Genomic DNA, 57,169 nt, shown 5'->3' with positions numbered 1-57,169 from the left:
GAGGCCGCCCGACTTCTGGCCGGAGGCCACGGAATCGTCGTTGCGCTGAGGGCCCGAATCCCCTCCGCCGCCGGATTTCGCATCACCGCCGCCGGGGGCGACGGCCTTGCTCTCGCTGTCCTTGCTCTCGCCGCCCTTGTTTTCACCGCTCTTGTTTTCGCCGCCCTTGCCCGGGGCGATCTCGGGCACGTCGATGCCGTAATCCTTCAGCCGGTCGCGCACGGTGCCGGCCTGGGACGCCACGGTCTGGCCGAGGTCCCGCCCCTGCTGCACGATCGTGGCGCCCCCGAAGGCGATGAGGGCGAGGGTCAGGCCGGCGAGCACGAGGCTGACGAGGCTGAGGCGCAGGCCCCGGCTTCCCGGCAGGACCTTGCCGAGAAGCCGCGTCAGGCCGTCGAGGAAGACACCGAGCAGGATGCCTGCGAAGACGAGGAGCAGTGTCGAGGCCGCCATCCAGGCGAGCGCCAGGACGGCGATGAAGGCCACGACGGCGATGCCGGAGACGGCGAGGGACCAGCGGCGCGGGCGCGGGCCGGCGGGCTCCTCGCTGAGGAAGGGAATGGCCATGAACGGTGTGAGCTCCTGGCATGCCGGGTCTGGCACGCGGATTTCGGACGGGTCTCCGGGCAGGCCCGGCCGCGCTGCGCCCGGCCCATCCTGCGGGGGGGGATGTCGCCAGCTCAGCTTGGGTTCCGCCGCTTGGTGCCGCGACCGGCCGGCATCCGCGCACCGCTAGCGCGGGGCGCCGGCTTCCTGATCCCAGCGCGCGGCGGCGTGGTCGTCGGCCTCCGTCGCCTCGACCCAGCCGCCCGTGGTGCCGTCGGCGAGGTGCTCGCGCTTCCAGAACGGGGCCCGCGTCTTGAGGTAATCCATCAGGAAACTCGCGGCCTCGAAGGCGGCGATCCGGTGGCTGGACGCGGTGACCACGAGGACGATGCCCTCCCCCGGGGCGACGAGGCCGTGGCGGTGGATCACGCACACGCCCTGGAGCGGCCAGCGCGCGCGCGCGGTCTCGACCACCCGGCCGATCTCCGCCTCGGCCATCCCGGGATAGTGCTCGAGTTCCAGTCCCGTGAGGCGACCGCCCTCGTCGCGGCACAGGCCCGTGAAGGTGACGATGGCTCCGGCGCTGCCGCCGAGATCGCGGGTGAGCCGGGCGATCTCGGCGCTCGCGTCGAAGGGTGCGCTCTGGATGCTGACATCGGACATGGGCTTCCCCGGGCTGGTCTCGGAACGGCGGGTGGGAACAGAGCGGGTGGGTACAAGGAGAGTGAAGAAGGGAGGTGGAAACAGGCGGTCGAAACCAGGGGTCGGGAACCGGGGCTTGGGCGGACCGCGTTCGGGCGGTACACCCTTGACGAGGCCCGGCGAACCTGCCCTCACGGGCACGGGCGCTCTATGCCCCCGAACGCCCGGCGACACCACCGGGATGCGAAGGACATTTTCGCTGTGACCCCAGAGCTGATCCTGCCCCATGACGGCGTCCTGCCGGTGTTCTCGGCCCGTCCGGTCTGGTGCGGCCGCGCGAGCACGGTGATCGGCGACGCCACCCTCGGCGCCCAGGCCTGGCTCGGCGACCACAGCGTGATCCGCGCCGACGGCGACCGGATCGTCATCGGCGAGCGCTTCTGGCTCGGCCACCGCTCCACCGTCCACATCGCCACCAACACCTATCCGACCCTGATCGGCGACCGGGTGACGGTGGGCCGCAATGCCGTGGTGCATGCCTGCACCGTCGGCTCGGACGTGGTGATCGAGGACGACGCCATCGTGCTCGACGGGGCGAGCGTGGAGAGTGGCGTGCTGATCGAGGCGGGGGCCACCGTCTTCCCGCGGGCGCACCTCGCCGCCGGCTTCGCCTATGCGGGCAGCCCCGCCAAGCCGGTGCGGGCGATCAGCCTGCCGGAGATCGCCGAGCAGGCGGAGCGCCTGCGCGAGGCCTCCGGCGACCTGCCGGCCCCGCCGGCCGCCGATGAGCCGGAACACGATCCCAGCGTCTACGTCGCCCGCACCGCGCGCCTGCGCGGCCGGATCGCCCTCGGGGCCGGCTCCACGGTGCTGTTCTCCTGCGACCTCCACGCCGAGGTCGGTCCCATCGTGGTCGGAGCCAACACCAACATCCAGGACAACACGGTCATCCGGACCCGGGGCGAGGGCGTCGTCCTGGGACGCGACACCACGGTCGGGCACAATGTCCGCCTGTCCGACTGCCGAATCGGCGCGCGCGGCCTCATCGGCATCGGCTGCGTCGTCGCCCCCGGCACCGTGATCGCCGACGACGTGCTGCTGGCCGCCGGCGCCACCACCGACCCGGGCCAGCTCCTGGAGGGCGGCCATCTCTGGGGCGGGCGCCCGGCCCGCATCCTCGGGCCCCTCGATGCCGAGAAGCGCGCCATGATGGCCCGGGTGGTCGAGGGCTATGTGGCCCACGGCGTGGCCTATCGGCAGGCGGAAGCGGCGCTGCCGTAGCCCCTCCAGGCCGAGAAGATCGGCACGGTGGCAGGTATTGCCGCGCTGCTCAGGCCGCAGCGACAAGATCGGCGACCGGTCTCATCCCTGCATCACATGGAAAATGGGTACAGGGACGCATCGAAGTTTTTGGGAACGCCTTGCACCGAGCCGACGTTGTTCGGCCCCAGTTGCAGTGGTGCAAGGAGTTCTTCATGAAAGCCGTCACGCTCGCCCTCGTCAGCACGTTCGCCCTGACCACGATCGCTTTCGCTGCCGGCAGTGGTCCGGGATCCGCGAACAACGCACCGGGACAGGAGATGCAGCAGAACGGGTCTCAGTACGGCTCCCCCGGTGCCTCGGGTTACGCGCCCGGCCAGGAAAAGGGCGGGACCACGGGCTCGACCGGCCACTCGGGCATGGGGTCCCATGAAACCGGGGCCGGCACCGCGTCGGGCAGCACCGGCATGAAGTCCGGCGCCGGCAGCCGCTGACTCTGAAATCGGGAAGGGCCCGGAACGCGCCCCTTCTCGTGTCCTGGCGATCGTGGGCACCGCTCAGGCGGCGCGCACGGTGGCCAGGAAGCGCTGGACCTCGGCGCTGAGGTGCTCGGACTGGCGCGAGAACTCGGAGGCGGCGCCCAGCACCTGGGCGGCGGCCGCGCCGGTCTCTTCGGCCGCGCCCGCCACGCCCGCGATGTTGGCCGTCACCGCCCCCGTGCCCATCGCCGCCTGCGCCACGTTGCGCACGATCTCCTGGGTGGCCGCCCCCTGCTCCTCCACCGCCGCCGAGATCGAGGTGGCGACACCGCTGATCTCGCGGATGCGCGCCGCGATCCCGTCGATGCACGATCTCCTGGGTGGCCGCCCCCTGCTCCTCCACCGCCGCCGAGATCGAGGTGGCGACACCGCTGATCTCGCGGATGCGCGCCGCGATCCCGTCGATGGCCGCCACCGCCTGGCCCGTCGAGCCCTGGATCTGGCTGATGTGCTCGCCGATCTCCTGCGTGGCCCGCGCCGTCTGGTTGGCCAGCTCCTTGACCTCGGCGGCCACCACCGCGAAGCCTCGGCCCGCCTCGCCGGCCCGCGCCGCCTCGATGGTGGCGTTCAGCGCCAGCAGGTTGGTCTGCCCGGCGATCGAGGTGATCATCGTGACCACGTCGCCGATGCGCGCCACGGCCGTGTTCAGGGTCTGCACGAAGGTGGCGGTCTGAGCGGCCTCGGCCACGGCGGTCTGGGCCATGGCGGCCGAGCTGCCGACCTGGCGGCCGATCTCCTGCACCGAGGAGCCGAGYTCCTCGGCCGCGGCCGCCACGGTGTTGACGTTGGAAGCGGCTTCTTCCGCCGCGGCAGCGACACTGGTCGTCTGGTTGGCGGTCTGGGTGGCGGTGCTCTGGGCGGTGGCCTGCAGCTCGGTGGCCGAACTCGTCACCATGCCGAKGATGCCGCCCACCGCCCCTTCGAAGCTGTCGGCCATCGCCCGCATCGCTGCCTGGCGCTGCGCCTCCGCCCCCGCCCGCGCCTGGACCGTGTCCTCCTCCAGGGCCCGCATTCTGATCAGACCGTCCTTGAACACCTGGACGGCGTCCGCGATGGTGCCGATCTCGGTCCGGGCGCCCTGGTGCGGGATGGTCACGGAGAGGTCGCCGCCCGCCAGCGCCTGCATGGGCCGGACCACGGCGCGAATGCCGTGCGTGACGCCGTGGATGATGAGCGTTGCAGAGACGGTGGAGATGAGGAGACACAGTGCTATGGCAATGAGCCCCCAGGTATGGGTCGTCTCGAAGACGGTCTTGCTCTCGGCCTGAGCTGCACTGGCGCCCTCGTTGTTCATGGCAATGAGCTTGTCGAGGGCTGCGGAGGCTGCACGGCGGGGGATGATGCCCTGACTTTCATAGAGCGCGTAGGCCTGAGCCTTCTGACCGGCACGCGAAAGCTGAAGAATGGACTGGCGCACGCTCTCGAAATTCCGGGCTTCACGCGTGAACGTTTCGTAGAGCGCACGCTCGTCAGACGTGTCGATCATCGGCTCGAAGGCGGACTTCTTCTCGTCGAGCTTTTTGCCAAAGCGCTCCATGTCGGTCTCGATGCTTGCGACGAGTGCCGGGTCGACGGCTTGCGTGTGACGCAGGACGAGAGCGCTGGTCCGTGCAGTGAGCGTATCAATCTCGCCGAGGAGGCGCATGCTCGGCAGCCAGTTGGTTTCGATGTTGAGCGCCTGCTGCCGCATGCGGTGCGTGCCAATCACCCCCAGCAATCCTAACCCGACAGCAAGCAGTGTCAGCAGCGAGAAAGCGGCGATCAGCTTGGCGCGGATAGACAGGTTTCTGACAGACACGATGAGTTCCCGACGCTACCGAGCGGAGAAGTCCGATGCAGTGGCAGCGCAGCATCACGGGAAAGTGTTAAGCGGATACTCTCTGGTGTCCCAAATACCAGCCAGCGCCTTCAGCCTCGACACGCGGGAAGGCGCACTCTCGCTGGCCGATCTTGCTTTCGTCTGAGTCCGGCGGCCGCCTGAGGACACCGCAGCGCATCGGGATAGGCACCGCAACGTGAAAGCGTAAGAGCTCTAGCCCATTGCCTATAACAAATAAAATTGCTGCGAACCATGTAATGGCAATTATTCATAACTTTATATTTTCAATAAATTCATATTCGATTATAGTCCGTCATATTTTTCCGACGAGATCTCCAAAGTGTATCAATTCGTTTCGATGGCGCGACCCTTCTCATGGAGAGCCATGACCGCCACTCTCAATCTGTTGGGCAAGATGTCGTGTAAATCCACCGGAAACAACCGATTCAGCGTTCCACAAAGACCGAATATTTTCAGTTCCGCCCGTGCCGGAACGCCCGCACGGGACTGGTTGCAGGACCACATATCCATCTGACTAAGAACCACCCCAACCATGCACTGGAATAGTTAATTGAAAATAATTAAACGCAGACAAGCATGATCTGTAAAATCTAAGGATATCCCCAAAGGGCGACGCGGCGCCCGCTCCCCAAGTCTAGGATTGCTCGCCCGAAACCCTTCCAACGGCATTGCAATGCTTGCACGAGAAACCACCGGATCGGCGACAACGCGGCCGATGGGACCCATGTCTTCATTCGGGCTGGGCAGGGGCGGGAACCGGTCGCTTTCCAAAGGACCCCGGTCGTGACACTCACACCCCATGAGCAGCTTGAACACACTGATCGGGACGGTCGCCCTCCGACGTCCATCAACAATCACCGACTACGGTGTCACGCTGCTGCTGGTGGGCGCCATGACATTCATTCGGTTCCTGGCTCCAGCCTATGTCGCCCCTTTCCTTCTATACATTCCGGTCCTCCTGGTCGTGAGCTTGGCTTTCGGCTGGCGCGCAGGAGCGCTGGCACTGTTCTTATCGACCCTGATTGCGACGTGGTTCTACACGCGGGATGGAGTCCTCGGAGGCGTGGATGTCGCCCTGCTGGGGCAATACCTCCTGGTCGGCGCGACCATGGTGTGGATCTGCCATGCCCTGCGACGGTCCGTGGCGCAGAACGAAGCCACGCTGGAGCGGCTCAACACTGCGAACCACGTTCTCGTCGACAGAGAGGCGGCGTTGACCAGCGCCAATGCCGCCGCAGAAGCCGCCAAGGAGGCGGCCGAGCTGGCCAACACGGCGAAGAGCGATTTCCTGGCGAACATGAGCCATGAACTCCGCACCCCTCTGTCCGCCATCATCGGCTACAGCGAGATGATGGGAGAGGAGATCTCCGATGGCTGCGCGGCGTCGGACCTCGTGGCGGATATCGGCAAGGTCGAGCGCAACGCCCGTCACCTGCTTGGGCTCATCAACGACGTGCTGGACCTCTCCAAGGTCGAGAGCGGCAAGATGGAGGTCTACGCCGAGGATTTCGCGGTGGGGGACATGCTGCGCGACGTTGCGGGTTCGGTCGCGACGCTGGTCAACAAGAAGGGCAACGCCCTGGAGACGAAGCTCGCGCCTGGGCTGGGCCGAATGCATTCCGACCTGACCAAGACCCGGCAGGTGCTCTTCAACTTTCTGAGCAACGCGGCCAAGTTCACGGAAAGCGGGACCATCACCCTGGCGGCCTCCCGCATGACCGACGCCTCGGGGGTCGACCGGCTTTCGTTCTCGGTCTCGGATTCCGGGATCGGGATGACGGCCGAACAGGTGTCGCGCCTATTCCGGCGTTTCGAGCAAGCCGATGCGTCCACGACGCGCAACTTCGGGGGGACCGGGCTTGGCCTCTCGCTGACCCGTGCCTTCGCCGACATGCTCGCGGGAACCATCACGGTGTCCAGCGTCCCAGGCCGAGGCAGCACCTTTACCTTCACCGTGCCGGCGACGTTCGTTCCTCCGGTCGACGCGCAAGCCTTGCCCGATCCGGACGTCATCGCCGCCGACGTGGCGGAAGGCGATGTCATCCTCGTCATCGACGACGATAGCGACCAGCTCGCCCTCACCACGCGGTTCCTGCATCGCGAGGGATTTAAGGTCCAGACGGCCACGAACGGCAGGAGCGGGCTCGAGATCGCCCGACGGTTGCGGCCACGGGCCATCCTGTTGGACGTGATGATGCCGGGCGTGGACGGTTGGTCGGTGCTGAGCCAGATCAAGGCGGACGAAATGCTGGCGCAGATCCCGGTCGTGATGGTGACGTCCGTCGACCAGCGCAATCTCGCGGCCTCCCTCGGCGCTTCGGACTACATGCTGAAGCCGGTCGACTGGACGCGGTTCGGCAAGATCGTGAACCAGTTCAGGCTGGCGGAGCCGGACCGGCGCGGCACCGTGCTTCTGGTCGAGGACGAGGCCGTCACGCGCCTGGCGATGCGCGCCAGCTTGGAGGACGAAGGCTGGTCGGTCTTGGAGGCCTCGAATGGTAAGGAGGGCCTGCAGCAGGCGACGGAGACCAGGCCGGACGTCGTGATCGTCGACCTGAACATGCCGATCATGGACGGCTTCGGCTTCCTGCAAGGCGTTCGCGCCATTCCCGGCTGCTCGGATATCCCGGTGATCGTCCTGACAGGGCGAGAATTCTCGGCGGATGACCGGAGCAAGCTTCGCGGCGCGAGTCAGATCCTCAATCGCGGCGACTTCGCCTCGGCAAGTTTGGCCGAAAGGCTGATCGGTCTCAGAACCTGAGAAGGGTTGGAGCCGGCTCGGCGTCCGCTTTGGAGCTTTGGTTCTGCGAGCCGGAACCGCGAGGTTAGAATGACGGCGGCCATAGGCCGCCGGAAAGCGAGATCCGGGACGGTGCCGGGCGCGGGTGGGCGGTTACCCAAGGAGGCGTGCGGCTGGAGGTGGTTGGAGGCGCTCTGCCGGACCCCGATGAGGATCTGCGCCGCCTTCAGCGGTTAGACGATCTCTTGGCGGAGGCACTCGTCTCTGGGCTTGCCATCGAAGCTCGCACAGTCGGCGGCCTCCCGTGGCGAGCCTGGGCCAATGCTTAGCTCAGGCATACCAGCGCCGACGCTGATGCTCGGACTGAGCGTGGCTCCTGCGACTGCGTTCGTAGAGGGCCGTGAGGTTCTTCGTGGCGGTGTACGCCGTGTCCTGATTCGGTGCCCGGCGGCCAGGACGAGGCGGGGGGCAGAACCTGCCCGAGGATATCGTCCGCGTCGATTGTGACGCTGATGAAGCGCCCTGCCCCACCGGGATCGAGGACGCGCTGTCGCATTTGGCAGCGGCAGACTGCCGGAGGCTGGACGACTTAAAATTGCTTTGTTTTCCTCATTCGAGGGCTAGCGTCACTTAAACCAGAAATTGCAGGACTGAATCACGCTACGGCGGACCTGACATTTTCGTATAGTGCCTGTATTTTACTATCTTGTATTGATCAATATTATTGGTTTTATCTTGACGTATCCGGATCCTCGGATGTCGTCATATAAAGGTCTCGTTAGGAAATCCGTGAAAACATAACATCGATCAATAACCGCTGTGCATGACGGATGCCTTCTCATGCGTTTTGAATACAATTTCCAGGCGTGGATTGGGCGTGCTTTGCGTGCTCAGGCAGGAAGCGCTGCTGTTGAATTCGCCCTGGTCGTTCCCGCCCTCTTGGCGCTCTTTGCGGGTATCGTGGCATTCGGGATCTATCTCGGGGCCTCGCACAACCTGAAGCATATCGCGTCGGAGGCGGCCCGGGCTTCGATCGCCGGCGTGAGCGATCAGGAGCGCGCCGCTCTCGCCCGGCAGAGAGTGGCGGCGGCCCTGACGGAGGGGGCCATGTTCAAGCCCGGCACCGTGATGGTGACGGTTGGCCCGAACCCCCAGGATGCTTCCCTCTTCACCGTGACCCTGACGTTCGATGCGAAGTCGCTCGGGTTCTCGGGGCTCTCCGGCTTGATCCCACTCCCGCCAGACCTCATCCAGAGCACGGTCAGCGTGCGCCGGGGCGGCCTGTGATCGGCCGTTTCGCGCCCGACGCGCGTGGGGCTGTCGCGGTCTTCACCGCGCTGGCCTTCACCACACTCCTCGCGGCGACGGCCGTTGGGGTGGATTACGGCTCCATGGTCGTCGCCCGGCGCAAGGCGCAAGGGGCGGTCGACCTGGCCGCCACCCTGGCGGCCTCCGATCCGCAGCGGGCCGACCTGCTGGCGCGCCAATCGCTCGCCGACAATGGCTTCGGGGCCGCTGCGGTGATCACGGTCCAGCCGGGTGTGTATGTGGGCGATTCCAAGGTTCCAGTGGCGGATCGCTTCGTCGCCAACGCCGCCTCGCCCAGTGCCGTCCGGGTCGATCTTCGGACGCAGACGCCGACCTTCTTCGCTCCGGCTCTCGGCTTCAAGCGCGACGTGCAGATCGATGTGCGTGGGACCGCCGCTTCGGCGCGGTTCGCCTCCTTCAGCATCGGCTCCGGGCTGCTTCGTCTGGATGCCGGGGTGCTCAACGGCGTTCTCGGCGCGTTGCTGGGGAAGCCGCTCAACCTGTCGGTCGGGGATTACGAGGCGCTGGCGGCGGCCCAGGTCGACGGCTTCCGCGTGCTCGATACCCTCCAGCCCGGCCTCAATCTCAAAGTCGACAACTACAACGACGTCGTCGCCGCGAACGCGACGCTGGGACAGGTGCTCTCGGCGCTCCAGTCGGTCGCGGCCACGACCGCAGGCAACGCTGCGGCAACAGCCGCCCTCGGGCAGTTGAACAACGTCGTTCGAGGTGCCGGCGGATCCGTCCGCCTCGGGCGAATCATCGATCTCGGAGATGCCGCGAACCTCGCGCCGAGTACAGGGGTCAAGGGTCCATCGATCGGCCTGATGGATACCCTTTCGGCCGCCATCCTGGTGGCGAACGGCGATCGCCAGGTCTCCGCGGATCTCGGCGCGAGCATACCGGGCTTGCTGCGGACCCAGGTCACGCTGGGGATCGGCGAGAAGCGCCAGAGCTCCGGCTACGTCCAGCCCGGCAGTTCGAAGGCCACGGTGCAGACGGCGCAGACCCGCCTCCTCATCGAGGCCAGCCTGGCCCTGCCGCTCAATCTCGGCCTCCTCCAACTGCCTCTCTACGTGCAGGTCGCCAAGGCGCAGGGGCGGCTGCGCTCGGTGACCTGCCCCTGGTCGGACCGGCAGAGCCGACAGGTCGTCCTGGAAGCCCAGACCGGCGTCGCAGACCTCGCGGTGGCCGACATCCCCAAGGCGCTCCTCGACCCCAATGCGCGCGTGCCCGACCTCAATCAGCCGGCGACGCTCCTGCGGGTCGCTCCCGCCCTGACGGTGACCGGCCAGAGCCGCGTCACGGTCGGAAATGCCTACACGCAGCTCGTAACGTTCAGTGACGACGACATCACCCGCCACACCGTGCGGACAGTGTCCTCAGGCGGGTCCTTCCAATCCCTCACCGGCCGTCTGATCAACGATCTCGACCTTCAGGTGAACGGTCTCGGCGTCCTGGCGCCCGGGGTGATCAAGAGCACGGTCGCCACGGGTCTCGCGGCGGTGACGCCCGCGCTGGACAAGGTCTTGGACAACACGCTCCGGGTCCTCGGCATCCGCCTGGGCTACGCCGACCTCACCGTGGAAGGCACACGCTGCGACCAGGCCGTGCTCGTCCAGTGAGTGTCCCGCTCGTCTTGGGCTGTAAAAACCTGACGCAAAAGATCATGGATTACGACCTGTTGGAGACATACAGAGTCTCGGCGGATCTTCGTGATCGTTCGCTCGAATTCAGTGCAGAGATTTTTGCGGCCGAAATTCGGGGAGCTGTGCGCGCCAGCGATAGCCTTGGTGCTATCGAGCGTCCCAGGGGACTTGCTGAAGCCGCGGCATCATACTTCGCGTCTGAAAGAGCGGGCGACTCGTGGACCTCATCCTGCCCCCACGGGTGATCCACCCACTCGTCCGCGTCCGGACCGGTGTTCGCAACGGTCGGATCGCCGCCGCCGACGCTTGCCCCATTCGGCGTCGTACGGGTCCAGGCATGTCCGATAGTGAGGATGCTGGTCCTATGAATCAGGGGGCAAGCGCAGCGTTCGACGCCACGATCACGATGGTCAAGGCGGAGGACGCGTTTGCGGACAGGCCTGCTCGGCTCCCTTCCTCGATGGGAGAACGTTGCCGAACCTGCGGATCATCCGATGCCGGGCGGTCAGAACGCCAGCTTCATTCCCGCGATGATGGTACGGGGCGCTCCGGCGAACACTGACCCCGTGGTTCCTGCGAGGACGCTCGCACCGTTCTGTAGGCCCGTGGTCGCGCTGATGGAATTCGCGAGGTTCTGTGCCGAAGCGACGTAGACGGTATCGAAGACGTTGCGCACCTCGGCATAGGCGGTGAAGCGCTTGGCATAGCCGCTCGTGAGCTCCGTGGCGTAATGGATGTTGGCGTTGACGATCGTATAGCCCGGCGCCCTGAGTTGGTTGGCGTTGTCGATGAAGAAGTCGTCTTGGAACACGGTCTCGACGAACGCTCCGAGGCCGGCGAGCGGTCCGGCCGGGACATCGTATCCGATGCGGGCGAGCAATTGGTTGGCCGGGACACCGGGGATCGTTTTGCCGGAGCGGTCGAATTGGCGGCTGAGAGAACCGGCGCTCAGCCGTTCGACGTAGCGCGTGTAGATCTGGTCGTCGAACGTGTAGGCGGCGACCGCGCGCCACCCGGGTGCGAACGCCCAATCGGCCGCCACTTCGATGCCGCGATGCTCGGAGGCCGGCGCGTTGAAGGTGTAGCTCATCAGGCCGGCGCCGGGAGATTGCGACACGAGCTCGTTCCGGAAGAACTCGTAGAAGCCGGTCACGCTGAGGCGCAGGGTCTCGCTCGGGCTCCAGTCGACGCCAAGGTCGAAGCCGAGGTTTTCCTGCGTGCGAAGTTGGATGTTGTTGCCGGGGAGGCCGGCTGCGGTGATGAAGAGATTGCTCGCGGCCGGGGTCGTGTAGCCGGTCGCGACCCGGCCCCGAACCGCCCATTCCGGGGTCGGCCGATAGACCAGGGCGAGTTCGGGCGCGACGTTAAGGAAGCTGCGGTTGGCATCGGCGACGGTCGTGGTCACGCCTGAGGCCGAATAGGCGTAGGCGACGTTGCGTCCCGTGATCGCGGTGTTCTCCGCGCTGACGCCGACGACGCCGGTCCATTGGTCGGAGAGCGCCACCTCGGTACGGGCCCGCCCGCCGAGGTTGGATTGGACGGCCTCTTGGTTCCCGATGAGCGCGCCGAGCAGCGGACCACCGCCGGGCGCGCGATTGAAGGTCGTGATGTGGTTGTCGATGGTGTTGTAGGCCAGCGCCACGTAGCCCACCGCGGGCAGCCCGAACAGATCGTAGCGCCGGGTCAGGTCCGTGAGGAAGTTCCAGGATGGATAGGAGCCGCGCGAGGAGGTCGTATAGAAGGGCTGGTTGAAGTTGCGCTCGTCGAAGCCGAGCTGGGTGCGCCAGGTCGTCTGCGCGTCGAGGTCGTGCTCCCAGCGCAGGGCGACGATGGTGCGCCGGTCGTCGCGCCCGAACCCTGCCTCATCGGCGGTGACGCCCACCGTCCGGCCGAAGGCCCCGTTGGCGAACAGGTTCGTCAGGGTACACCCCGGCGCCGCCAGCGCCGCCGTGCCGCAACCGCGCTGGTAGGGATTGATCTGATACTGGTTCAGGGAGGACCGGGCCGGCAGATTCGCACTGAGCGTGTTGTTGATCACCTTCAGGGTGAAGCGGTTGTCCGGCGTCGGCGTGTAGCTGGCCAGCAGGTTGACCGTCTGCGTGTCGTAGGAACCGTGATCCTGGTAGCCGTTGGCACGGACATCGCTCGCGAACAGGCTGATCTCGACGGGGCCGCTGACGCCGCCGACCGTGAAGTAATTGCTGAGGTAGCCGAAGCTGCCCGCATCGGTGCCGATCTCGAAGCCGTCGATCTCGCGGCCCGTCCGGGTGCGGAAGGCGAGCGCGCCGCCGGTGGCGTAGTTGCCGAAGAGATCTCGAAGCCGTCGATCTCGCGGCCCGTCCGGGTGCGGAAGGCGAGCGCGCCGCCGGTGGCGTAGTTGCCGAAGAGCGCTGATTGCGGACCGCGGAACACGTCGATGCGGCTGTAGGCGCGCGGATCGACGAGGTCGAAGCGTGAGGCGCCGTCCGGCTGGGTCAGGATGAAGCCGTCCTCCAGCACGACCGTATTCTTGATCACGCCGGTGGAGCGGGCATTGTTACCCCGGATGGAGATCACCACGTCGCGCCCGCCATTGCCCTGGCGCACGGTCACGCCGGGGCTGTTGGCCAGAACCGACCCGATGCTGGTGGCCGGACGGTTCTCGATGATGCCGTCTCGCCCGAGGCTGGTGACGACCTCGCCGACGGGGCGGTCGATGGGTGTCGGTGCGGCGGCGGCGGCGGCGGGCGAGAGGGCAGTCCGACCCCGCCCCTGTCCGGCGCCACCGCCCTGGCCCTCGACGGAGAGCTCTTCCAGGGTCACGACCTGACCGGCGGTCTGGGCCTGCGCCATCGCGATCGCGAGCGGGCTTGCGCCGAGAAGGATCGCCAGGGCGCGCATGGGCCGGCGGGCGCTTGGGTACGGGAACATGGGGAAAGCTCGACGGATCGGGGAGGACGCTGCGCAGGCACGCTGCGATGAGGAAGGGTGGTTCGGCGATCAGACGAGGTAAGGCGGAGCCCGGGGCTGCCCCAGGCAACGGGACGGAGGCCGTGCGCGTGTGGGAGGGGGGATCGGCCACGATACCGGATGCCAGTGCACGCTCCGTATGGCGGCCGGGCCCGATGGCAGCGTGGGGAGGGCGACCCCTGCACAGCACAACTGGCACAGGGCGCATCCCGGGTGTGCCGGGGCGGGCACCCCCACGTTCGAACGGACCTCCTCGCCCCCATCGACCGCAGGGCCGCAGAGAATGGGATTGCGCAGCGGATCGGACATCGCCGCGAGCATGCGCAGGGCCGCCGCCGGCGCGAGCACCTGTGTCCAGAGCGCGAGCGCGATCAGGACGACGCCGAGGATGCCGCGGCGGCCGATCAGCAGGGGAAGGATGGGGTGCACGGGAACGCCGCCCGTTTCGGCTGCCTCAGGTCCTCGCCTGGGTTCGCAGCGCCTGCAGGCCGAGGTCGAGCAGCAGCATGCCGAGGATGACGAGCCCGGTCAGGGGGAACAGGGCCCCGAGGACGAGGACGATCAGGGTCACGCCGGCCGCGACACGCCGGTCGCGTGGCCACGGTGGTACGCCGAGGCGACCGGCGGGGCGCCGCTTCCACCACATCGTCGCGGCGGTCACGGCGAGCAGGATGGTCGCCAGGCAGAAGGCCAGCATCGCGAACTGATTGGCTCGACCCCAGTGCTCGCCCTTGTGGAGGCCGATGCCGTACTGGATGGCGCGGGCGACCCCGCCAAGGTCCGCGAACCGGACGTCGACCAGCGGCGTGCCGGTGTACTGGTCGAGGGAGATCATCCGCTGCCCCGTCACGTCCTTCGGGTAGGCGGCCGCGGCGTAGACGCCGGTCTCCCCCGACGGCAGGGAGACCTCGAAGCCGCGCGGCATCCCGAGGGCTCGCAGGATGTCGACGGCGCGCGCGAGCCCGATGGTGGGGGTGGCGGCCGGCTGCGAGGTCGGAAGCGGAGCGTCCTCCATGGCCCATCCGGTGGTAGTGAGCATCTCCCGCATGGGCACGGTCGACACGGGCTTGTTGGCCCAGAGGGCGCTGGGCTGCCCGACGCCGGCCGCGTTGGACCAGTTGCGCAGGTGCTGGCCCCACCAGGCCGACCAGGGCAGCCCGGTCAGGGCGAGGAAGAAGATTCCGGCCCCGGCGACCAGACCGGTGACGGCGTGCAGGTCGCGCCACCACACGCGCCTGCGCGGCGTGCCGCGGAGGCGCACGACCCCGCCGCCCTGCTGGCGCGGCCACCAGAGATAGAAGCCCGTCAGAACCAGGATGATCGTGAACCCGGCCACGACCTCGATGAGTCCGTTGGCCACCAGTCCGAAGTAGGCGAGGCTGTGCAGGCCTCGCACCACCATCATGAACTCGTCGTCCCGGGCGACCCGGTCCAGCACCGAGCCGTCGTATGGGTTGAGATAGACCAGGATCCTGCGGGATCCCTCGGCCATCGTCACGACCGCGGAGGCGGACGGATCGGCGGGCACGGTCAACGAGACCGGTACGGCGGTCGGCACGGCCTCGGAGGCGTTGAACAGCAGGACGTCCACACCCACGGGCGGGCTCGCCTGCACGGCGACCCTTGTCCGGTACGCGAACAGGGTCGCGTTGACCTCGTCCTTGAACAGGTAGAGCGAGCCGGTGACCGAGAGCAGGATCAGGACGGGCAGGCAGAGCAGGCCGGCGTAGAAGTGCCAGCGCCAGACGGCGCGATAGACGGCATCCTGCATCGGGCGGGCAGAAACGACGGCGCGGAAGGCCGTCGCGTCACCCTGGAGGGACTGAGACATGGTTGGGGGTCCGGCACGGAGCGATCTGGGACAAACGGATCGATCAGGCGGTCGGCGGACCTCGGGGACTGACGGATTGATCGGGCGGCGCCCGTGCGGTTCCCGGGTCTCCGGTCCGCCAGGCGCGGAGCACCGCATCACCGGGCGACCAGCGCACAGCGATGAAGGCGAGGACCAGAACGGGCACCATGACGGCTTGCACCAGGGTGCAGCACGAATGCCGACAGGGCAGTGCCGCGTCCGCCGGAGCGTCCGTTCCGGCGTGTTCGGCACAGATGATGGTGTTCAAGCTCAGCTGGGGCACGGGCGCCATGGAGCCCAGCAACGCCTGCAGGCAAAGCGCGTAGAGGACGGTCAGGGCGATGACCGCACGGCAGAATCCCCAATCTGGCCGCCAAGCACGCATGACAGCCGCGTAAGCCGTGGTTCCACGCTTCGTCAACATGGCAAAGTCATCTCACAGACTTTCACCCGGCATGTGACCTAGAACCGCCCCGCCAGGGTCAGGCGCACCGCCGTCGGCTCGACGGGGTGGAAGTGCCGGTCCGCGACGCCGTCCGCCGCCTCGCCGGGCAAACGGGAGGTGTAGAAGTAGGTGATCTGATCGGCCTGGGCGTTGGTCAGGTTCAACACGTCGAGGGACAGGCTGATTCCGTTGTCGAAGTTGTAGCCGACCCGCCCGTTGACCAGCGCCGTCGGGCGCGAGCGCACCGAATTGTCCTCGATCAGCGGCCGCGGCCCGAAGTAGCGCAGGCGCATCGCTCCGAACCAGCCCGGCCCCTCGCCGAAGGTGAACCCGGCCGAGGCGATGGTGGTGGGCGCCTCCGGGACTCGGTTGCCGACGGGGTCGCGGTCCGCGAAGCGGGCATTCGTCACCGTCAGGTCCCCCTCCAGGGAGAGCCAGGGCGTCACCGCGTAGCGGTTGGTCCATTCGACGCCGAAGCGGCGGGTGGGACGGCTCGGCTCGGTGGTGCCGCTGTCGCCCTGGAACAGGTTCTCGGAGGCGAAGTCGAGCTGGAACAGCGTCACCGCCGTCTCCAGCCCGGCGAGGCTGCGGTTGCGCAGGCCGATCTCCGAGCCCGTCGAGGGCACGAGGAAGGGCGAGCGGCTGATGTTGAAGAGCGGGCTCGCCGGATCCACCGTGGCGGTGACGCCGCGGGCATCGTTCGAGTGGAAGCCGCCCCCGTAGTTCACGAACACCTCGGTGTCGAACCAGGGTCCCAGCACGAGGCCGAGCTTCGGGTTGACGATCCCGTCCCGGGCCGTGCCGGAATTGGCCGGCGTGTCCGAGCGGACATCGGCGGAGAACCCGTCGGCGCGCACGCCGACGCTGGTGCGCAGCCAGTCGGTCCAGCGCATCCGGCTCTCGACGTAGAGGGCCGCGCTCGCCTCCAGCACCCGGTCATCGAGCACGGTCGAGCGGGTTTGCCGCGCCGTGGTGTTGAACAGGCCGACCCGGATGGCGTCGGTGCGGGTCTGGAGGCCGATCTCGTTCTCCACGGCCAAGCCGAACAGGGTGCCCTCGACGGTGTGGCTGACCTCGCCGCCGCCGAGCACCCGGCTGTCGCGCTGGCGGAACTGGTCGCCGTTCACCGGATCGTTGAGGAAGTAGGTGAAGTCGTTGAACAGGTTCATGCCGTAGCGGATGACGTAGCCGCTCGCCCGGGTGATGCCGGCGTCGCTCGTCCGGCTCCAGCGGCCTGAGAGGGAGAAGCGGCCGGTGTCGCCACCGTCCGTGGGATTCAGGGAGCCGAAGCGGCCGATGATCCCCTCCGCCACGGCGCGCTCCGGGATCTGGTTGGTGGCGTTCCACTTGGCCCAGTAGGCCATGCCCGTCAGCGCGAAGCCGTCGAGGGCCGTGCCCTGGCTGTAGCGGACGACGGCGTTCAGCTTGGCGAGGCGGTCGGGCACGTCCCAGGGGCCGTCATAGGTCTGGGCCTCGCCGGCCACGAGCAGGTGGCCTTCGCCGAGGGGCGCGGAGGCGATGCTGAGGGCGCGCTTGTAGCCGAAGCTGCCGAGCGACGTCAGCGCGAGGTTGCGCGCGACCGTGTCGAGATAGTCGATCCGCACCGAGCCGGCAGAGGCGAAGTCGCCGTCGCGGACGAAGTAGGGTCCCTTGTGGAATTCGACCGCGCCGACGAGTTCCGGGATCAGGAAATTCAGGTCGGCATAGCCCTGGCCGTGGGCGTGGGTGCGCATGTTCACCGGCATGCCGTCCACGTGAAGCGCGATGTCGGTGCCGTGGTCGAGGTTGAACCCGCGCAGGAAGAACTGGTTGGCCTTCCCCTCCCCGGAATGCTGGGTGACGATGAGGCCGGGCACGCTCTCGAGCGCCTCGCCGGGCCGGGTGATCGGCCGGCCGTTGAGTGCCGCCCCCGAGATCACGCCGGCGCTCGCCGCATCGACGCTGCGGAGGCCGCCGCCGATGCCGGTGACGCCGCCGACGAATCCCGCATGGGCGGCCGGCCCGCGGCCACCGCTGGCCGGGGCCTCGGCGGTCACGGACAATTCGGCGAGGTCCGCCTGCGCAGTCTCGGCGAACGCGTCCGGAATCCCGGCGCCGTAGGGCAGGAAACCGGCGCAGGCGCCGAGGAGCCAGGATCGGGCGGTGGGCCGTGAACGGGGAAACGAGCGAAAACGGGAGGACGACATGGGACCTCGGGCGACGTCTGTGGCACGTCACCGCGAACGAGGCCGGCCCGGATGCCGCACGGCATCCGCCCCGACACCCACCAGGACACCCCGCCCGATGCGTTTCGCGTGTGACCACGACTGACGGCAGGTCTCCTGGCTCGCGGGTCACCGCCCTCTCATCGTCTTCCCAGATGTCGAGACACCCAGTGACGTGCTGATGAGGAACTCGCCGCTTACAGTTGCGGGGGCAGCCGCGGCGTTGGAGCAAAACTCCTCACCGCGTTCCCTTTTGATCCTCCGGGGAGGAACCGTCCGACGCCAGGAAGCCCGACACGCGGTGACGGCGTCAATGGCCGCGCGGGGTTTTCGGGCCGGTGTGCCCGGCAGGCGACAGGCGTCGGGCGTCAGGGTCGGTCATCCGGTTTCCGCGCCGGCGCGCGCCGGTGGCCCGTGCCGGCCAGGACCGCGCCACCGGCCGCGAGGCCGAGGAGGATCCATTTCAGGGGAAGGCGCTCCGCGCCCTCGCTGCGCTGGGGCGCGGTCACCATGTGGCCCGGCGGAAGCTCCACGCCGGGCTTGCCGTAGGCCTGCGCGTCGGCGATCTGCTCGGCCGACACGGCCCATTCGGCGCCCACCTGCCGGTCATGCGCCATCACCGCGAGGCCGACCGCGAGGCCGACGGCCGCCGCCGCGAAGATCCTCACCGGCGTCCGCATCTCCCACGCTCCCGTCTTCCCCGCTTTCCAGCGGCCGATCCGGCCCGAGGGTTAGGCGATCGACCCGCCCTCCGCCAGGGACCGGGGCCGAAGAGGAGGGTCCCGATTTTCCGCATTGCGGCCTGGAACGGTTTTAACCCGGTCTTCATCGGCTCTGCAAAAAACGCATGGGACCCCTAACGGCATGACTGGCCTGCGTTTTCGCGCGATTGAGCGCGCGCTGTGCATCGCGATATCGCTGGGGCGAGACTGCTCCGCTTCGCGGCCGATCGTCGGCCATGCGAGCCCTGCCCCTCAGGACCCCGTCATGGATCATCCGGTCGCGACCCCGAAGCGCTCCTCCGCGGCTGGCGGCTGGGGGGCCCTGAAAAGTTGCGGCAAGCACCTGCTGGGAAGCCGAGCGCCCCTGTCGGGTGCGCGCGCCATGCTGAAGGCCAACCAGCCCGACGGCTTCGACTGCCCCGGCTGCGCCTGGGGCGATCCGGCGCACGGGTCCTCGTTCGAGTTCTGCGAGAACGGCGTGAAGGCGGTGTCCTGGGAGGCCACCGACAAGCGCACGCCGCCGAAGTTCTTCGCCAAGCACACCGTGAGCGCGCTGCGCGGCTGGACCGACTACGCCCTGGAGGGCGAGGGCCGCCTGACGCATCCGATGCGCTACGACGCGGCCAGCGACCGCTACGTCGCCACGACCTGGGACGCCGCCTTCGCGGAAATCGGCGCCACCCTGCGCGGGCTCGACCACCCGGACCAGGCCGAGTTCTACACCTCGGGCCGCGCCTCGAACGAAGCCGCCTACGTCTACCAGCTCTTCGCCCGGCACTACGGCACCAACAACTTCCCCGACTGCTCCAACATGTGCCACGAGGCCAGCGGCATCGCCCTCCAGGCGGCCATCGGCGTCGGCAAAGGCACCGTGCTGCTGGAGGATTTCGAGAAAGCCGACGCGATCTTCGTCGTCGGGCAGAACCCCGGCACCAACCATCCGCGCATGCTCGGCGACCTGCGGCGGGCGGCCCAGCGCGGCGCGAAGGTCGTGGTGTTCAATCCCGTGCGTGAGCGCGGGCTGGAGCGCTTCGCCGACCCGCAGAACACCGTGGAGATGCTGCGCGGCGCCAGCGCGCCGGTGGCGAGCCACTACTACCAGCCACGCCTCGGCGGCGACATGGCGGCGTTCCGGGGCATCGCCAAGGCGGTGTTCGCGGCCGACGATGCGGCCCTGGCCGTCGGCCAGCCGTCGCTGCTCGACCGGACCTTCCTGCGCAACCACACCGCGGACTACGAGGCCTACCGGGCCACCGTGGACGCCACCCCCTGGGAATCCATCGAGGACCAGTCCGGCCTGGCCCGGGCCGACCTCGAGGTCGCGGCCGGGGTCTATCTCGCCGCCGACAAGGTGATCTGCACCTGGGCCATGGGCGTGACCCAGCACCGCCACTCGGTGGCTACCGTCCGGGAACTCGCCAACGTGATGCTGCTGCGCGGCCATGTCGGTCGCCCCGGCACCGGCCTGTGCCCAGTACGCGGCCATTCCAACGTGCAGGGCGACCGCACCGTCGGCATCAACGAGAAGCCGCCGGCCGCCCTCCTCGACGCCCTGGAGCGGGAATTCGGCTTCACCGCCCCGCGCGCGCACGGCCACAACGTGCTCGCCGCCATCCGGGCCATGCTCGACGGCTCGTCGAAGGCCTTCATCGGCCTCGGGGGCAACTTCGCCCGCGCCACGCCGGACACCACCCTTGTGGCCAAGGCCCTGGCCTCCTGCGAACTCACCGTCCACATCGCGACGAAGCTCAACCACTCGCACCTCGTGCCGGGCCGCGTCGCCTACCTGCTGCCCTGCCTCGGCCGCACCGAGATCGACCGGAACGCGAAGGGCAAGACCCAGATCGTCACGGTCGAGGATTCCATGAGCATGGTCCACGGCTCGGGCGGCATCAACAAGCCGGCCTCGGCCGAGCTGCGCTCCGAGATCGGCATCATCGCCGGCATGGCGGCGGCGACGGTCGGTTCCGCGCGGGTCGACTGGGCGGCCCTCGCCGACGATTACGACCGCATCCGCGACCTGATCGAGCGTACGATCCCGGGCTTCACCGGCTACAACCTGCGCGTCCGGCGCCCGCGCGGCTTCATGCTGAAGAACCTCGCCGCCGAGCGCAGCTTCGAGACGCCCACCGGCCGGGCCAACTTCTCCGCCGATCCCCTGCCCGAGGCGACGGAGCACCAGCGGGCGAAGCGCGCGAGCGACACCTTCGTGCTCCAGACCTTCCGCAGCCACGACCAGTACAACACCACGATCTACGGCCTCGACGACCGCTACCGCGGCGTCTACGGCGAGCGCCGCGTGGTCTTCGCACACCCGGACGACCTGGCCGAGATCCGGGCCCGAACGGGCGACCGGGTCGACATCGTCGGCACCCATGACGACGGCGTGACCCGGGTGGCCGAGGATTTCCGCCTCGTGCCCTTCGACATGCCGCGCGGATCGCTCGCCGGCTACTACCCGGAGCTCAACGTCCTCGTGCCGCTCTCCACCTTCGGCGAGGGCAGTGACACGCCGACCTCGAAGTCGGTGCTGGTGCGCCTGCGCGCGCCGGCCGCCGCATGAGCGAACCGCCGGCCGACGCGGAGACCTTCCTGGCGGCCACCGACGCGGTGGTCGCCCTCCAGCCCGGACTCTCGACCCTGGAGGCCGGCATTCTCGCCGCCCTCCACCTCGACCTCGCCCGCGACAGCCGCAGCTTCGCCCGCGTCTTCGACCTGGAGCACGCCCTGGTGCTGCGCGCCGTCGAGACGCTGGCGAGCGAGGCGGGACTCCTCGCCCTGACCGACCGGAACGCGCGGACCCAGCGCACGCGCTACGTTGCCAGCCCGGCGGGGGATGCGGTGCTGGCGCAGCTGCATGGTTAGGTTGTTCGAGGGTCAGCGGACCGAGGGGGCGATCACCTCGGTGCAGTCACGGGCTTCCGTCCGGATACCCGTCTCGATGAACGGCGAGCGAAGAAGCTGCGCCTTCTCCTCATCGAGCAGAATCGCACGCGGATAGGTGATATAGCCCTGCATCATCAAGGCCTCGGCACGACACTGGGCAGTTTGGCAGGCTGGTGACCGGTCCGGATGCATCAATCCGATCGTGTGCAAAAACTCATGCCCGATACCGCCGATCCAGCGGCACCTTCCCGCAATTTCAGCTCCATTCGCCCTGTCGCAGGCAGGAACAATACGCTCGCCAGACAAGCCGCGAAGGTCGTTGGCCGAGACAACGGCGACGCCACTGCCACCAGCGCCGGATTGTCCGCAGGCATGGTCAGCATCGACGTAGACCAAAAAGCGTGAGGCGGGATCGTTGAACCGGACAACGCCCATACGCGCGAGTTCATCCACCGTATTGCGATAGAATGCGCTGTAGCCGGTGTGTCGGTCGGTGGAGCGAAAGCAAGCTGCGTTCTTCTCGGACCGGACGATGCGCACCGCCGGATCTGCAAGGCGAAAGGTCGGGCCCCTGAGCGCATCGCTCAGCCAAGCTTGAAAATGCCTGACTCCGAACTCGGCAGCACGCCGGTAACTCTCGGACTCCTGACGGTCGGCTGGCAGCAGATAGATGACCTGCACGCTCGGCGCCGCTCTCACGGCGCCGCCCGAGACGGCGGCGCCAATGAGGCCGAACACAACGAAGGCCGCTCGAAATCCACGCATCGTCATGGCGCCGAGCGTGGCAGCCATTCCTTACGAAGGACCTCCACATCAACCAGGCACTGCGATTCTTGCCCGCTCAGCGCTTGATCGCCACCGGGCCGTTCATGCCCGGCCAGTCCGAGTAGCCGTTGGCGCCGCCGCCGTACCAGTAGGACTTCGGGGCCTCGGCCAGGGGGGCACCGGTTTCGAGGCGCTGCACCAGATCCGGGTTGGCGATGTAGGGGCGGCCGAAGCTGAAGAGGTCGGCGCGGCCCTCCGCGAGGTCCTTCTCGGCCAGCTCCAGGGTGTACTGGTTGTTGCCGATATAGGCGCCCTGGAAGCGCTCGCGGATCTGGCCGAAATCGACCGAATCCGGCACGTCGCGGGTCTGCTGCGTCACGCCCTCGATGGTGTGGACGTAGAGCAGGCCGAAGGCGTTCAGGGCCTCCACGTAGGCGCCGAAGGTCGCCTTGGGGTCGCTGTCGAGGGGGGTCTTGCCGGGCTCGGTGGTGGCGGGCGACAGGCGGATGCCGACGCGGTGGCCCCCGCCCCAGACCTCGGTCACGGCCTTCACCACGGCCAGCGGGAAGCGCAGGCGGTTCTCGATCGAGCCGCCGTACTGGTCGGTGCGGTGGTTGGTGGAATCGCGCACGAACTGCTCGAGCAGGTAGTTGTTGGCCGAGTGGATCTCGACGCCGTCGAAGCCGGCGCGCTTGGCGTTCTCGGCGGCCCGGCGGTAATCCTCGACGATACCCGGGATCTCGTCCGTCTCCAGCGCCCGCGGCGTCACGTGCGGCTGCATGCCGGATTCCGTGAAGGCCGTGCCCTCGGGCTTGAGCGCCGAGGGGGCCACCGGCAGCTGTCCGTCCGGCTGCACATCGGGATGCGAGATCCGGCCCGTGTGCCAGAGCTGGAGGAAGATCAGGCCCCCATTGGCGTGCACGCCGGCGGTGACGGGCTTCCAGGCCTCGACCTGCGCGTCGCTCCAGATCCCCGGCGTGTAGGCGTAGCCCACCGCCTGGGGCGAGATGTTGGTGGCCTCGCTGATGATGAGGCCGGCATTGGCGCGCTGGGCGTAGTAATCCACCGCGAAGTCCGGCGGGACGCCCTCGGTGGAGGAGCGGCTGCGGGTGAGCGGCGCCATCACGACGCGGTTCTTCAGGGTGAGGTCGCCCAGGGTGAAGGGCTGAAGGATCGGGCTCATGCGGTCGGCTGTGTCCTGGATGGGGCCGGGCACGAAGCGGTGCCAGGCATCAGCCGGGACAAGCACCGGCGCCGAAGGGTGTTCCGCCCCGGGCTACGCTTCGGGAGCTGAGGCGATCAGCGCTCCACGGTCCCGCCATGCGCGCGCACCAGAGCGAGCGCGGTCTGGCCGAGAACGTGCGGCCGGACGGTCAGGCGGCTGAGCCCAACGCGATACTGATCCGACGACCGACGCCCGAGGAAGCGCTCGCTGCCCCGATCGAACAGGGGGCGAGGTTGGATGGGCGTGCGCAGGGTGAGACGAATACCGGTCTCGTTCCGGCTCGCCACGATCCGCACGGCAGCGATGTCGGTCCACGGAATGGTGAGACCGCCCCGTCGATCCGTGATGCCTTCGGCATCGAGGATCAGGGTCGGTCCGGCCCGGGTGAAATCTTCCAGACCGAACAGAGCGATCGGCATGAAAGCCAACAGCAGGAACGCCAGGGCGCACAGGACCAGCACCGATCCGCCGGGATCGGCTGCGACCGTCAAGGCGTGCCAGAGCAGCATCACGAACAACGCCAGGGTGGGCATCATGAAGCACCACGCGATGGCCGTGATCGCGACCTGCGCGAACGTGCGGGCCCCGGCTGTCAGCGGAAGCGATACCGAAATCGGCGGGATGTTGTAGGTCCGCGAGAAGGTGATCTCACCCGGGATCTCGATGTTCAACGAAGTCCGCCCGTCGTTGGCCGCGCCAGAGACGGGCGATCCGCAAATGGATGATCGAGGATCATCGAGGCCGGACGCGGCTTCAATACCCCTTGGCGGCGATCGCTTCGCGCCAGTTCACCGCCCGGCGGGCCATGCCGATGTGCTGGCGCTCGTACATGCGGCCCTCGATCTTGATCGCGCCGCGCTTGGCGTTCTCCGCGCGGTCGAAGGCCTCGATGACGAGGCGGGCGCGGCGGACCTCCTCGTCGGAGGGGGCAAAGCAGGTGTTGGCCGGCTCGAGCTGGTTGGGGTGGATCAGGGTTTTGCCGTCGAAGCCGAGGTCGCGGGCCTGCTGGCACTCGGCCCGGCAGCCCGCCACGTCCTCGATGTCGTTCCAGACGCCGTCGAGGATAGTCAGGCCCTCGGCGCGGGCGGCCGCCAGGGTGAACATCATCCAGGGCAGCATCGGCACGCGGCCGGGCACGAGCTGGGCCCAGGTGTCCTTGGCGAGATCGTTGGTGCCCAGCACGAAGCAGGTCAGGCGGGTGCGCCGGTCGCGCTGCGCCTTGGCGATCTCCTGGATGTTGAGGATCGCCGCCGGGGTCTCGATCATCGCCCAGACGGCGATGCTCTCGGGGGCGTCGAGGGCTTCGAGGTGGTTGGCGATGCTCTCCAGCACGGCCGGGGAGGACACCTTCGGCATCAGGATCGCGTCGGGGCGGGCCTGGATCGCCGCCTTCAGGTCAGCCTCGCCCCAGGGGGTCTGGGGGGCGTTGACGCGGATGATGATCTCGCGCTCGCCGTAGCCGCCGCCCTTCACCGCAGCGCAGACCTGCTCGCGCGCGACGTCCTTGGCGTCGGGCGCCACCGCATCCTCCAGGTCGAGGATCAGCGAATCCGCCGACAGGGTCTTGGCCTTGTCGAGCGCCCTCTGGTTCGAACCGGGCATATACAGCACGCTGCGGCGCAAGCGGAGGTCGGACATCTGGCGTTCCCGTGATTTTCGCTGAAGCTTAGTGCAACACGTCAGGCGAGACACCCCGATACCGCCGGATTGACGTGGCATTCCAGCGATTTTGTTGCAACGCACGCGGCGAACGCGGTCCGCCCCTGTCCGGCGACACGGATTTCGGGCCGGGCCTTGGAGGGTCGGATACGGATGAGCGAGCCCTACCAAGTGACCCCGGACGGCCTGCGCCTCGCCCTGCGCCTGACACCGCGGGCGGGCCGCGACGGGCTGGACGGTCTGGTGGCGGATGCGGAAGGGCGCGTCGCCCTGCAGGTGCGCGTGGCCGCACCGCCCGTCGCGGGCGCCGCCAACGCGGCGCTGCTCGCCTATCTGGCCAAGGCCCTGAAGCTCCGCCGGTCCGATATCCGGATCGTCTCCGGCGAAACCGCCCGCCTCAAGATCGTCGCCCTGTCCGGCGACGGCGCGGCGCTCGCCGCCCGGTTGGCCGCGTGGACCAAGGGTGCCACCCTGCGCCGGAAGGGCGGTGACGCCCTCAGTGGCGGAGCGGGGCGGTGAGGCTGAACACCACCGTATAGTCGGGGTTCTCGACCACCGGGTCATCGGGGGAGAGCTGATACGAACCGGGATCGGCCGGCTCGATGGCTTCGAGGATCGGCACCATCGTGAAGGCCGCTGCGCCGTCGAAGGGCCGGATCGTGATCCCGGCCTCGGCATCCACCGTCTCGACGCGGCCGAAGACCTGCTCGCGGCGGATCAGGGTTCCGTCGTGATCGAGATAGGTGATGCCGACGAAGAGCGTCGCGCCGATCAGCTGATCGGCGAACCCATCGTCCCACTCTATGCCGGATTCGTCGTGTCCGTGGTCGCTCATGCGGACAGGGATGGCGAAAAACCGACCGTCCGGCAACCCGCCCTCAGAACAGGCGGCTGCCGTTCGGCACGGTCTGGTCCGGGCGGACCAGCACCACGGCCCCGTTCGGATCGGCGAATCCGAGAGTCAGCACCTCCGACAGGAACTTGCCGATCTGGCGCGGCGGGAAGTTCACCACGACGGCGACCTGCCGGCCGGGCAGGTCCTCGGCCCGGTAATGCTCGGTGATCTGCGCGCTCGACCGCTTGGTGCCGATCGCCGGCCCGAAATCGATGACGAGCTTCAGGGCCGGCTTGCGCGCCTCGGGGAACGGCTCGGCCGAGACGACGGTCCCGACGCGGATATCCACCGCCAGGAAGGCGTCGAAGGGGATGGGCGGGGCGGCCGGTGCATCGGCGGGGTGGGTGACGTGCATGGACGCTCAGGCGGTGCGGAGCTGGCGGCGCTTGCCGGTGGACGACACCTGCATCAGCGCGACCATGACCAGGATGGTGCCGAGATAGACCAGCACCTGCATGCCGCTCGGGCGGTCGGTGTAGCCCACGAGGGCGTGGAGCACGCGTCCGACGAGGCTGTCCTCCCGCAGGACGGCGGAGGTGTTCCACAGGGGCCGGTCGAGCACGGTGATCAGGCCCGCATTGGTGAGGAACTGCGCGGCCTGCGCCGCGAGGCCCGCCGCCAGGAGGACGATGAGGCCGCTCGTCACCGAGAAGACGTAGCGGGTCGGGATCGCGGCGAGGCCGAAATAGCTCACCGAGGAGGTCGCTGCGCCGACGGCGACGCCGGCCAGGGCGCCGAACTGGATGTCCGGCCCGGAGGTGCCGGACGCCACGAGGCCGTAGAGGAACAGCACGAGCTCCGCACCCTCGCGCAGGATCGCGGCGCCGACCACCAGGGCGAGGCCGGCGGCCGTGCTCTGGCCGGTGCGCACCGCCTCGCCGGCGGCCCGCAACTCGCCCGCGAGCTCGCGCCCGTGCTTGGCCATCCAGGTGTTGTGCCAGATCAGCATCAGCACCGCGACGATAAGGACGCCGGCGTTGAGGATCTCCTGCCCCGCGCCCTCGAACGCGTCGGAGATGCGTTCGGCGAAGAGCGCCACCAGGGCCGCGCCCGCGAGGCCGCCGAGGACGCCGAGGGCGATCCAGCGTCCGCGCCCGGCGATGCCGCGGGTGGCGGCGAGCACGATGCCGATGATGAGGCCCGCCTCGATGACTTCGCGGAAGGCGATGACGAAGGCTCCGATCATGCGGAGAATTCCTTTACGAGTTCACGGTCGCGGCCGAGACGGCCGCCCTACCAGATCCAGAACAGCAGCACCCAGCCGGAGACCGAGAGGGCGCAGGCGGCGGCGATGCCGAGGGTCGCCCCGAAGCGGCGCAGGCCCCGCGCCGAGAGGCCGGCCACCGACCAGGCGAGCCAGACGCTCCACAGGCTGGTGCCCAGCAGCAGCGCGGCGCGCATCTCCGAGACGTAGGGAATGAGGATGCCGTCGCCGCGCAGGAAGGTGACGGTCAGCGCCGAGAGGCCGAGGAACACGCCGCAGCCCGCCACCGGGATCAGCGCCTGGGTAAGGTGGTGGAAGCGGGCCCGCGACCAGCCGAGGGACAGGGTGGCCAGGGCCACGAGGCCCGAGAGGGAGACGCCGAGGACGATCGCGGCGGCGGCGATGTAGCCCAGGAGGAGCCCGCCATCGAGGAGGCTGAGCACGTCGTTGTGCTCGGGATAGTTCGTCAGGATGTACCAGGGCAGCGTGGTCTCGAGGGGCCAGGTCGTGCCGCGCTCGATCAGCCAGGTGGCCAGCGCCTGCTTGACGTCGATGAACCAGGGACTCGACGACCACTGGAAAGCGCCGACGGCCAGGCCCATCATGCCGAACAGGATCAGCACGGTCTGGTCGAGGCTAGGCTCGGTGCCGGCGACGTGGACGATCTCGTGGGTGGGCGAGCGCCGGGCGAGGCGCACGGCCCCACGATAGCCGGAGCAGCGCCCGCACATGTGGCAGGCGCCCGCGCCGGTCATCGTCTTCACCGGCACCAGCGGCGCGCAGTTGAAGGTGTCACCGCGCGGCTTCGGCGAGGCCGCCCAGCCCGCGTGATCGACCTGAAAGCTCACCGGCGCGAGCTTGGCCAGCACCGCGAAGACCCCGTTGACGGGGCAGAGATAGCGGCACCAGACCCGCTTGTTGCGGCCGTAGAGCAGCCCGACGACGATCGCCGCCACGGTGGAGCCGCCGAGCACCGCCAGCACGGGTTTGGGGTAGCCGTAGACGCTGACCATCTGGCCGTAGACCGTGGTCCCGGCGAAGGCGATGAACGGCCAGCCGCCCCAGGTGATCCAGCGCGGCACGGCGCGGCCCAGGCTCCAGCGGCTGGCGAACTCGGTCAGCGCCCCCTCGGGGCAGAGGATGCCGCACCAGGCCCGGCCGACCACCACCATGCTCACCAGCACGAAGGGCCACCAGATGCCCCAGAAGGCGAACTGGGCGAAGACGGTCAGGTTGTTCCACAGGTGCGCACTGCGGTCGGGCAGCGGCAGGAAGGCCGGCACCGCGACCAGCACGAGGTAGACGCCGACCACGCCCCACTGGATGGCGCGGATCGTGCCGCCGTGTCGCTGCATCCACTGCCCGAGTTCCGCGAGCTTCGCGTCGATCCAGGCATCCCGGACGTCGCGCGGCGTCCGGGCGCCGCGCGGGGAGCCGGCGTCGTGCGGCTTGAGGGACGTCGAGGCTGCCATTCCGGTTGGGTTCGCCAGTGTTATCGGAGCCGCATCACTTCGCCACCAGGGTGGCCTTCGAGTTGGGATGGAAGTCGTCGAAGACGTCGTAGCGGCCGGGGTCGACGGTGCGGAACACGATGGAGGAGGTCGCGCCCGCGGCCAGCGCCTTCTCGCGCTTCAGTTCCACGCTCTCGAACTCCACCGGGCTGGTGCCCGTGTTGGTGATCTCGAGCTTGAAGCGGGTGTTGGCCGGGACCTCGATGACGTCCGGGGTGATGGTCCCGTCCTTCATCTCGACCTTGATGACCGGCAGATCCTCGGCGCGCGCCGGACCGGCGGCGGCCAGTAGACCGGCCGCGAGGGCGGCGGTCAGGGTTCGGGAGAGAACGGCCATGGGGCTCAGTAGGCTCCCTTCTTGCCGATACCCGCGAAGGTGAAGTCCTGGATCAGGTCGAAGGGCTTGAACCACTCGGCAACGCCGGTCTCCTTGTCGACGTGGCGACCGAAATGGCTGTGCGGGCCGGGCGGCGCGACGGTGAGCTTGAGGCGGTAGCGCCCGGGGCCGGATAGCTTGACGTTGTCGCCGTAATGCGGACCGTCATTGGCGACCATCGGCATCAGCGAACCGGTCACCTTCGGCCCGGTGGCGGCCTCGCCCTCCAGCTTGGTGATCTCGAAGCTGACCGTCAGGGACGGCACCCAGTCGCCCTCGGCGAAGCCGTTGCGGTTGTCCTTCGCCGCGTGGATGTCGGCCTCCAGATGGATGTCGGACGCGGCTGCGGCGCGCATCATGTCCGGCGGATCCATCTCGATCGGCTGCAGGTAGACGGCCCCCACCTCGATCCCGTTCTGGGTCACGTGCGGGCCGATGGGCGTCTCCTTCGCCTGGGCCCCGCTCCCGAGGGAGACGGCGCCGGCGACGAGAACGACCAGGGCGAGGGAGGAGCGGAGATTCTTGCGCATCGTATCTAGCGCGTAGACCAGACGATAAACCAAGCAAAGAGGCTTTTTCGTCACGTTCCTTAATAAGAACAATTCCAAACTAAAACTCTACCTGAGCGCCCAAGTAAACCCTGATGCAGTCGCGGTCGCTGATCTTGTGCGTGACTGACGACGCCAATGCCGACGCGCCGCCGTGTCGGACCCGCGTCACGCAGGCGTGAAGTCCCCCGCGTGCTTCTCCCGAGGGATCGCGCCCGTCGGAGAGAAGGTCCGGCGCGTCAGGCCCGGATAGGCCAGCGCCTGGCTGATTCCGCGCCCGGCCAGCAGGATCAGGAACGAGAGCCAGAGGCCGCCATTGCCGAGGCCGGCCGCGTGGGCGGCGAGGAGGGCGAGGCCGTAGGCCGCGCTCGCCACGAGCATGAGGTCGCGCATCGCCCGGGTCCAGGTGGCGCCGATGTAGATGCCGTCGAAGGCGAAGGGCAGCGCCGCCAGGAAGGGCGCCAGTGCCGCCGGCAGCAGGTAGAGCCGGGCCATGGCCCGCACCTCCGGGCTCGTGGTCACCGCGTCGATGAAGGCGTTGCCGGCGAGGAGGAACCCGCCCGCGATGGCGCCGCCGAAGGCGAGGCACCAGAGCAGGCTCAAGGTGGCGGCGCGGCGGAAGCGGGCCTCGTCCCGGGCGCCCACCGCCTGGCCGCACAGGGTCTCGGCGGCGGTGGCGAAGCCGTCGAGGAAGAAGCCGCCGATCATGAAGAGATTCCACAGGACGGCGTTGGCCGCCAGCACCACGTCGCCCGAGCGGGCGCCGAGCGCCGAGAACAGGGTGATGCAGCCCACCAGCAGCAGGGTCCGGATCATCACGTCGGCGTTGACGCTGAGCATCCGGGCGAGCGCCAGGGGATCGCGCACCACCCGGAACGGCACCGCGAAGGGGCGCGAGCCGAGCCGCGCCAGCAGGAGCAGGCCGAGGCCGGCGCCGGCCGCCTCCGCGATCAGGGTGGCAAGCCCGGCCCCGGCGACGCTCATGTCCGCGCCGAGGACCAGGGCCAGGGTGAGGACGATGTTGGTGAGGTTGATGGCGACCTGCAGGATCAGCCCGAGATCGGTGCGCCCGCGCCCCAGCACCGAGCCGAGGATGGCGTAGTTCGCCAGGGTGAAGGGGGCCGCGAAGATGCGGATGTGGAAATAGGCCGCCAGCGCGGCGATCACCGCGGGGCTCGCGCCGCTCAAGGAAAAGGCCGCCCGGCCGATCGGCCCCTGCAGCCCCACGATCACCAGCCCGACCACGACGGCCGCCGCGAGGGCGCGGGCCAGCGTCCGGTCGACCTCGGCGCGGTCGTTTGCCCCCACCGCCTGCGCGGTCAAACCGGCGGTGGCCATGCGCAGTGAACCGAACGACCAGAAGATCGCATCGAAGATCACCGCGCCCAGGGCCATGGCGCCGAGGAGCGCGGCATCGCCGAGCCGGCCGATCACGGTGGCGCCGACGAAGCCGAGAAGCGGCGTCGTCACGTTGGCGAGCGTCATCGGCAGCGCGAGCGCGAGGACGCGCCGGCTCGTCGCCGGGCTGGTCGAGGGCGTCATATCGATGGGGTCCTGCAGCGGCCTTCTGGGCGGCGGTCGATCCGTTCAGTGGCAGCCGCAGCCGCTGCCGCAGCTTCCGCCGCCCTCGCTCGGGGTGGGGGTCGGCTTCGCGGCCCGGCGAACGGGATCGCGACTCAGGCCCCGATCCTCCAGCTCGGACAGGTAAGTCGCCCAGCGGTTCCGGTACTCGCGCCCGAGATCGTAGAGGTAGCCCCACCCGAACAGACCGGTGTCGTGCATGTCGTCGAAGGTCAGCTTGACGGCGTAGTTGCCGATCGGCTCGACCTTGAGGATCGCCACGTCGCGCTTCGCCCCGATCACCTTGCGCTCGGAGGGCGAGTGCCCCTGGACCTCGGCCGAGGGGCTCGAGACGCGGAGATACTCCGCCGGCAGGGCGAAGCGGCCGCCATCCTCGAAGGCGACGTTGAGGGTGCGCTTGTCACCCGAGAGGCGGATCTCGGTGGGCCAGCGCTCGGATGCGGCCGGGGCCGCGTGCGGATCGACAGCCTGTTGAGTCATGATGGCTTCCTTCCGGCCGCGTCGGCCGCACGGGTTGCATGGCCCCTGCGACCGACGCAAACTTGCCCGCGAGGGTGCGAGACCTCATATGACGTGCCATGTTAGGTTCGTCACGCGACCGCGCCAACGTTTTCTCACCCCAACAGAGCACAGAATCCCGCATGTGGGGTCCCCGCGCCACCGACGACGCTGCCCCGATCGCGCCCGCGCCGCTGATCGACCCGTTCCAGCGGGCGATCACCTACCTGCGCATCTCGGTCACCGATCGCTGCGACCTGCGCTGCGTCTACTGCATGTCCGACGACATGCAGTTCCTGCCCAAGCGCGACCTGCTCTCCCTGGAAGAACTGGACCGGCTCTGCGCCGTGTTCATCCAGCGCGGCGTGCGCAAGCTGCGCATCACCGGCGGCGAGCCGCTGGTCCGCCGCGACATCATGCACCTGTTCCGGCGCCTGTCCCGCCACCTCGACACGGGCGCGCTCGAAGAGCTGACGATGACCACCAACGGCACGCAACTCGGCCGCTTCGCGCCCGAACTCGCCGAACTCGGCGTGCGCCGCGTCAACGTCTCCCTCGACACCCTCGACCCGGACAAGTTCCGCGCCGTGACCCGCCGGGGCGACCTGAAGGTGGTGCTCGACGGGATCGAGACGGCGCGCAAGGCGGGCATCAAGGTCAAGATCAACGCGGTGGCGCTGAAGGGCGTCAACGAGGGCGAGATCGCCGACATGATCGCCTGGGCCCACGGCGACGGCATGGACATGACGCTCATCGAGGTCATGCCGCTGGGCGAGATCGAGGGCGACCGCACCGACCAGTTCCTGCCCCTCTCGGTGGCCCGCGCCCGGCTCGAGCAGCGCTACACGATGACGCCCCTGCCCGACCGCACCGGCGGCCCGGCCCGCTATGTCCGCATCGCCGAGACCGGTGGGCGCCTGGGCTTCATCACGCCGCTGACCCACAATTTCTGCGAGAGCTGCAACCGGGTGCGCCTGACCTGCACGGGCAAGCTCTACATGTGCCTCGGCCAGGAGGATGCGGCCGATCTCCGCGCGGTCCTGCGCGCCTCGCCCGACGATGCCCTGGTGACCCAGGCGGTGATCGACGCCATCGCGCGCAAGCCCAAGGGCCACGACTTCGTCATCGAACGGGCCCGCCCGGCCGCCGTGCCGCGCCACATGAGCGTCACCGGCGGATAAGTCTCCGCGATGGTTTGACGCTCGGGAGCATCGTTCCTAGACCCCGCTCGTATTCAGGATACGAGCGGAGATTATGATGGCGAAGGTCGCGTTTCTGGGCCTCGGCGTGATGGGTGGCCCGATGGCCCGCCACCTCGCCGCCAAGGGCCACGAGGTCACCGTCTACAACCGCACCGCCGCCAAGGCTGAGGCCTGGGTCGCCGCCCATGGCGGCGCCTTTGCGGCTACCCCGCGCGAGGCCGCCAAGGGCCAGGCCATCGTCTTCGCCTGCGTGGGCAACGACGACGACCTGCGCAGCGTCACCCTCGGCGCGGACGGCGCCTTCGCTGGCATGGAGAAGGGCGCGGTCTTCGTCGACCACACCACCGCCTCGGCCGAGGTCGCCCGCGAGCTCGCCGACGCCGCCGGGGCCGCCGGCCTCGGCTTCATCGACGCCCCCGTCTCGGGCGGGCAGGCCGGCGCCGAGAACGCGGCCCTCACCGTGATGTGCGGCGGCGAGGCCGAGACCTATGCGGCGGTCGAGCCCGCGATCCTGTGCTTTGCCCGCGCCAGCCGCCTGATGGGCCCGGCCGGCTCCGGCCAGCTCACCAAGATGGTCAACCAGATCGCCATCGCGGGGCTGGTCCAGGGCCTGTCCGAGGCCGTGCACTTCGCCAAGCGCGCGAACCTCGACGTCGAGGCCGTGCTGGAGGTGATCTCCAAGGGCGCCGCCGGCTCCTGGCAGATGGAGAACCGCGGCAAGACCATGAACGCGGGCAAGTTCGACTTCGGCTTCGCCGTGGACTGGATGCGCAAGGACCTCGGCATCCTCCTGGCCGAGGCCCGGCGCAACGGGGCGCAGCTGCCGGTCACCGCCCTGGTCGACCAGTTCTACGCCGACGTGCAGGGCATGGGCGGCAACCGCTGGGACACCTCGTCCCTCATCGCCCGCCTGGAGAAGTAAGCGCCGCCTGCGCCCGCCCGAGGGCTTCTTCGGGCGGGGTCCAGAGCCAGTCCGGCCCCATCTGGTGCCGGAACCAGGTGAACTGGCGCTTGGCGTAGCGCCGCGTGTCGCCCTGCCCGCGCCGGATCGCCTCCGCTCGCGACAGCGTCCCGTCGAGATGGGCGATCAGGCCCGGCACCCCGTGGGCGCGCATGATCGGCAGCAGCGGGTCGAGGCGCCGGTCGCGCAGGGCCTCGACCTCGCCCAGCGCCCCGTGCGCGATCATCGCCTCGAAGCGCGCGTCGATGGCCCGGCGCAGGGCCTCGCGCTCGGGGGCCAGGAACAGCTTCACGAGCGGCAGGCCGGACAGCGGCCCGGGGGTGCGGGCCCCGTGGAATTCCGCGATGGGCCGGCCGGTCGCCGCGAACACCTCGAGGGCGCGCATCACCCGCGCCCGGTCGCTGGGGCGCAGGGCCGCCGCCCCGGCCGGGTCGCGCTCGGCCAGATCGGCGTGAAGCGCTTCCGTCGCCCGGCCCTCGGCCCGCGCCCGCAGGGCCGACCGGACGTCGTCCGGCACCGGCGGCAGCTCCGAGAGCCCCTCCTCCAGAGCGCGGAAATACAGGCCGGTGCCGCCGACGAAGATCGGCAGGCGCTTCTCCGCGCGCAGCGTGCCGATCAGCGGCGCCGCCTCGCGGGCGAAGTGCCCGGCCGAGTAGTTCACCGCGCCGTCCACGTGGCCGTAGAGACGGTGGGGCGCCTCGGCCTCCTCGGACGCGCTCGGCCGGGCGGAGAGCCGGCGCAGGTCGGCATAGACCTGCATCGAGTCGGTGTTGATCACCACTCCGTCGAAATCGCGGGCGAGCGCCAGCGCCAGGCCCGACTTGCCCGAGGCGGTCGGCCCTGCGATGAGGATCGCCGCCGGCAAAACCTGCGCGTGCGTGCGTTGCGTGACCGGCGACACTGGCGTGGAAAACTCCCGGATGACCCTCGTCGCGATCCTGATAGCAAACGAGAGCCGCCCCGCCATCACCGATGCGGTGCTGGCCGAGACCCGGGCGGTGCTGCGCACCGAACACCAGTCCCGCATCCTGCATGGCGAGGTCGCCGCCGAGGTGCTGGTCCCCGGCGCGTCCGCCGATGCGCCGGCGCTGGCCCGGCGCCTGCGCGCGGCCCTGGCCCACGAGCCGATCGACGTGGCGGTGATCGAGGCCGGTCCGCACCGGCGCAAGCGCCTGTTCCTGGCCGACATGGACTCGACCATGATCGAGCAGGAATGCATCGACGAGCTGGCCGACACGATCGGCCTGAAGGACCGGGTCGCCGCCATCACCGAGCGGGCGATGCGGGGCGAGATCGCCTTCGGCCCGGCCCTGCGCGAGCGCGTCGCCCTCCTGCGGGACGTGCCCGTGGACACGATCGACGCGCTGATCGAAGCGCGCATCACCCTGACGCCGGGCGGACGCACCCTGGTGCGGACCATGAAGGCCCATGGCACCCACACCTGCCTGATCTCCGGGGGCTTCACCCTGTTCACCGGGCCGGTCTCAGCCCGGATCGGCTTCGACGAGGCCCACGCCACCACGCTGGGCATCGAGGACGGCCGGCTCACCGGGGAGGTGATCGAGCCGATCGTCGACAAGGAGACGAAGCGCGCGACCCTGGTCGCCCTGCGCAGCCGCTTCGGCCTCGACGCCGCGGAGACCCTGGCGGTGGGCGACGGAGCCAACGACCTCGACATGCTCGCCGAGGCCGGCCTCGGCGTCGCCTTCCGGGCCAAGCCCAAGGTGGCGGCCGCCGCGCAGGTGCGCATCGACCACGGCGACCTCACGGCGTTGCTCTACCTGCAGGGGTATTCGTCGGCCGAATTCGTGGGCTGAGCGGCGGCGCCATGCCGGGGCACCTTGGGCGGCCCCGGAATGACATGGTGCTGCGCGCGGGTTTCCGGCCTGACCACAGCCGACACCGCGCCGTCATTCCGGGGCGCCACAGGCGAGCCCGGACCCGAAGGGGCGCGCCAACGGCGTGCAATCCAGAACCGCCGACCCCGCAAGACCTTGCGCCACCTGTGTTTCTGGATCCCGGGCTCCGCTGCGCGGCCCCGGGATGACGGGGAGCGACGGGACATGCTTCGGCCGGTGAATCGGCCGGCTGCGAATCAGAGTAGCCCCACATACCAAAACGAAACCGCCGCCCTCTCGGGCGGCGGCCGGGTGTGTCCGAATGGCGTCTGGGAATCAGTCGATTCCCAGCGCCACGAAGCGGACGTCGCCGCTCGCACTGGCGACCAGGAGCAGGACGGACTTGCGACCGTCCTTCTTGAGCTGGTCGATGCGCTTGCTGACGTCGACGGGTGCGTTCACCGCCTCCTGCCCGACCTCGACGATGACCTCGCCCGGCTTGATCTGCTTGTCGGCCGCCGTGGAGTTCGGATCGACGCGGGTGACGAGGACGCCCTTGAGGCTGTCCTTGAGGCTGTAGCGCTTGCGGGCCTCGTCGGTGATGCCCGACAGGTTGAGGCCGAGCACCTGGCGCACGGCGCTCTCGGCCTCCGGCTGCTTGACGCTGGCGAGGGTCGGCTTCTCGGTGTCCTCGAGACGGCCGAGGGTGACCGACTTCGTGGTCTCGGCGCCCTTGCGGATCACGAGCACGTCCACGACCTTGCCGACCGGGGTCGAAGCGACGATCCGGGGCAGGTCGCTGGACGACTTCACCGCCGTGCCGTTGAACCTGACGATGACGTCGCCGATCTCGAGGCCCGCGGCCTTGGCCGGGCCCTTCTCGTCGACGCCGGCGACCAGGGCGCCCTTGACCCCGTCCTTCATGTCGAGGGCTTCCGCCGTGGTCTCGTCCACGTTCTGGATGCGCACGCCGAGCCAACCGCGGCGGACCTCGCCGAACTCGCGCAGCTGGTCGATGACCTGGGACGCGTTGTTCGAGGGCACCGCGAAGCCGATACCGACCGAGCCGCCGGTGGGCGACAGGATCGCCGTGTTGATGCCGATGACCTCGCCGTTCATGTTGAACAGCGGACCGCCGGAATTGCCCTTGTTGATGGCAGCATCCGTCTGGATGTAGTTGTCGTAGGGGCCGGACTCGATGTTGCGGCCCCGGGCCGAGACGATGCCGGCCGAGACCGAGCCGCCGAGGCCGAAGGGGTTGCCGATGGCGATGACCCAGTCGCCCGGACGCATTTTCTCGGAGTCGCCGAAGGGCACGGCCTTGAGGGGCTTGTTGGCCTCCGGCTTCACCCGCAGCACCGCGAGGTCGATCTTGGCATCCTTGCCGATGATCTCCGCCTTCAGCTTGGTGCCGTTGTGCAGGATGACCTGGATGTCGTTGGCGTCGCCGATGACGTGGTTGTTCGTCACCACGATGCCGGACGCATCGATGATGAAGCCCGAGCCCAGCGAGTTCGACTTGCGCTGCTGCGGCTTCGGGCGGTCGGCCTCGCTGCGGTCGCCGCCGCCGCGCTGGCCGCGCTTGTTGAAGAACTCCTCGAACAGGTCCTCGAAGGGCGTGCCCTGTGGGAGCTGCGGGCCGGAGCGGGCGTTGGGCCGGGCGTCGACCGTCGTCGAGGCCGAGATGTTCACGACCGCGTCGGTGACCTGATCGGCGAGGTCGGCGAGGGATTCGGGGCCCTTGGCGAACGCCGGGGCCGGGGCGCCAGTCACGGCGAGGGCGGTCGCCAGCGCGGCGGCGGCGAGGGCAGAGCGCAGGCTGCGCTGAAGCGCTCGGGAACGGGGCGCCCGGACGGCGCTCGCGACGGGAACCATAATCGACCTCATCTGTCTCAAGACGTCCTTAGATCGTCTCCGCCGTCCGCCGATCAAGAGTCCGGCGGCGAACCGGGGTCCGCCGCCGGAGCGTCATGGTAACCGCTCAGCGCAGCGTGCCGGTGGAGCCGGGCTCCGCCGGGGCGCGCGTGCGGGCGGCCGGCGTCGCCGGGGTCCGGCCCTGGGGATCGCTGAAGTAGCGGAAGAAGTCCGACGAGGGGCTGATCACGAGCCGCGTGTCGGAGCCCTTCAAGCCGGTCTCGTAGGCCTGCATGGAGCGGTAGAAGCTGAAGAAGTCCGCGTCCCTGCCGTAGGCTTCCGCCAGGATGCGGTTCTTGTCGGCGTCGCCCTGTCCGCGCAGGGTCTCGGCCGTCTGGTTGGCCTCCGAAAGCAGCACGGTGACGTCGCGGTCGGCCTTGGCCTTGATCGTGACCGCGGCCTGCTCGCCGGTGGCCCGGATGTCGGCCGCCTCGCGCTGGCGCTCCGTCGTCATGCGCTTGTAGACCGCCGAGCTGTTCTGGGCCGGCAGATCGACGCGGGTCATGCGCAGGTCGACGATCTCGACGCCGAGCTCCTTGGCCTGCCGGTTCACGTCGGCCTGGATCTGGTTCATCAGCTCGGCGCGCTGGGTCCGGACGATGGCGTCGCGGGTCGAGCGGGCGAGCAGGTTGCGCAGGGCCGAGTTGGTAAAGCTCGCCAGCAGGGTGTTGGCGCGGGCGATGTTGTTGGCCGACTGGTAGAACTTCAGCGGATCGATGATCCGGTAGCGCGCGAACGCGTCCACCTCGAGGTTCTGACGGTCGGTGGTCAGCAGGGTCTGGACCGGGAGATCAAGGTCGAGCACCCGCTTGTCGAACAGGACGACGTTCTCGAAGAACGGCAGCTTGAAGTAGAGGCCGGGCTTGTCGGTGCCGGTCTGGTTCAGGACGGCGCGGACGCCGCCGAAGCGGAGCACCAGGGCCTGCTGCATCTGGCCGACGGTGAAGACCGAGGCGTAGAGGCCGACGGCCACGGCGGCCGCCACGATCATGAGGCCGGTGCGGAGGGCTTGGTTGTTCATCGGGCCACTCCACCGGCAGCGTTGCGGGGACCGAACTCGGTCAGCGGCAGCACCGGCAGCACGCCGGCAGCGCTGGCGCCGGTGCCGGCACCGGCTCCGTTCTGGTCGATGATCACCTTGTTGACCGAGCCCAGGACCCGCTCCATCGTTTCGAGGAAGATGCGCTCGCGGCTGATGACCGGGGCGACCTTGTAGGAATCGTAGACCTGGGTGAAGCGGGCGGCCTGACCGGTCGCGTCGGCGGTGGACTGCGTCTTGTAGGCTTCCGCCGCCTGGATGATCTTCTGCGCCTCACCCTTGGCGAGGGGCACCTTCTGGCTCTCGTAGGTGCGCGCATCGTTCTTGGCGCGCTCGGCGTCCTGCTGCGCCGCGTTCACGTCGAAGAAGGCGGGCCGCACCTCCGGCGGAGGCTGCACGCTGACGAGCTGCACGAGCTCGATGCGCACGCCGGCGCCGTACTCGTCGAGGGCCTTCTGGGTGATCTCGCGGACCTCCTGGGCGACGCTCGACTGCTCGTTCGTCAGGATCGGCTGGATGTTGCGGCGGCCGACGACCTCGCGCATCGCGCTCTCGGCGATGGCCTTGATCGTCCCTTCCGGGTTCTCGAGGTTAAAGACGAAGTCGGACGCTTTCAGGGGATTGATGCGCCACTGCACCTCGAAGTCGAGGTCGACGATGTTCTCGTCGCCCGTGAGCATCAGGCTCTCCTCGGGCTTGTCGACGGTGCGGCTCTGGTTGCCGAGCCCGGCGCGGTAGCCGATCTGCACGCTGTTGACCTGGCCGACATTCGGCTTGGTCACGGCGCCGATGGGAGCCGGGAAGTTGTAGTTCAGGCCCTGGCCGGTGGTGCTGAGATAGCGGCCGAACACCGTCTCGATGCCCACCTGCTGCGGCGCCACGGTGTAGAACCCGGTGGCGAGCCAGACGGCGACCACGATGCCGCCGGCGATCAGGAGGCCGCGGCCTCCACCGAACGATCCACCCGGGAGCACCCCGCGCAGGCGGTCCTGGCTGCGCCGGAGGAGGTCCTCGAGGTCGGGCGGGGTCTTGCCACCGCCACCGCCACCGCCGCCCCACGGGCCACCCCCGCCGCCATTGCCGCCGCCGCCTCGGCCCCAGGGCCCTCCCCCGTTGCCGCTACCGCCGCCGCTCTGATTGCTCCAAGGCATGCTCGCCGATCTCTCCTGTTCCAGCAGCGTCTGCGCCGCGCACGAAGCCCACCCGCGCTCCCCGTCCCGGCCTCCTCAGGAGGCGGGCCGAATCTCCCCCGCGTGGACAAGAGTGTTGATCTCGTCGTGACCCGACCCCGGCACCTGCGTGGGCGCACCGGATCCTGTCAAGATTGCCACTTGGGCATCGGGCCGCCGAAAGACAACCGCACGGGAACCCAATGCGCAATGGGTCGCGCCGGATTGGTTTACGGCGCTTCTCCGCGCCCCGGCCCTCACCCGGCCCGTTCCAGGTCGACGAAGCTGAAGCCGCAGGCGTCGTGCTCGCCCGGCGGATGGGCTTCGCGCCCGGTCTCCCGATAGAGCGCACGGTCGAACGGCGGGAACACGGTGTCCCCCTCCGGCGCCAGATCGACCTCCGTGAGGTGGATGCGGTCGGCGTGGGGCAGAGCGAGGGCGTAGATCTCGCCGCCGCCGGCCACCATCAGCTCGTCGGCCCCCTCAGCCGCCGCCAGCGCGCCGGCCCAGTCCTGCGCCACCGCGACCTCGGGCACCGCGAAGGCGGGATCGCGGGTGAGCACGATGGTGCGCCGCCCGGGCAGCGGCCGGCCGATCGACGCGAAGGTCTTGCGCCCCATCAGCAGGGGCTTGCCCATGGTCAGGGCCTTGAACCGGCGCAGGTCGCTGCGCAGGCGCCAGATCAGGTCGTTGTCGCGGCCGATGACGCCGTTGCGGGCGACCGCCGCGATGATCGTGATGCGGGGGGCCGGCATCAGACCGCCACCGGGGCGCGGATCGCCGGATGGGGTTCGTAGCCCTCCACGGCGATGTCCTCAAAGCGGAAGTCGAACAGCGAGGTCACGGCCGGGTCGAGCACGAGGCGCGGCAGCGGGCGGTGCGCCCGCGTCAGCTGCAGCCGGGCCTGCTCGAGGTGGTTCACGTAGAGGTGGGCGTCCCCCAGGGTGTGGACGAAGTCGCCGGGCTGCAGTCCCGTGACCTGCGCGATCATCGCGGTGAGGAGAGCGTAGCTCGCGATGTTGAAGGGCACGCCGAGGAACACGTCGGCCGAGCGCTGGTAGAGCTGGCACGAGAGCCGCCCCTCGGCGACGTAGAACTGGAACAGGCAGTGGCAGGGCGCCAGCGCCATCCGGTCGAGATCGGCCGGGTTCCAGGCCGAGACGATGAGGCGCCGGGAATCCGGGTTGCGGCGGATCTCGTCCAGCACCCAGGCGATCTGGTCGACGCTGCCGCCGTCGGGCTTGGCCCAGGAGCGCCACTGCCGGCCGTAGACCGGCCCGAGGTCGCCGTTCGCATCGGCCCACTCGTCCCAGATGCTCACGCCCTTGGCCTGGAGCGCGCGCACGTTGGTGTCGCCCGTGAGGAACCACAGCAGCTCGTGGATGATCGAGCGCAGGTGGAGCTGCTTGGTCGTCACCAGCGGAAAGCCCTCGCCGAGGTCGAAGCGCATCTGGTGCCCGAACACCGAGAGGGTGCCGGTGCCGGTCCGGTCGTTCTTGCGCACCCCGTCCTGCAGGATGCGTTCGAGAAGCTGGTGATAGGCGTGCATCGCGGCTCCGAGGCGGGGGCTCCCGGAATAGCCCGAAGCGCCGGGGCTGGCGAGGTTGCGGACCGAGGCGTCAACAGGTCGTGCCGCCCCCGGACTGCGCTCCGGCCTCAGCTGATCGCGGGCCCGAGCACGTAGGCGATCATGGCGAGGTTGCTCCAGGCGTGGAGCAGGATGCCCGGCCAGAGCCGGCCGCTGCGCCAGCGGACCCAGCCGAGGATCAGCGCCAGGGGGATCAGCGAGACCGGCCGGGCGAACCCCGCGGGCGTGAGATGCGCCCCGGCGAACAGGAGCGCCGTCGCCAGGATCGCGCCCCGCGCCGTAAAAACCTCCCGCGCCCGGGCGAACAGGGCCCCGCGCATCAGCAGTTCCTCCGCCACCGGGGCCAGGACGAGCACGTAGGCGAACCACAGGGCCGCCGCGGCCGGGGTGAGGCCGGGCGACAGGGCCGTGTGCCGGCCGATCGGCATCCGGAACAGATCGGCGATGCCGGTCACCCAGGTGATGTGGATCACCGGCCAGGCCAGCAGGATCACGGCGAAGCGGCGCGCCGTCAGGCCGGGCGCGCCGGGCCCCCAGGGCGCCGCCGCCGGCGCCACCAGGGCCAGGGTCCGGCGCCAGGCGGCGCCGTCGCGCCAGCGCACCGCGACGACGACGAGCAGCGCCAGGACCCCCTGCCGCACCACGTCCACCGCCAGTTCCCGCATGGCGAGCTGGCGCGGATGCAGGCGGGGACGGTCTCCGCCCAGGAGCGCGATGCCGTCGATCCAGTCGCCGCCGACCCGCACGATCACCAGGGCGAGGAGGGTCGCCACCGCCAGCGCCAGGAAGGCCGCGAAGGCCAGCCCGACGAGCGCCGTCGCCGCGCCGAGGCCGGCACGGACCCGGGACGGCCGGAGGAGCGCGGAGGCGGACCAGGCCGCCGGCGCCTCGGGCATCGGCGCACCATCATCGGGCTTCAAATGCGGCGGCACTCCCACTATAATCAAGGCGTTGGCCGAGAGGCTCGGCGAGGACGGGGATCCGGCGGCGCCGGAACGGCTTCGAGGCCCGAACGGTAACCCGGCAGCCCCTTTCCGGACCACGGGCTTTTGGACGCAAGGGCCCGTGGCTCGACAGGCCCCGGGTTTTGGCGGAAGCTCGCTCCGGCGCGGGGATCTCGGTCGGGGCCGCGACGGGCGGCCGCCGCGTCGCGGAACGGTGGTTCTGGGTAGCGGACGGACTTGGTAGCGGACGGACTTGGTAGCGGACGTCCGGATGGCCGCGACGGCCGTTCAGGCAGGGTTCTGGGAGGGTCGGGCACCGGCATTCCCATTCGATTTTCATCCGACCCGGAGCGCCATCGCGGCGTGTGACGGCGGGCAGTGACCGGGCATAAGCGACCGCAGATGGCAGACGACCTGATCCGCTACGATCTTCTGGTGCAGGACGCGCTGCGCGGCGTGGTGCGCAAGGTGCTGACCGACGCGGCGCGCGAGGGGCTCGCGGGCGAGCACCACTTCTACGTCTCGTTCCGCACCGAGGCGCCGGGCGTGCGCATGTCGCAGCGCCTGCGCGAGAAATATCCGCAGGACATGACGATCGTGCTCCAGCACCAGTTCTGGGACCTCGGCGTCACCGAGCACACCTTCGAGGTCGGGCTCTCCTTCTCCGGGGTGCCCGAGCGCCTGCTCGTGCCCTTCGACGCCTTGACCGGGTTCTTCGACCCCTCCGTCCAGTTCGGCCTCAAGTTCGACCTCAGCGAGGGCACTGAGACGGCCGCCGCCGAGGAGGATTCGGAGGAGGCGCCGGCTGCGGCCGGCAAGACCCCGCCCCGGGGTGCCGCGTCCGAGCCCACCGAGATCAAGCCGAAGGGCACGGGCCTCGCCACCATCGGCAGCGCCGTCCCCAAGATCGGCGCCGGCACCACCCCGGTGCCCGCCGCGGCCCAGGCTGCCAAGGGAGCGGGCAAGGAAGCCGGCAAGTCGGAGGACGGGACCGAAGCCAAGCCCCCGGCGAAGAAGGCCGAGGACGGCACCGAGACCAGCGCCGAAGTCGTCAGCCTCGACGCCTTCCGCAAGAAGAGCTGAGCGAAGCGGCGCCGACGCGGACGCTCAACGAAAAAACCGCATCGTCATTCCGGGGCGCCAAAGGCGAGCCCGGACTCCAGAGCCGCCGACGGCGTCAATCCTGGCACCGCCCGTGCCTCTGGATCCCGGGCTCCGCTGCGCGGCCCCGGGATGACGTGGTGTTGCGCGCGGGTATGTCCTCCGATCCCGGTTGGACTGAGACGACGGCCCTTCGGACAGCGAAACGCGTCTCTTTCCCCTTCGCGGGGAGAGGCGAGGCGTGGGGGTCGCTCCGCCAGTCCCCGCCCGTCGAGGGTCGCCCAACCACCCCCACCTCCAACTTCTCCCCGCAAGGGGGGAGCAGGGTTATGTCGAGCTTCCAGCCCTCACCCCCGGGGGTTCACCGTCATGTGCAACCCGTGCTCCGGGCGCAGGGTGACGCGGTGGAGCGGGACCACCGGGGCGTGGTCGTCGGCCAGGGTGAAACGGGCGGCGCGGGCGATGTGGGCCAGCACCACCACCGCCTCCTGCAGCGAGAAGTTCTGGCCGATGCAGACGCGGGGGCCGGCCCCGAACGGCAGGTAGGCGAAGCGCGGGATCGCGGCCCGGGCCTCGGGCAGGAAGCGCTCGGGCATGAAGGCGTCCGGCTCCTGCCACAGGGTCCGGTGGCGGTGGAGCACGTAGGGCGCCACCATCACCAAAGAGCCCTTGGGAATCTTGATGCGGCCGATCCGGTCCTCCGCGATGGCCTGCCGGCTCAGGAACGGCACCGGCGGGAAGAGCCGCATGGTCTCTTCCATCACGGCCCTGGTGTAGGGCAGCGCATCGGCGTCGAAGTCCTGGTCCGCCGGCACGGCATCGACCTCCGCCTCGATCCGCGCCTGGGCGGCGGGGTCCTGCGACAGGCAGTAGAGGGCCCAGGTCAGGGCGTTGGCGGTGGTCTCGTGGCCGGCCGCGATGAAGGTGACGATGTTGGCCTTCACCTCGAGGTCGGTGAGGCCCTTCCCCGTTTCCGGGTCCTGCGCCTTCAGGAGAAGCGTCAGCAGGTCGGCCGGTGCGGTCCCCTGCGCGATCAGGGCGCGGCGACGGTCGATCAGTTCGTCCACCACCTCGGCGAAGAAGCGGATGGCGGGCCGCGCGCGCAGGCGACCGATGCGGGGCACGAATCCCGGCACCCCGAACACGTCGAGGGGATCGATCGGCCCGACGGATTCGAGGAAGCGGGTGATCGCCCGGCCCAGGGCGTCAGGGTCGCTGGCGAGGCCGTGGGTGAAGATCGTCCGCTCCAACACGTCGAGGGTGACGCGGGTCATCTCCAGGGCGACGTCGATGCGGGTGCCGTCGCGGCGGGCCAGGCGGCGGGCGATGCGGGCGCCGGCGGCGTTCATGGCTCCGTTGAAGCCGAGCACGTGCCGGGCGGAGAAGATCGGCGCCAGAGTCCGGCGCTGCAGCTTCCATTCCTCGCCCTCGGCGGTGAGCAGCCCGTTGCCGAGGCCGGGGGCAAGGACCCGCCGTTGCAGGTCGTCCTTGCGGTAGTTGGCGGCGTTCTCGACGTAGAGGTAGCGGATCAGGGCCGGGTCGCTCACCACGGTGACGCGCCCGAGGGCGCCGTCGGCGGCCACCACCGGCTTCTCGAAATGCACGTCGAGCCAGGTCGTCAGCGGGTTGGCGCGGGCGGCCTTCAGGAAGCCGAACAGGCCCGGCTGCTCGCGCAGGGGTTTTGGGACCGCCGGGCGGAAGCGGACCGGCACGGGGGCATCGACAGGGGCTTCGACGCGGGCGGCGGCACTCGACATAAACGACAACTCCGGGCCCGGGCTGAGGGCTGACAAGCCATGACAATTCAGCGCCGGGCACACGGCCCTCTCGCGATGCGGCATCGCGGTTTGCTGGCGTGCAGTTTAAGTAGGGTCCGGATTGACCAGACGAAGAGGCCACGATGTCGCCCACCGAGACGCCCGCCACCCGCACCGAGTCCGACACCTTCGGCCCGATCGAGGTCCCGGCGCATCGCTACTGGGGCGCGCAGACGCAGCGCTCGATCCAGAACTTCAAGATCGGCACCGAGAAGATGCCCGCGCCTCTCGTCCACGCCCTCGGCATGGTCAAGCAGGCCGCCGCCCTGGTGAACCAGGACCTCGGCGCCCTCGACCCGAAGGTGGCCCAGGCCATCGCGGCTTCGGCGGCCGAGGTGGTCTCCGGCGAGCACGACCAGGAATTCCCCCTGGCGGTGTGGCAGACGGGCTCCGGCACCCAGTCGAACATGAACGCCAACGAGGTGATCGCCAGCCTCGCCAACGAGCTGCTCGGCGGCAAGCGCGGCGGCAAGTCTCCGGTCCACCCCAACGACCACGTCAATCGCGGCCAGTCCTCGAACGACGTCTTCCCGACGGCGATGCACATCGCGGTCTCGCGCGAGATCAACGACCGGCTGCTGCCGGCCCTGCAGCACCTGCACGACGCGCTCCAGGCGAAGTCCGAGGCGTTCGCCGCCATCGTGAAGATCGGCCGCACCCACCTGCAGGACGCCACCCCGGTCTCCCTCGGCCAGGAATTCTCCGGCTACGTGGCGCAGGTGGCGCTCGGCACCGAGCGCGTGAAGGCGACGCTGCCCGGCGTGCTGGCGCTGGCACAGGGCGGCACGGCGGTGGGCACCGGCCTCAACGCCCATCCGGACTTCGCCGAAAAATTCGCCGCGAAGGTCGCGGAGCTGACCGGCCTGCCCTTCACCTCGGCCGCCAACAAGTTCGAGGCCCTGGCCACCCACGATGCCCTGGTCTTCACGCAGGGCGCGCTCACGGCGCTGGCTTCCGGCCTGTTCAAGATCGCCCAGGACATCCGCTTCCTCGGCTCGGGCCCGCGCTCGGGCCTCGGCGAGCTCTCTCTGCCGGAGAACGAGCCCGGCTCGTCGATCATGCCCGGAAAGGTCAACCCGACCCAGTGCGAGGCGCTGACGATGGTCTGCGCCCAGGTGATCGGCAACGGCACCACGGTGAGCTTCGCCGGCAGCCAGGGCAATTTCGAGCTGAACGTGTTCAAGCCCGTCATCGCCAACGCGGTGCTGCAGTCGATCCGCATCCTCGCCGACGCGGCGGTGAGCTTCACCGACAACTGCGTCGTCGGCATCAAGGCCAACGAGGACAAGATCGCCGACCTGATGAGCCGCTCGCTCATGCTGGTGACCGCGCTCGCCCCCTCGATCGGCTACGACAAGGCCGCCGAGATCGCCAAGACCGCGCACAAGAATGGCACCACCCTCAAGGAGGAGGCCCTGCGCCTCGGCTACGTCACGGCCGAGGAGTTCGAGCGCGTGGTGCGCCCCGAGACGATGCTGGCGCCCGGCGCCGCCTAGAGGAGCCCACCGGCATGGCGGAGATCATCAACCTGCGTCAGGCCCGGAAGGACCGGGCGCGGGTGGAGCGGGAGGCGAAGGCCGCGGACAACCGCATCGCCTTCGGCCGCCCGAAGAAGGCCAGGACCCTGGCGGAGGCCAAGAAGGCCATCGAGGTCTCGCGCCACGAGGGCCACAAGCTCGTGGGGCCGGATTCGGAGGGGTGATGGGGGACGCGGCACGTGCCCCTCTCCCCTCTGCGGGAGAGGGTGCCTGCGGAGCAGGCGGGAGAGGGAGCGACCTTTCCGGATATGGCGCTCCCCTCTCCCGGTCGCTCCGCGACCACCCTCCCCCGCAGAGGGGGGAGGGTCGGGTGCCGGAATGACCACCGGCATCACCAAGCGCTCCGTGATGATCGCCGGCCACCGGACCAGCGTGTCCCTGGAGGACCCGTTCTGGGATGCCCTGCGGGAGATCGCAGGCGCGCGCGGCCAGTCCGTCCAGGCCCTGATCGGCGCCGTCGATGCCGGTCGGGAGGGTCAGAACCTCTCATCCGCCCTCCGGGTGTTCGTGCTGGCGAGCGTGCGTGATCGTGCCTGACGGCCGCGACGGGCTCGGGCGGCGAATGTCCTGCAGGCTGTAGGAGGCCGGCGCGCCGAAGGTCCGGCGGAAGGCGTTGGCGAAGTGCGCCTGGTCGGCGAACGCCGCCTCATGGGCGGCCCCGGTGAAGTTGGCGCCGCGGACGACGGCCGCGATGGCGCGGCGCATGCGCAGCCAGCCGCGATAGCGCCGGAACGGGACACCCATGGTCGCGCTGAAGAGGTGCTGCATCCGCGACGAGGACAGGGATGCCGCCGTGGCCAGCCGTCCCGCGCTCATCCACGCTTCCGGCCGGGCGCGCAGGTCGACGAGGACCTTCGCGATCCGGGGATCGACCGGCCGATCGACCCGCCGTGCCGCGAAGCCGGAAAGGTCGGCGATGGCCTCGCCCGCCCAATCGCAGGCGTCGCGCCGCTCGAAGAGCGACCGCAACGGGCCGACCTCCCCGCCCCTGCCCACCAGGGCGCTGCCGACCGCCTCGGCCGGACCCATCAGGCCCGTCAGGGCCCACGCCCCGGCATCGGGCTCGCGATAGAGGACGCCGAGGGGAGCGCCGGCGCAATCCAGCTCGTGCGGCATCCCCGCCGGAACGAAGGCCGTGCGGCAGGTGATCCACGCCCCCGGCGCGAAGCGGATGCGGAAGGCGTCGTAGAGCCCCGCGAGATAGACCGGGGCGCCGTGCTGGTGGCTGGCATTGTACGCGAGCGGCCCCGCGAAGAGCGTGTGCGCCCCCTCGACATGCCAGATCGGGAGGGGCGACGCGCCGGACGGCGCAGCACGTTCGTTCAAGCTGGCCCCCCTCCCGCCGCGATAGAGCGTTCGCGACCGGTCCCGCACACATCCTGACGGAATCGGCCCTCTCGGGAAACGTCCAGCGATGACCGAACTCACTCGCCGTCATCTCGCCGCGACCCTGGTCGCCGGCCTCGCCCTTCCGAGGGCCGCACGGGCGGGCATACCGACGCAAGCCCTGCCCCCGAGCCTCTCCGCCGGCCTGCGGCGGATCCGCCTCGGTGCCTTCACCGTCACCGCCCTGTGCGACGCCGACGCGGTCATCGACGGCCCCTGGCCGATCGTGGGCGAGGACCGTCCGAAGGCGGAGGTCGAGGCCCTGATGCGGGAGAACCGGCTTCCGCCGGACCGCTTCGAGCCCGGCTTCACGCCGATCCTGGTCCAGACCGGCCGCGAGACCGTCCTGTTCGACACCGGGAACGGGGCGGTGGGCTTCATCCCGCGCCCGGCCGGCGGGCAGCTGGCGCAGCGGGTGCGGCAGGCCGGCCTGTCGCCGGACGCGATCGACCTCGTGGTCCTGACGCATTGCCACACCGACCATATCGGCGGACTCTTGGAGGATGGGCGCCCGCTCTTCCCCAGGGCCAGCTACGTCATGGGCGACCGGGAATTCGCCTTCTGGAGGGACGACGATCGCCTGGCAGGCCCGCCGGACGGCAACGCGTACACGTCGGCCCGCGTCTTCCGCAGCCACCTGCTTCCCCTCGCCGAGCACATCCGCTTCGTGTCGCCGGGCCAGACGGTGGTGCCGGGCATCGACGCCGTGGCGGCCTTCGGCCACACGCCGGGCCACCTTGCCTTTAACGTGGAAAGCGAGGGCCAGCGCCTGCTGGTCTGGGGCGACTGCGCCCATCACGAGGTCGCCTCGCTGGCCCGGCCCGACTGGCACGCCCTGTTCGACATGGACAAGGCGGCCGGCGCCGCGACCCGACGGACGATCTACGACATGGCCGCCACCGACCGCGTCCTCGTCGCCGGCTACCACACCGCCTTCCCGTCGCTCGGATACGTCGTCCGCGACGGGCTCGGGTACCGCTGGATCCCGATGGCGAACCGGAGCGAGCGCTGACGCGCCTCTACTCCGCCGCCGCCATCGTCCGGTCCGGCAGCCCCTCCAGGGCCGCCGGCTTCGGGCCGCCGGTCGCCCAGTCCAAGAGCTCCGCCGTGTGGACGATCGGGATCGCCGTGCCCTTCCCGATCTGGGTGGCGCAGCCGATGTTGCCGGTGGCGATGACGTCGGGGCGCATCCGCTCGATGTTGGCGACCTTGCGGTCCCGCAGGCGGTTGGCGATCTCGGGCTGGAGGATGTTGTAGGTGCCGGCCGAGCCGCAGCAGATGTGGCCCTCGGGCACGTCCTTCACGGTGAAGCCCGCCGTCTTCAGGAGGTTCTTCGGCTCGGTGCGGATGCCCTGGCCGTGCTGCATCGAGCAGGCCGAGTGGTAGGCGACCACGAGGTCGGTCTCGACGATCGGCGGCATCAACCCGATGGTGGCCATGTACTCGGTGACGTCCTTGGCGATGGCGGACACGCGCTTCGCCTTCTCCGCGTAGGCCGGGTCCTCGCGGAACATGAAGCCGTAATCCTTGATCGTCGTGCCGCAGCCGGAGGCGGTGACGAGAATCGCGTCGAGCCCGGCGCCGTCCATCTCGGCGATCCAGGCGTCGATGGTGCGCTGGGCCTGGGCATGCGACGAATCCGCCTTGCCCATGTGGTGGGTCAAGGCGCCGCAGCAGCCCTCCCCCGCGGCCTGCACCACCTCGACCCCGTGCCGGGTCAGGAGCCGGATCGCCGCCTCGTTGAAATCGGGACGCAGCACGCTCTGGGCGCACCCGCGCAGCAAAGCCACGCGACCTCGACGCGACGGTGCGGTATACCCATGCAACGCCGCGCTCGCCTCCAGGGCCCGCGTCTCGGCCGGGAAGGTGCCGGGCCGGTCGGTGGGATTGCGGTTCGGCAGATGGGCCGGGGCGAGGTCGAGCATGGCCGCGAGGCGGTTGCCGACCCGCGGCAGGCGCGCCACCAGGGGCCGGAAGGGAGCACCGATCTTCGCCCCCAGCAGCGCCAGGCGGAAGCGGTTCGGGTAGGGCAGCACGAAGGCCAGCACGCTGCGGAGCAGCCGGTCGCTCAACGGACGCCGATAGGTTTCCTCGATATAGGTCCGCGCATGGTCGACGAGGTGCATGTAATGCACGCCCGAGGGGCAGGTCGTCATGCAGGACAGGCAGGACAGGCAGCGGTCGACATGCTTGACGACTTCCGGCACCGCCGGTTTTCCGCCTTCCAGCATGTCCTTGATCAGGTAGATCCGCCCGCGCGGGGAATCGAGTTCATCGCCGAGCAGGAGATAGGTCGGGCAGGTCGCGGTGCAGAACCCGCAATGCACGCAGGTCCGGAGGATCTTCTCGGACGCCGCCATGGCCGGATCGGCGAGCTGCGTCAGGCTGAAATTGGTCTGCACGGTGCGTCCTCGGGTCCACCCTCGTGCCGTCCATCGGGTCCGGCCCGCGTCGGCATCGTCGTTCTTGGTCCCTGCTGTTTAGAGGGTCTCGCGCCGGTTGCCGAGCCTTGGAATCGCTCCGAACAGCGCGCGCGTTGCGACCTCGCCCCGCACCGCCCCTCGCTTACAGACCGGCGTACATCCGCCCCGGATTGAACAGGCCATGGGGATCATGCGCCGCCTTGATGCCCGCGGTGATCCGCATCAGGGGCTCGGCCAATGGCTCGAAGACCGGCACGGCCGCCCGGACGGCATCGGGTGCCCGCACCAGGGTCGCATGCCCACCCTGTGCGCGCACGGCCGCCCGGACGACCTCGGCGCCGGCATCGCCCCCGGCATCCGTGGCGAGCCAGACCAGCCCACCGCCCCAGTCGTAGAACCAGCGGGCGTCGCGCTGGGCGCCGATCGCGGCGGTGACGGCGGGGCCGCGGGTCGGCGCAGTGGAGATGCGCCAGACCGCGGCACTCCGCGGCTCGGCGAAGCTCGCAGCGTCGCGGATGCGTGCCCAAAGCGCTGTCCCCGCCCCGCCCTCGACGATCTCGGGCTGGCCGAAGCGCTTGAGCAGGCGACGCAATTCGCCGAGACGATAATCGATCGACTCCGAGAAACCCTCGATCCGCATCAGCGTCCGCGCCGCCCCGCCTTCGATCCCGGCCGGCAGGTGAGCGGCTCCGGTCAGCTCGAAGGGCGAGCCCAGGGCCGCGCTCAAGGCCGCGATGGCGCGGGCATCGTCGAGGTCCGGGAACGCGAGTGTGGCGACCCGTTCCTGAACGGGGAGCACCTTGAACGTCACTTCCGTCAGCAGACCCAGGGTGCCCCAGGAGCCGGCCATCAGCTTCACCAGGTCGAGCCCGGTGACGTTCTTCATCACCCGCCCGCCCGACTTGATCGCCTGGCCCCGTCCGTTGATGAAGCGCACGCCGATCAGGCTGTCGCGGGCGGCGCCCGCGTTGATCCGGCGTGGTCCGGAATTGTTGGCCGCCGCGACGGCGCCGAAGGTCGGTTCGCCGGTCGTGCCCATCAGGGAGCGGTGGTCCATGGGCTCGAAGGGCAGCATCTGACCGCGCGCCGCGAGGAGGGCCTGAACCTCGGCCAGGGGCGTCCCGGCCCGGGCGGCGACGACCATCTCGGCGGGCTCATAGAGCGTGATGCCGGTCAGAGCCACGCTGGAGAGCGTCGCTTCGTCCTGGGCCGGTCGGCCGATCCCGGCCTTGGTCGCTCCGCCAACGAGACGAAGCTGCTCCGGGCTCCCGACCGCCCCGCGGACGATCTCGGCCGCGGCGCCCTCGTCGTGAGGCTCATATGTACGCATCGAATCCCACCCGATCCGGGGCACTCTGCGGCACCCTCGATCCTGTTCCTGTGGAGCCACCTTAGAGGAGGTTCACGCCGATGGCATCCGGTCAGGAACGGCTATTCGGCCGGTGCGGTCTCGGGTGGTGAACGGGTCAACCGCGCCGCCACGTGACCGCGCAGGCCCGCGATGTCGAAGAGCCAGACGAGCGCACCGTAGATCGCCATGCCGAGAGGCACGGAAAGCAGCAGCGCCCGTGTCGGCTCGATATGGCGCAGGGGTAACAGGCACAGTGCCATGGCGAGGGAGGCGATGCTGGCTGCCAGGATTTCCCACCAGGGCAGGTGCAGGCGCTGGGGTCCCGTGAGCGCACGCCAGGCCAGGATGAGGGTGGCGGCCCCGAGGCCGGCGGTCTGTGCGATCGCGACGCCCTCGGGACCGTACCGGGACGGCAGGAGCCACAGCCCGAGCCCGTTGAGGGCGAGCCCAACCAGAGCGGCGGCGATGACCGGGCGCGTGCGCCGACGAATCTGGAAGATCGGATTGAGGGCGAAGTTGGTCATCGCGAGGCAGAAGAAGCCCGGAACCATCAGCCCCGCATAAGCGGCGAAGGGGCCGCGGTAGGCCTCCGGCACCACCAGCGCCTCGAGGGCTGGGAGCACGGCCCAGAACCCGACCGCGCAGGGCAGAAGCAGCGCAACCACCACGCCGATATTGAGCCCGACCTGGCGCTCGGCCGCGGCACGCCCCTGTTCCTCCTCGACCCGGACCGCGAGCTGGAAGAGCAGCAGATCGAGGGCGGTCCCGAGGGTGCCGATGCTCCGGGTGGTGACATCGGCGGCGAGGGCGAAGTAGCCCGCCTCGGCGAGGCCCGCATGGGACGCGATGCTGCCCCGATTGAGGAACGGCAGCAGCTGGTAGATCGCGTTGGCCGCGATGAGGGGTAGGCCGTAGGCGACGAAGAGCCGCCAGGCTTCCCGCAGCTTCAGCCGTACGCGTGGAACGATCGGATCGCGCAGCGGTCGATACAGCAGCAGGATCGCGAAGGCTTGGCTGATCCCGGCCGCCGTCAGAACCCAGACGGGTTGGGGGAAGAACCAGGCGGCACCCGCCATCAGCACGAAGGCGAGGCCGTTCTTCACCGCGACGAGATTGAAGTACAGCCGGCCGTCGAAGCGCGCCCGGGCGAGCGCTGCGTGATAGTCGAACACGCCGATGCCCAATGCGGCGACCGCGGCGCCCGCTGTGATCGCCAGGCGGCTTCCCGCGTTGGGCTCGAGCGTGAAACCCAGTCCCGCGCAGATCAAGGCCGCCACGAAGAGACTGAGCGTGAGGGCCATGTAGGCCCGGTCCAAACCCTGCCGGATCCAGGGCTCGTCGATGCGGACCCGGGCTGAATAGAATCGTGTCGCGGACAGACGCAGCCACTCGAACAGGACGGTGTTGGCCACGATCGCACCGGCGGTCGCCAGAGCGAACAGACCGAACTCCGCTGGTCCCAGCAGCTTGGCGATGAGGAGGCCGAGGACGAAGTTCAGGCCGGCATTGAGGACGAAGGCAGCGATCACGGCCATGGCGCGACGGGTCATCCTCGGAGGCCGGCTGGACGGGGCATCGCCGCGCACAGCTCTAGCGCAGGAGGCCTGACAGTCCATTAACCGGTTACAACCAACCCCGGATGCGGAAGAAAACGATCGGAATGATGGCGCTTACGAGGATGAGCGCGAGGCCGTAGGGATAGCCGTAGGCCCATTCGAGTTCGGGCATGTGCTTGAAGTTCATTCCGTACATCGAAGCGATCAGGGTCGGCGGAATGCCGACCACCGATGCCACGGTGAGAACGCGGAAGGTGTTGTTCTGCTCGATGCTGATCAAGCCGAGGGTCGCGTCGAGAAGGAACTGGACGTTCTCGGAGAGCCGGATCTCGAACTCGTCGAGGGAGGCAATGTCGCGCCGCACGGCCTCGAAGCGCGGCACCTGTTCCTCGCCGAGGATATGCTCGCACTCGTTGGCCACGAAGGGCACGATCCGCTCCAGGCCGAGGAGGCTCGACCGGACCTTACCGAGGGTCTTCCCGCGGCGTCCGATGCCGCGCAGGATTCGGCGCAGCGCCAGGTCGCGCCGGCGCGGCGTGTGGTTGCGCAGCTTGGTGTCCCCGGCAGGCGCACCGCTGCGGACGTCGAAATCGAAGATCCGCGTGGACAACTCGTCGAGGTCGGCGCCCATGTCCTCGAGGGAATCGGCGAGGCTGTCGACGAGCTCCTCTATCAGGAGAAGGAAGATCTCGGTGGAGGTGGTGCCCGGCCCATCGCCGGTGTCGATGCGCTTCTTGACCTCCGCGAAAGCCCGCAATTCGTGGAAGCGCACGGTGACGAGGCGGTCCCGGGTCAGCACGAAGCCCAACGGCTTCAACTGCGTATCGAGCTTGTCGAAGGTGACCATCGGGGTTGAGAGTGAGAACCCGGTCTTCAAACGCCTCAGGCGGCTCGAATTCTCCACCTCGCTGAGGGCCTTGCGCGAAGGGACCCGGATGCCGGTGCAGGCCTCGACCCGTTCGGCCTCCTCGGCGCTCGGATCATCGAGATCGATCCATACGACCTCCGACGGATAGGCTGTCGCGGGCGCCTGTGCCTCGGGCTCGACCGCGCCCTGCGGACCATGAAGCTTGATCATCCGCGAAGGACTTTCCGGCGGCTTGTGGGATCGGGGGATGATCCTGTCGCCGGATCGTCGTCGGAGCCTGCGACAGTCTTGACTCGAACGGCTTCCGCGCCTAACTCGACGCCATCGTTAGCACTCACCCAAGGCGAGTGCTAACGGCCTGGGTTGAGCGCGCTGCCGCGCCGCATCAACGCCATCCATGAATTTGAAGCAAGAGGGCAGCTCATGAAGTTCCGTCCGCTGCACGACCGTGTCGTCGTCCGCCGCATCGAAGGCGAAGAGAAGACCAAGGGCGGCATCATCATCCCGGATACCGCCAAGGAGAAGCCGCAAGAGGGCGAGATCGTCGCCGTCGGTCCCGGCGCCCGCGATGAGGCCGGCCGGGTGAACCCGCTCGACGTCAAGGCCGGCGACCGCGTCCTGTTCGGCAAGTGGTCCGGCACCGAGGTCAAGATCGACGGTCAGGACCTCCTGATCATGAAGTTTCGGTTCTCCTCCCGTTCACGAGCCCTTCGAGGGTGCCGTCCGGCGCCTCGGGGCCCATCACTGACAAGGATCTGACATGGCAGCGAAAGAAGTCCGCTTCGCCTCCGACGCCCGCGAGAAGATGCTCCGTGGCGTCGACATCCTCGCCGACGCGGTGAAGGTCACGCTCGGCCCCAAGGGCCGCAACGTCGTCATCGAGAAGTCCTTCGGCGCCCCGCGCATCACCAAGGACGGCGTCACCGTCGCCAAGGAGATCGAGCTCGCCGACAAGTTCGAGAACATGGGCGCCCAGATGGTGCGCGAAGTGGCCTCCCACCGTTCTGGCGCAGGCCATCGTCCGCGAAGGCGCCAAGTACGTCGCCGCCGGCATGAACCCGATGGACCTGAAGCGCGGCATCGACCTCGCTACCACCGCCGCCGTGAAGGACATCACGAGCCGCGCCAAGAAGGTCGCCTCGTCCGAGGAAGTTGCCCAGGTCGGCACCATCTCGGCCAACGGCGACAAGGAAATCGGCGAGATGATCGCCCACGCCATGCAGAAGGTCGGCAACGAGGGTGTCATCACCGTCGAGGAGGCCAAGACGGCCGAGACCGAACTCGACGTCGTCGAGGGCATGCAGTTCGACCGCGGCTACCTCTCCCCGTACTTCATCACGAATGCGGAGAAGATGGTCGCCGAGCTCGAGGACCCCTACATCCTCATCCACGAGAAGAAGCTGTCTTCGCTCCAGGCGATGCTGCCGGTTCTCGAGGCCGTGGTGCAGACCGGCAAGCCGCTCGTCATCATCGCCGAGGACATCGAGGGCGAGGCGCTCGCTACGCTCGTGGTCAACAAGCTGCGCGGCGGCCTGAAGGTCGCGGCCGTCAAGGCTCCGGGCTTCGGCGATCGCCGCAAGGCCATGCTCGAGGACATCGCGATCCTGACCCAGGGTCAGATGATCGCCGAGGATCTCGGCATCAAGCTCGAGAACGTCACCCTCCCGATGCTCGGCCGCGCCAAGCGCATCCGCATCGAGAAGGAGACCACCACGATCATCGACGGTCTCGGCGAGAAGGCGGATATCGAAGCCCGCGTCGGCCAGATCAAGGCGCAGATCGAGGAGACCACCTCGGACTACGACCGTGAGAAGCTCCAGGAGCGTCTGGCCAAGCTCGCCGGCGGCGTCGCGGTCATCCGCGTCGGCGGCGCGACCGAGGTCGAGGTCAAGGAGAAGAAGGACCGCGTCGACGACGCGCTCAACGCCACCCGCGCTGCGGTGGAAGAGGGCATCGTCCCCGGCGGCGGTACCGCCCTCCTCCGTGCCCGTGAGGCCGTCCGTGCTCTCAAGAGCGACAACCCGGACGTCCAGGCCGGCATCAAGATCGTGCTGAAGGCCCTCGAGGCTCCGATCCGCCAGATCGCCGCGAATTCCGGCGTCGAGGGCTCGATCGTGGTCGGCAAGATCACCGACAACACGTCCTCGATCACCTTCGGCTTCAACGCCCAGACCGAAGAGTACGTCGACATGATCCAGGCCGGCATCGTCGACCCGGCCAAGGTCGTGCGCACCGCCCTGCAGGACGCCGCCTCCATCGCCGGCCTCCTCGTCACCACCGAAGCCATGATTGCCGATGCTCCGAAGAAGGACAGCGGCGCCCCGGCGATGCCGGGCGGCGGCGGCATGGGCGGCATGGACTTCTAAGGCGTCCAAACTTCACCTTATCGGAATGGGGGTCGCCGCGAGGCGGCCCCTTTTTTATCCGCGGCACAGCCATCGGCGGCCGAATAGTCGGGACAGCAGCAGGCGCGTCAGGCGGCCTTCTCTATTGGGTGTTTCAGGTCAAGAGGGATTATCGCCAACCTGCTCTCGTCCGTGTTGGCGGATCAATTCGTTCAGGGCGTCTTCGTCGGATTCAAGGCGTGTTGGCGGATCAATTCGTTCAGGGCGTCTTCGTCGGATTCAAGG

At 69.2% G+C, this 57,169-nt stretch carries 49 protein-coding genes, 2 pseudogenes and 1 riboswitch (1 of these 52 cut by a window edge); of the genes and pseudogenes, 18 read left to right on the top strand and 33 right to left on the bottom strand.

Going from position 1 to position 57,169, the window contains the following annotated elements; translation table 11 throughout:
* Together ASG63_RS02020 and ASG63_RS02015 are read right to left on the bottom strand one after the other, a co-directional pair.
* Positions 1-567 carry the start of an AI-2E family transporter gene (locus ASG63_RS02020; RefSeq protein WP_056211582.1) on the bottom strand. Its footprint begins 690 nt before the window's first position, so the window shows 567 of its 1,257 coding nt (coding positions 1-567); the start codon lies at positions 565-567; its stop codon lies beyond the left edge, outside the window.
* A 165-nt stretch (positions 568-732) separates the two neighbouring features.
* Positions 733-1,209, bottom strand: a complete 477-nt coding sequence (locus ASG63_RS02015; protein ID WP_056211581.1) for a molybdenum cofactor biosynthesis protein MoaE — start codon at positions 1,207-1,209, stop codon at positions 733-735.
* Positions 1,210-1,449: 240 nt separating this feature from the next.
* Between ASG63_RS02015 and ASG63_RS02010 the strand changes: the two genes are divergently transcribed.
* On the top strand, positions 1,450-2,469 hold the full coding sequence (locus ASG63_RS02010) for a gamma carbonic anhydrase family protein (RefSeq protein WP_056211579.1): 1,020 nt from the start codon (positions 1,450-1,452) through the stop codon (positions 2,467-2,469).
* Positions 2,470-2,663: 194 nt separating this feature from the next.
* Positions 2,664-2,942, top strand: coding sequence for a hypothetical protein (locus tag ASG63_RS02005; protein WP_056211577.1), 279 nt, complete (start codon positions 2,664-2,666; stop codon positions 2,940-2,942).
* 63 nt (positions 2,943-3,005) lie between these two features.
* Here the strand turns inward: ASG63_RS02005 and ASG63_RS02000 are convergent.
* A pseudogene (locus ASG63_RS02000) lies at positions 3,006-4,785 on the bottom strand (methyl-accepting chemotaxis protein).
* Between the two features lie 850 nt (positions 4,786-5,635).
* Here ASG63_RS02000 and ASG63_RS01995 point away from each other — a divergent pair.
* The 3 genes from ASG63_RS01995 (at position 5,636) to ASG63_RS01985 (ending at position 10,500) form a co-directional block, all read left to right on the top strand.
* Positions 5,636-7,588, top strand: coding sequence for an ATP-binding response regulator (locus ASG63_RS01995; protein WP_162248633.1), 1,953 nt, complete (start codon positions 5,636-5,638; stop codon positions 7,586-7,588).
* 819 nt (positions 7,589-8,407) lie between these two features.
* The gene (locus tag ASG63_RS01990) at positions 8,408-8,854 is read left to right on the top strand and encodes a TadE/TadG family type IV pilus assembly protein (protein WP_056211573.1); all 447 of its coding nucleotides are present in this window, start codon (positions 8,408-8,410) and stop codon (positions 8,852-8,854) included.
* Entirely contained in the window at positions 8,851-10,500 is a 1,650-nt protein-coding gene (locus ASG63_RS01985) for a TadG family pilus assembly protein (protein ID WP_056211570.1), read from the top strand. The genes ASG63_RS01990 and ASG63_RS01985 overlap by 4 nt, the downstream gene beginning before the upstream one ends.
* Positions 10,501-11,029: 529 nt before the next feature.
* On the opposite strand, the gene ASG63_RS26975 is transcribed toward ASG63_RS01985, so the two are convergent.
* The 5 genes from ASG63_RS26975 to ASG63_RS01960 form a co-directional block, all read right to left on the bottom strand.
* Positions 11,030-12,562: a TonB-dependent receptor domain-containing protein gene (locus ASG63_RS26975; RefSeq protein WP_443189763.1), complete on the bottom strand. Its 1,533-nt coding sequence runs from the start codon at positions 12,560-12,562 to the stop codon at positions 11,030-11,032.
* A gap of 2 nt (positions 12,563-12,564) precedes the next feature.
* Positions 12,565-13,434, bottom strand: a complete 870-nt coding sequence (locus ASG63_RS26970; RefSeq protein WP_443189762.1) for a TonB-dependent receptor plug domain-containing protein — start codon at positions 13,432-13,434, stop codon at positions 12,565-12,567.
* 493 nt (positions 13,435-13,927) lie between these two features.
* A complete protein-coding gene (locus ASG63_RS01975) occupies positions 13,928-15,304 on the bottom strand; it encodes a PepSY-associated TM helix domain-containing protein (RefSeq protein WP_056211569.1) in 1,377 nt (458 codons plus the stop codon).
* A gap of 483 nt (positions 15,305-15,787) precedes the next feature.
* The gene (locus tag ASG63_RS01965; RefSeq protein ID WP_082559138.1) at positions 15,788-17,956 is read right to left on the bottom strand and encodes a TonB-dependent receptor; all 2,169 of its coding nucleotides are present in this window, start codon (positions 17,954-17,956) and stop codon (positions 15,788-15,790) included.
* 108 nt (positions 17,957-18,064) lie between these two features.
* Positions 18,065-18,266, bottom strand: a riboswitch (cobalamin riboswitch).
* Positions 18,267-18,342: 76 nt separating this feature from the next.
* Positions 18,343-18,654, bottom strand: a complete 312-nt coding sequence (locus ASG63_RS01960) for a hypothetical protein (protein WP_056211564.1) — start codon at positions 18,652-18,654, stop codon at positions 18,343-18,345.
* 307 nt (positions 18,655-18,961) lie between these two features.
* On the opposite strand from ASG63_RS01960, the gene ASG63_RS01955 reads away from it, so the two are divergent.
* A complete protein-coding gene (locus tag ASG63_RS01955) occupies positions 18,962-21,259 on the top strand; it encodes an FdhF/YdeP family oxidoreductase (RefSeq protein WP_056211563.1) in 2,298 nt (765 codons plus the stop codon).
* Positions 21,256-21,561 carry a hypothetical protein gene (locus ASG63_RS01950; RefSeq protein WP_056211561.1) on the top strand — a complete coding sequence of 102 codons (306 nt, stop codon included), beginning with the start codon at positions 21,256-21,258 and terminating at the stop codon, positions 21,559-21,561. Before ASG63_RS01955 ends, ASG63_RS01950 begins: the two co-directional genes overlap by 4 nt.
* A 12-nt stretch (positions 21,562-21,573) precedes the next feature.
* Here the strand turns inward: ASG63_RS01950 and ASG63_RS01945 are convergent, their stop codons facing one another.
* The 4 genes from ASG63_RS01945 to ASG63_RS01930 form a co-directional block, all read right to left on the bottom strand.
* The gene (locus tag ASG63_RS01945) at positions 21,574-22,374 is read right to left on the bottom strand and encodes a hypothetical protein (RefSeq protein WP_056211559.1); all 801 of its coding nucleotides are present in this window, start codon (positions 22,372-22,374) and stop codon (positions 21,574-21,576) included.
* A gap of 49 nt (positions 22,375-22,423) precedes the next feature.
* Positions 22,424-23,530 carry an alkene reductase gene (locus ASG63_RS01940; protein WP_056211557.1) on the bottom strand — a complete coding sequence of 369 codons (1,107 nt, stop codon included), beginning with the start codon at positions 23,528-23,530 and terminating at the stop codon, positions 22,424-22,426.
* A gap of 116 nt (positions 23,531-23,646) precedes the next feature.
* Entirely contained in the window at positions 23,647-24,243 is a 597-nt protein-coding gene (locus tag ASG63_RS01935) for a hypothetical protein (protein WP_056211554.1), read from the bottom strand.
* An 82-nt stretch (positions 24,244-24,325) separates the two neighbouring features.
* The gene (locus tag ASG63_RS01930; RefSeq protein WP_056211552.1) at positions 24,326-25,210 is read right to left on the bottom strand and encodes an HpcH/HpaI aldolase/citrate lyase family protein; all 885 of its coding nucleotides are present in this window, start codon (positions 25,208-25,210) and stop codon (positions 24,326-24,328) included.
* Between the two features lie 174 nt (positions 25,211-25,384).
* Between ASG63_RS01930 and ASG63_RS01925 the strand changes: the two genes are divergently transcribed.
* A complete protein-coding gene (locus tag ASG63_RS01925) occupies positions 25,385-25,750 on the top strand; it encodes a DUF167 family protein (RefSeq protein WP_056211550.1) in 366 nt (121 codons plus the stop codon).
* Here ASG63_RS01925 and ASG63_RS01920 read toward each other — a convergent pair.
* From ASG63_RS01920 to ASG63_RS01885, 8 genes are all read right to left on the bottom strand, one after another.
* Positions 25,728-26,066, bottom strand: coding sequence for a hypothetical protein (locus ASG63_RS01920; RefSeq protein WP_056211547.1), 339 nt, complete (start codon positions 26,064-26,066; stop codon positions 25,728-25,730). The two genes, ASG63_RS01925 and ASG63_RS01920, sit on opposite strands and share 23 nt — an antisense overlap.
* 43 nt (positions 26,067-26,109) lie before the next feature.
* Positions 26,110-26,481, bottom strand: coding sequence for a tRNA-binding protein (locus ASG63_RS01915; protein WP_056211545.1), 372 nt, complete (start codon positions 26,479-26,481; stop codon positions 26,110-26,112).
* Between the two features lie 6 nt (positions 26,482-26,487).
* Positions 26,488-27,312, bottom strand: coding sequence for an FTR1 family iron permease (locus ASG63_RS01910; protein ID WP_056211543.1), 825 nt, complete (start codon positions 27,310-27,312; stop codon positions 26,488-26,490).
* Between the two features lie 47 nt (positions 27,313-27,359).
* Entirely contained in the window at positions 27,360-28,685 is a 1,326-nt protein-coding gene (locus tag ASG63_RS01905) for a 4Fe-4S binding protein (RefSeq protein WP_244479790.1), read from the bottom strand.
* 151 nt (positions 28,686-28,836) lie between these two features.
* On the bottom strand, positions 28,837-29,178 hold the full coding sequence (locus tag ASG63_RS01900; RefSeq protein WP_056211540.1) for a cupredoxin domain-containing protein: 342 nt from the start codon (positions 29,176-29,178) through the stop codon (positions 28,837-28,839).
* A gap of 5 nt (positions 29,179-29,183) precedes the next feature.
* The gene (locus ASG63_RS01895; protein ID WP_056211538.1) at positions 29,184-29,747 is read right to left on the bottom strand and encodes an iron transporter; all 564 of its coding nucleotides are present in this window, start codon (positions 29,745-29,747) and stop codon (positions 29,184-29,186) included.
* A 186-nt stretch (positions 29,748-29,933) separates the two neighbouring features.
* Positions 29,934-31,307 carry an MATE family efflux transporter gene (locus ASG63_RS01890; protein ID WP_056211536.1) on the bottom strand — a complete coding sequence of 458 codons (1,374 nt, stop codon included), beginning with the start codon at positions 31,305-31,307 and terminating at the stop codon, positions 29,934-29,936.
* Positions 31,308-31,352: 45 nt separating this feature from the next.
* Complete coding sequence (locus tag ASG63_RS01885) at positions 31,353-31,826, bottom strand: gamma-butyrobetaine hydroxylase-like domain-containing protein (RefSeq protein WP_056211534.1); 474 nt, start codon at positions 31,824-31,826, stop codon at positions 31,353-31,355.
* Between the two features lie 161 nt (positions 31,827-31,987).
* Here ASG63_RS01885 and moaA point away from each other — a divergent pair, with 161 nt between their 5' ends.
* The gene (gene moaA, locus ASG63_RS01880; RefSeq protein ID WP_056211532.1) at positions 31,988-33,025 is read left to right on the top strand and encodes a GTP 3',8-cyclase MoaA; all 1,038 of its coding nucleotides are present in this window, start codon (positions 31,988-31,990) and stop codon (positions 33,023-33,025) included.
* 76 nt (positions 33,026-33,101) lie between these two features.
* Entirely contained in the window at positions 33,102-33,968 is an 867-nt protein-coding gene (locus tag ASG63_RS01875; protein ID WP_056211797.1) for an NAD(P)-dependent oxidoreductase, read from the top strand.
* Here ASG63_RS01875 and miaA read toward each other — a convergent pair.
* A complete protein-coding gene (miaA, locus tag ASG63_RS01870; RefSeq protein ID WP_056211530.1) occupies positions 33,946-34,908 on the bottom strand; it encodes a tRNA (adenosine(37)-N6)-dimethylallyltransferase MiaA in 963 nt (320 codons plus the stop codon). The two genes, ASG63_RS01875 and miaA, sit on opposite strands and share 23 nt — an antisense overlap.
* 19 nt (positions 34,909-34,927) lie before the next feature.
* Between miaA and serB the strand changes: the two genes are divergently transcribed.
* On the top strand, positions 34,928-35,824 hold the full coding sequence (gene serB / locus ASG63_RS01865) for a phosphoserine phosphatase SerB (RefSeq protein ID WP_056211529.1): 897 nt from the start codon (positions 34,928-34,930) through the stop codon (positions 35,822-35,824).
* Positions 35,825-36,181: 357 nt separating this feature from the next.
* Here the strand turns inward: serB and ASG63_RS01860 are convergent, their stop codons facing one another.
* The 6 genes from ASG63_RS01860 to ASG63_RS01835 all read right to left on the bottom strand — a co-directional run bounded on the left by ASG63_RS01860 (position 36,182) and on the right by ASG63_RS01835 (position 42,451).
* Complete coding sequence (locus tag ASG63_RS01860) at positions 36,182-37,720, bottom strand: Do family serine endopeptidase (protein WP_056211527.1); 1,539 nt, start codon at positions 37,718-37,720, stop codon at positions 36,182-36,184.
* 106 nt (positions 37,721-37,826) lie between these two features.
* Positions 37,827-38,780, bottom strand: a complete 954-nt coding sequence (hflC, locus tag ASG63_RS01855; RefSeq protein WP_056211525.1) for a protease modulator HflC — start codon at positions 38,778-38,780, stop codon at positions 37,827-37,829.
* On the bottom strand, positions 38,777-39,949 hold the full coding sequence (gene hflK / locus ASG63_RS01850) for an FtsH protease activity modulator HflK (RefSeq protein ID WP_056211523.1): 1,173 nt from the start codon (positions 39,947-39,949) through the stop codon (positions 38,777-38,779). Before hflK ends, hflC begins: the two co-directional genes overlap by 4 nt.
* 275 nt (positions 39,950-40,224) lie before the next feature.
* Complete coding sequence (locus ASG63_RS01845) at positions 40,225-40,722, bottom strand: dihydrofolate reductase (RefSeq protein WP_056211521.1); 498 nt, start codon at positions 40,720-40,722, stop codon at positions 40,225-40,227.
* Positions 40,722-41,516 (bottom strand): thymidylate synthase, encoded by a 795-nt coding sequence (locus ASG63_RS01840; protein ID WP_056211519.1) that lies wholly within the window; start codon positions 41,514-41,516, stop codon positions 40,722-40,724. The genes ASG63_RS01845 and ASG63_RS01840 overlap by 1 nt, the downstream gene beginning before the upstream one ends.
* 107 nt (positions 41,517-41,623) lie before the next feature.
* Positions 41,624-42,451: a CPBP family intramembrane glutamic endopeptidase gene (locus ASG63_RS01835; protein WP_156394041.1), complete on the bottom strand. Its 828-nt coding sequence runs from the start codon at positions 42,449-42,451 to the stop codon at positions 41,624-41,626.
* A 450-nt stretch (positions 42,452-42,901) separates the two neighbouring features.
* Between ASG63_RS01835 and ASG63_RS01830 the strand changes: the two genes are divergently transcribed.
* Positions 42,902-43,582, top strand: coding sequence for an SspB family protein (locus ASG63_RS01830; RefSeq protein ID WP_056211516.1), 681 nt, complete (start codon positions 42,902-42,904; stop codon positions 43,580-43,582).
* Between the two features lie 365 nt (positions 43,583-43,947).
* Here ASG63_RS01830 and ASG63_RS01825 read toward each other — a convergent pair whose 3' ends face one another.
* Positions 43,948-45,357 carry a cytochrome P450 gene (locus ASG63_RS01825; RefSeq protein WP_056211514.1) on the bottom strand — a complete coding sequence of 470 codons (1,410 nt, stop codon included), beginning with the start codon at positions 45,355-45,357 and terminating at the stop codon, positions 43,948-43,950.
* A 143-nt stretch (positions 45,358-45,500) separates the two neighbouring features.
* Here ASG63_RS01825 and fumC point away from each other — a divergent pair, with 143 nt between their 5' ends.
* The 3 genes from fumC (at position 45,501) to ASG63_RS01810 (ending at position 47,492) form a co-directional block, all read left to right on the top strand.
* Positions 45,501-46,913 (top strand): class II fumarate hydratase, encoded by a 1,413-nt coding sequence (gene fumC, locus ASG63_RS01820; RefSeq protein WP_056211512.1) that lies wholly within the window; start codon positions 45,501-45,503, stop codon positions 46,911-46,913.
* 14 nt (positions 46,914-46,927) lie between these two features.
* Entirely contained in the window at positions 46,928-47,119 is a 192-nt protein-coding gene (locus ASG63_RS01815; protein ID WP_056211509.1) for a DUF4169 family protein, read from the top strand.
* A gap of 154 nt (positions 47,120-47,273) precedes the next feature.
* A complete protein-coding gene (locus ASG63_RS01810) occupies positions 47,274-47,492 on the top strand; it encodes a ribbon-helix-helix domain-containing protein (RefSeq protein WP_056211508.1) in 219 nt (72 codons plus the stop codon).
* Here ASG63_RS01810 and ASG63_RS01805 read toward each other — a convergent pair.
* Entirely contained in the window at positions 47,442-48,281 is an 840-nt protein-coding gene (locus ASG63_RS01805) for a helix-turn-helix domain-containing protein (RefSeq protein ID WP_056211505.1), read from the bottom strand. The genes ASG63_RS01810 and ASG63_RS01805 overlap by 51 nt on opposite strands.
* A gap of 88 nt (positions 48,282-48,369) precedes the next feature.
* Here ASG63_RS01805 and ASG63_RS01800 point away from each other — a divergent pair, with 88 nt between their 5' ends.
* On the top strand, positions 48,370-49,353 hold the full coding sequence (locus tag ASG63_RS01800) for an MBL fold metallo-hydrolase (RefSeq protein ID WP_056211503.1): 984 nt from the start codon (positions 48,370-48,372) through the stop codon (positions 49,351-49,353).
* 7 nt (positions 49,354-49,360) lie between these two features.
* Here the strand turns inward: ASG63_RS01800 and ASG63_RS01795 are convergent, their stop codons facing one another.
* The 4 genes from ASG63_RS01795 to ASG63_RS01780 form a co-directional block, all read right to left on the bottom strand.
* On the bottom strand, positions 49,361-50,743 hold the full coding sequence (locus ASG63_RS01795; protein ID WP_056211501.1) for a heterodisulfide reductase-related iron-sulfur binding cluster: 1,383 nt from the start codon (positions 50,741-50,743) through the stop codon (positions 49,361-49,363).
* Between the two features lie 163 nt (positions 50,744-50,906).
* On the bottom strand, positions 50,907-52,094 hold the full coding sequence (locus ASG63_RS01790; protein ID WP_056211498.1) for an FAD-binding protein: 1,188 nt from the start codon (positions 52,092-52,094) through the stop codon (positions 50,907-50,909).
* Positions 52,095-52,195: 101 nt separating this feature from the next.
* Positions 52,196-53,650: a lipopolysaccharide biosynthesis protein gene (locus ASG63_RS01785; protein ID WP_056211496.1), complete on the bottom strand. Its 1,455-nt coding sequence runs from the start codon at positions 53,648-53,650 to the stop codon at positions 52,196-52,198.
* Between the two features lie 88 nt (positions 53,651-53,738).
* Complete coding sequence (locus ASG63_RS01780) at positions 53,739-54,749, bottom strand: magnesium transporter CorA family protein (protein ID WP_056211494.1); 1,011 nt, start codon at positions 54,747-54,749, stop codon at positions 53,739-53,741.
* A 213-nt stretch (positions 54,750-54,962) separates the two neighbouring features.
* Between ASG63_RS01780 and ASG63_RS01775 the strand changes: the two genes are divergently transcribed.
* Both ASG63_RS01775 and groL read left to right on the top strand, forming a co-directional pair.
* On the top strand, positions 54,963-55,298 hold the full coding sequence (locus ASG63_RS01775; protein WP_244479789.1) for a co-chaperone GroES: 336 nt from the start codon (positions 54,963-54,965) through the stop codon (positions 55,296-55,298).
* 1 nt (position 55,299) lies between these two features.
* Positions 55,300-56,905: pseudogene (gene groL, locus ASG63_RS01770) on the top strand (chaperonin GroEL).
* The last annotated feature ends 264 nt before the right edge of the window (positions 56,906-57,169 follow it).

The organism is Methylobacterium sp. Leaf94 (assembly GCF_001426045.1).
Lineage (GTDB): Bacteria > Pseudomonadota > Alphaproteobacteria > Rhizobiales > Beijerinckiaceae > Methylobacterium.
The sequence above is the reverse complement of the archived record's forward strand: the minus strand, read 5'-3'. Positions and strand labels throughout refer to the sequence as shown.

Coding starts and splice junctions, on each gene's coding strand:
- ASG63_RS02015 (WP_056211581.1), bottom strand. CDS start 1,209: ATGTCCGATGTCAGCATCCAGAGCGCACCCTTCGACGCGAGCGCCGAG.
- ASG63_RS02005 (WP_056211577.1), top strand. CDS start 2,664: ATGAAAGCCGTCACGCTCGCCCTCGTCAGCACGTTCGCCCTGACCACG.
- ASG63_RS01990 (WP_056211573.1), top strand. CDS start 8,408: ATGCGTTTTGAATACAATTTCCAGGCGTGGATTGGGCGTGCTTTGCGT.
- ASG63_RS26970 (WP_443189762.1), bottom strand. CDS start 13,434: ATGTTCCCGTACCCAAGCGCCCGCCGGCCCATGCGCGCCCTGGCGATC.
- ASG63_RS01975 (WP_056211569.1), bottom strand. CDS start 15,304: ATGTCTCAGTCCCTCCAGGGTGACGCGACGGCCTTCCGCGCCGTCGTT.
- ASG63_RS01965 (WP_082559138.1), bottom strand. CDS start 17,956: ATGTCGTCCTCCCGTTTTCGCTCGTTTCCCCGTTCACGGCCCACCGCC.
- ASG63_RS01960 (WP_056211564.1), bottom strand. CDS start 18,654: ATGCGGACGCCGGTGAGGATCTTCGCGGCGGCGGCCGTCGGCCTCGCG.
- ASG63_RS01955 (WP_056211563.1), top strand. CDS start 18,962: ATGGATCATCCGGTCGCGACCCCGAAGCGCTCCTCCGCGGCTGGCGGC.
- ASG63_RS01950 (WP_056211561.1), top strand. CDS start 21,256: ATGAGCGAACCGCCGGCCGACGCGGAGACCTTCCTGGCGGCCACCGAC.
- ASG63_RS01945 (WP_056211559.1), bottom strand. CDS start 22,374: ATGGCTGCCACGCTCGGCGCCATGACGATGCGTGGATTTCGAGCGGCC.
- ASG63_RS01940 (WP_056211557.1), bottom strand. CDS start 23,530: ATGAGCCCGATCCTTCAGCCCTTCACCCTGGGCGACCTCACCCTGAAG.
- ASG63_RS01930 (WP_056211552.1), bottom strand. CDS start 25,210: ATGTCCGACCTCCGCTTGCGCCGCAGCGTGCTGTATATGCCCGGTTCG.
- ASG63_RS01925 (WP_056211550.1), top strand. CDS start 25,385: ATGAGCGAGCCCTACCAAGTGACCCCGGACGGCCTGCGCCTCGCCCTG.
- ASG63_RS01920 (WP_056211547.1), bottom strand. CDS start 26,066: ATGAGCGACCACGGACACGACGAATCCGGCATAGAGTGGGACGATGGG.
- ASG63_RS01915 (WP_056211545.1), bottom strand. CDS start 26,481: ATGCACGTCACCCACCCCGCCGATGCACCGGCCGCCCCGCCCATCCCC.
- ASG63_RS01910 (WP_056211543.1), bottom strand. CDS start 27,312: ATGATCGGAGCCTTCGTCATCGCCTTCCGCGAAGTCATCGAGGCGGGC.
- ASG63_RS01905 (WP_244479790.1), bottom strand. CDS start 28,685: ATGCAGCGACACGGCGGCACGATCCGCGCCATCCAGTGGGGCGTGGTC.
- ASG63_RS01900 (WP_056211540.1), bottom strand. CDS start 29,178: ATGGCCGTTCTCTCCCGAACCCTGACCGCCGCCCTCGCGGCCGGTCTA.
- ASG63_RS01895 (WP_056211538.1), bottom strand. CDS start 29,747: ATGCGCAAGAATCTCCGCTCCTCCCTCGCCCTGGTCGTTCTCGTCGCC.
- ASG63_RS01890 (WP_056211536.1), bottom strand. CDS start 31,307: ATGACGCCCTCGACCAGCCCGGCGACGAGCCGGCGCGTCCTCGCGCTC.
- ASG63_RS01885 (WP_056211534.1), bottom strand. CDS start 31,826: ATGACTCAACAGGCTGTCGATCCGCACGCGGCCCCGGCCGCATCCGAG.
- moaA (WP_056211532.1), top strand. CDS start 31,988: ATGTGGGGTCCCCGCGCCACCGACGACGCTGCCCCGATCGCGCCCGCG.
- ASG63_RS01875 (WP_056211797.1), top strand. CDS start 33,102: ATGGCGAAGGTCGCGTTTCTGGGCCTCGGCGTGATGGGTGGCCCGATG.
- serB (WP_056211529.1), top strand. CDS start 34,928: ATGACCCTCGTCGCGATCCTGATAGCAAACGAGAGCCGCCCCGCCATC.
- ASG63_RS01860 (WP_056211527.1), bottom strand. CDS start 37,720: ATGGTTCCCGTCGCGAGCGCCGTCCGGGCGCCCCGTTCCCGAGCGCTT.
- hflC (WP_056211525.1), bottom strand. CDS start 38,780: ATGAACAACCAAGCCCTCCGCACCGGCCTCATGATCGTGGCGGCCGCC.
- hflK (WP_056211523.1), bottom strand. CDS start 39,949: ATGCCTTGGAGCAATCAGAGCGGCGGCGGTAGCGGCAACGGGGGAGGG.
- ASG63_RS01845 (WP_056211521.1), bottom strand. CDS start 40,722: ATGCCGGCCCCCCGCATCACGATCATCGCGGCGGTCGCCCGCAACGGC.
- ASG63_RS01840 (WP_056211519.1), bottom strand. CDS start 41,516: ATGCACGCCTATCACCAGCTTCTCGAACGCATCCTGCAGGACGGGGTG.
- ASG63_RS01835 (WP_156394041.1), bottom strand. CDS start 42,451: ATGCCCGAGGCGCCGGCGGCCTGGTCCGCCTCCGCGCTCCTCCGGCCG.
- ASG63_RS01830 (WP_056211516.1), top strand. CDS start 42,902: ATGGCAGACGACCTGATCCGCTACGATCTTCTGGTGCAGGACGCGCTG.
- ASG63_RS01825 (WP_056211514.1), bottom strand. CDS start 45,357: ATGTCGAGTGCCGCCGCCCGCGTCGAAGCCCCTGTCGATGCCCCCGTG.
- fumC (WP_056211512.1), top strand. CDS start 45,501: ATGTCGCCCACCGAGACGCCCGCCACCCGCACCGAGTCCGACACCTTC.
- ASG63_RS01815 (WP_056211509.1), top strand. CDS start 46,928: ATGGCGGAGATCATCAACCTGCGTCAGGCCCGGAAGGACCGGGCGCGG.
- ASG63_RS01810 (WP_056211508.1), top strand. CDS start 47,274: ATGACCACCGGCATCACCAAGCGCTCCGTGATGATCGCCGGCCACCGG.
- ASG63_RS01800 (WP_056211503.1), top strand. CDS start 48,370: ATGACCGAACTCACTCGCCGTCATCTCGCCGCGACCCTGGTCGCCGGC.
- ASG63_RS01790 (WP_056211498.1), bottom strand. CDS start 52,094: ATGCGTACATATGAGCCTCACGACGAGGGCGCCGCGGCCGAGATCGTC.
- ASG63_RS01785 (WP_056211496.1), bottom strand. CDS start 53,650: ATGGCCGTGATCGCTGCCTTCGTCCTCAATGCCGGCCTGAACTTCGTC.
- ASG63_RS01780 (WP_056211494.1), bottom strand. CDS start 54,749: ATGATCAAGCTTCATGGTCCGCAGGGCGCGGTCGAGCCCGAGGCACAG.
- ASG63_RS01775 (WP_244479789.1), top strand. CDS start 54,963: ATGAAGTTCCGTCCGCTGCACGACCGTGTCGTCGTCCGCCGCATCGAA.